Below are 56,809 nucleotides of genomic sequence, written 5' to 3'. Positions count from 1 at the left end.
CGACTCCTGCGAACATCACCACGAATCCGACCACTCCCAGGACGGGTGAGGCGGACGCCGCACCGAAGACCAGGAGCAGCAGTCCCCCGACCACGCCGATGCCTGCGGCTACGTAGCGCAGGCCCGACTTGCGGGGGCTCGACTGAAGCGTCGTCGCCAACCGCGGATCATCCGAGGTCAGCGCTCTTTCCATCTGTTCCAGTACGCGCTGCTCGTACTCTGACAGAGGCATGGGCACCCCCGGTTCTCAGCGGTTGATATGTGTCCCCCTCAGGATAGTTCGACATCTGCCCGCGTGGTAGTCGAGCGCCTGCGGGTGGACGCCGGCCCGATCGAATTCACCCCAAAACGGTCGCGGATCCGGTCGAGCGCCCTCTCGGCCTCACGCTGCGCACCGGAGGCCTCCTGCACCGACTCCTCGAGGGTCGGCTGCTCGACCGAGGCGCCGCGACGTTCGAGGTTCTCCGCACGCACACCCACGAGCCGGACGGGCAGGCCACGCCGGTCGACCCCTCGGGCAAGCTCGAGCGCCACCGAGTGGATCTCCTGCGCGACGTCGGTGGGCGAGGAGAGCGTCCGCGAACGCGTCAGCGTCCGGAAGTCCGACGTCCGGACCTTGACCGAGACGGTCCGCGCCACGAACCCCTGGCTGCGCAGACGCGTGGCGCACCGGTCCGCGAGCCCCAGCAGGGCCGATCCGATGATCACGAAGTCGTAGAGGTCCTGCGCGAAGGTCGTCTCCGCACCGATGCTCTGCTCGGCACGCCCTGGTTCGACGGGACGAGGGTCCCGACCCCAGGCGAGGTCGTGCAGGTGCGCCCCGGCAGCCTTGCCGACCGCGGCCTGCAGTGTCGCGACGTCCGTGTCGGCGAGCTCCGCGACGGTCGTGATCCCCCACCCGGCGAGCGTCTTCTCGGTCCGCTCCCCCACCCCCCACAGCGCGCCGGCCGGCAACGTGCGCAGGAACGGGACGGTCGAGGCGGCCGGGACCAGGAGGACTCCGTCGGGCTTGGCGTGCGTCGACGCGAGCTTGGCGACGAACTTGGTCGCGGCGATCCCCACCGAGCAGGTGATGCCGACCTCCTCCCGGACCCTCGCCCGCAGGTCCCGGGCGATGAGGGTGGGCGCGCCGAGCCGGCGCCGGGCACCGCTCACGTCCAGGAACGCCTCGTCGATGCTGATCTGCTCGACCAGCGCCGTGATCTCGCGGACGATCTCCATGACCGCCCGCGAGGCGTCCTGGTACGCACGATGATCGGGCGGCAGCACGACGGCCTGGGGGCACAGCCGGCGAGCGAGCGCCATGGGCATGGCCGAGTGGACGCCGAAGGCGCGGGCCTCGTACGTCGCGGCGAGGACGACGCTGCGCTCGGCACCGCCGACGATCACGGGGCGCCCCACGAGCTCCGGCCGGCGCGTCAGCTCGACCGACGCGAAGAAGGCGTCCATGTCCACGTGCATGATCGAGCAGCCCGACTCGTCGTCGCCCCAGTCACGGCGGGCCAGAGCGGCCCGTGGGCCGCGGCTCACCGTGCGCTCCGCCGGACGGTGCTCATGAAGCCGCGACCCGCAGCGAGGGGTGGCGCACGAAACCGACCCCGGGGTCGACCAGCATGGCGACCTCGTCGCGGAAGTCCTCGGCGCAGGCCATGATCTCGTCGGCCTGCCGGGCCTCGACCGCGTCGAAGCGCCCGGCGTCGACGGCCGCCCGGATCCGCGCCCCGCCCGCGAAGTAGACCGACCAGGCGGACAGCCCCGGCTCGACGAGCGCGAGCATGTCCCAGACGGACCGGGCGCGCGACCGGGGGGACGGCCTGCCGCGGAGCGCGACGACCGCGGCCGCGGAACGCAGCGCACCCAGGTGCGAGTGGACGAACCGCTCGGCCGGGTCCGCCGTGAGCCCGGCGGCGACGAGCTCGGCGTCGGCACGGGCCAGGAGGCGCACGACCTCGGGGGCCACGAATCCTGCTCCAGGGAGCGCGCTGTGCTGCGTGGTCATCGGAACACCTCCATGCCAACTATCGAACACCTGTTCGATCCTGTCAATCCTCCGGGCGACCATCCGGCGGGCCCCCGTCGACGCGACGACGCCCCTCGGTCACGGACCGCCTACGGTTGACCCCATGGGCCGCAAGACCACCGGGCGCTCGTCCCGCCGTACCTCAGCATCCACCTCGCCACCCACAGAGACCGGCCCGTCGTCACGGCGCGGCCGCGCGGGCGCCCGGCACCAGGGCGCCGAGACCACCCGCGACCTGCCCACCGAGGAGGTCCGTACCTCGACGGGCACCGCCCGGCTGGTACCGGACCCGGACGGCAGCACCGGCGTCACCCTCCTCGTCAACGGGGTGCCCAGCTCGCACCTGGACCTCGCCGACCCGGGACTGCTCACGTTCGAGTACATGCAGCAGATGGCGGCCGTCCTCGCCGCACTCCCCTCCGGGCCGCTGCGGGTCGTGCACCTGGGCGCCGCGGGGTGCGCGTTCGCCCGGTACGTCGAGCACGAGCGGCCGGACTCCCGGCAGGTCGCGGTCGACCTCGACGCCGACCTCGTCACGCGCGTGCGCGAGTGGTTCGCCCTCCCCCGCGCGCCGCGCCTCCGGCTGCGCGCCGGCGACGCTCGCGCGGAGCTCGCGACCCTGCCCGACGCGAGCGCCGACGTCGTCGTGCGCGACGTCTTCGCAGGCGACACGACCCCGGAGCACGTCACGACGACCGGCTTCGTGCGCGAGGTCCTGCGCGTGCTGCGTCCCGGCGGCGTCTACCTCGCGAACTGCGCCGACCGCCCGCCGCTCGCGCTCGTCCGGGCCGAGGTGGCGACGGCGGTCTCGGCCCTCGTCACCGACGGCGCCACCGACCGGGGCGTCTGGGGCGACGTGGGACTGATCGCCGAGCCAGGACAGCTCAAGGGCCGCCGCTACGGGAACCTGGTCCTGGTCGCGGTCCGCAGCGCGGCCGCCACCTCGACCGGTCCGTCCGACGACTCCGCCCCGACCGGGCTCGACCTGCGCGACGCGACGCTCGCACGCGCGCTGCGGAGCCTGCCTGTACCGGCCACGCTGCTCACGGGCGAGGAGGTGCGCCGGTTCGCCGGCACCGCGGCGCCGCTCGAGGACCCGCCGGAGCCCGTCCCGTCCGCCGGTCCCGCCTCGTCGTCGCCCGACGACGCCACCCGCCCGGGTGCGCCGGCGGCGGACGGGCGCGACGCCGTCGGGCAGGAGAAGGACTGACACAGCACGGAGGCCGCACCCCACGCCGGGGTGCGGCCTCCGTCGCCGACCCGCGAGAGTCGACACACGATCAGGGAGATCAGAGCGGGCGGACGTTCTCCGCCTGCGGGCCCTTGGGCCCCTGGGTGATCTCGAACTCGACCCGCTGAGCTTCTTCGAGCGACCGGTAGCCCTGGGCCTCGATCGCGGAGTAGTGGACGAAGACGTCGGCGCCGCCGCCGTCCTGGGCGATGAACCCGTAGCCCTTCTCAGCGTTGAACCACTTCACAGAACCCTGCGCCATGCTGTTCCTCGTACCTTCTGTCCATGCGGGGACATCCGCGAACGGACCCTTCGCCCGTTCATCGAGCCGCAGCCACGCGGACCCGCGACGCGCTCCGCGAGGTCCGGTCGTGGCGACCGCCGGTTGGACTGGCACGACCCCGGCGGACCGGGATCCTGCTGCGCCGATACCGGTTCACGCGAAGGCATGTCTCGAGCACGTCACTGCAACGAGACTTAGTTTTGCACGGTGAAGGTGAAGTTCGCCACGTCAGGCGCCGAGGAAATACCGTGATTCGTCCGCACAACCTCCGCAGAACCTCCGCGAGCGGTCGTCACTCCCCCGTCTGCTGGGCAAGGAAGCGTTCGAACTCGGCCCCGAGCTCGTCAGCAGTCGGAATAGGGGCCGACTCCGCGAGCAGGCTCGTCCGGCCCACCGAACGGGCGAACGCGTCGTACTGCTCCTCGAGCGCACGCACGACCGCGGTGACCTCCTCCGACTCGGCCATCTGCCGCTCGACCTCGGCCACGGCCTCCTGGGCCCCCGCCGTGAGCGCCGCGACCCGCAGGTCCAGGCCCGTCGAGCGCTGGACGTTCTCGAGCGCCACCACGGCGGCGGGCGGGAACGGCGACTGCGCCAGGTAGTGCGGCACGTGGACCGTGAAACCCATCGCGTCGTGCCCCGACTCCCCCAGGCGCAGCTCGAGCAACGAGGCCAGCGAGCCGGGGACCTTGACCGTGCCGAACCACGACGTGTGGTCCTCGATCAGCTCGCGCCGCGTCGCGTGCGCCGTCACCGACAGCGGGCGCGTGTGCGGGATGCCCATGGGGATGCCGTGGAAGCCCACGACGAGCGACACGTCGAAACGGTGCACGAGCTCGCGCAGCGCGGCGACCACGCGCTCCCACTGCAGGTCCGGCTCCATGCCGTGCAGGAGCAGGAAGCCCGTGCCCTCGGCGTCGCGCACGTGGTCGATCGCGAGGAACGGCTCGTCGTACGACGCCCACCGGTCCGCGTCGAACACCATCGTCACGCGCTTCGAGCGGTAGTCCAGGAGCTGGTCCACGTCGAACGTGACCAGTCGCGTGACCTCGAACTCCTCGAGCAGGTGCTCGACCGCGAGCTCGCCGGCCGTCCCCGCGTCCACGAACCCGCGCACCGAGTGCAGCATGACCGGGCCCGTCGCACGGACGGCAGCCTCTCCCTGCGTCCCCGTCGCCGCGGGCAGGACGCGCGCCACAGCGGCCTCGTCCACCTCGTAGATCTCTCGTGGGTCCAACACCAGATGCTCCTCCGTCGTCGTCCTCGCCCGCCCAGGTCGGCGGCCGGGCGGTGCCGGCACGGTTCTCGGGCGGTTCGATCACGACAACACCGAGGGCCGCCCGATGCTTCCCGCCCAGAGGGCCGGGTCGTCCCGGCCGCACGAGCGCGCAGGTATCAGCCGCGCGCGCGCAGTCCCGGCCGGGCAGGCGCGCCAGAGCACCGGTCACGCAGCCGCGCGAGGATCTCAGCGGGCGGGCAGCCGGACCACGGTGACGAAGAAGTCGTCGATCTGGCGCACGACGTCGATGAACCGGTCGAAGTCGACCGGCTTGGTCACGTAGGCGTTCGCGTGCAAGGAGTACGACCGCACGACGTCCTCCTCGGCCTCCGACGTCGTCAGGACGACCACGGGGATCTGTCGCAGGGCCGGGTCGGACTTGAGCTCGCCGAGCACCTCGCGTCCGTCCATGCGGGGCAGGTTCAGATCGAGCAGGATGAGGTCGGGCGTCGGGGCGTCGGCGTACTCGCCCTCCTTGCGCAGGAAGGCCATCGCGCTGACGCCGTCGCTGACCACCGAGAGGCGGTTGGTGACCTTGTGGTCCTCGAAGGCCTCACGCGTCATGAGCACGTCACCGGGGTCGTCCTCGACCAGCAGGACGTCGATCACCTTGTGCCCGTTGCTCATCTCGTCCACCACGCCGTTCCTCGTCGTCGGGCCCCGGTCCTCCGGAGCCACGCCGCGAGCCTAGTCGACGAGGACCGGACGGGCGCGGCTGCGCGCGCCGTGAGGGCCGGACAACGCTCCACGGGCGCCTCACCGGGCCGACGGCGACGGCGCGCTCCCGACCGGGTCGTACTGGTGCGCGATCGTGAACCGGACGGTCGTGCCGCCGCCGACGGTCGGCTCGATCCAGATCCTGCCCCCGTGGTACTCGACGATCCGCTTGCACAGCGCGAGCCCGATACCGGTCCCCTCGTAGACGTCCTTGGGGTGCAGCCGTTGGAAGATCACGAAGACCCGCTCCGCGTACTGGGCGTCGATCCCGATCCCGTTGTCGGCGACGGCGAACTCCCAGGCGTTGTCGAGCGCACGGACCGCGACGTGCACCACGGGCGGTCGCTCGGGGTCCCGGAACTTGATGGCGTTCCCGACGAGATTGACGAAGAGCTGTTCGAGCAGCCCCTTCTCGCCGCGCACCGTGGGCAAGGGGTCGTGCGTCACGGTCGTGCCCGTCGTCGTGATCTTCTCCTCGAGGTCGGAGAGCACCACCCCGAAGGCCTTCTCGAGGTCCACCGGCCCCCTCTCGGCGCCCGTACGACCGACCCGCGAGAAGCCCAGCAGGTCCTGGATGAGGCGCTGCATGCGCTTCGCCCCGTCCACGGCGAAATCGATGTACTGGTCGGCCCGGTCGTCGAGCTGGCCGCCGTACCGCTTCTGCAGGAGCTGGGTGAACGACGCGACCTTGCGCAGCGGCTCCTGCAGGTCGTGGGACGCGACGTAGGCGAACTGCTCCAGGTCGCGGTTCGAGCGGGCGAGCTCCTGCGCCTGGGCCGCGAGGAGCTCGTGCGAGTGCTCGACCTCCGCGTGCGACGTGCGGATCTCCGCGACCTGGCTCACGAGCTCCCTGCGCATGTGCTCGACGTCGACCGCGAGCGCCCCGATCTCCCCCGGTGCCTGGACGGCCACGGGCTGGCGCAGGTTCCCGTCGCTGACGACCCGGACCTGGTGGGCGAGCGTCGTCACCGGGTCGGTGATCCATCGCTTGAGCACGCTCCAGAGGAAGCCTCCGACGAGGACCGCCGCGACGACGAGGACGACGACCGAGCCGAACAGCACCTGCGTCCACACCTCGAGCGAGCGGACCTTCTCCTCCCGGACCTCACGGAGCACGGCGATGTACTCGCCCGTCGCGGTCCGGGCCTCCGCGAAGAGCCGGGCGCCCTCGAGCCGGTCGTCCGTCGTCACGGCGTCCGGGCCGTCCTGGCGCACCTTCTCGACCGTGGGCTGCGCGAACTCGACCGACCACGCGTGGACGGCCCGCGTCGCGTCGTCGAGCGCCGTGGCGACCGGTGACGACCTGGTGATGCGCTCGGCCGTGGCGTCGTCGTGGATCGCGCTGCCCCCCTCCTTCGCCAGCGACCGGTCGAAGGCCTCGAGGTTCAGGGCGCTCCCGGTGGCCAGGTAGCCGCGCACCGAGGACTCGGCGTCGACCAGGGTCACGTACGCGCTGTCGGCCTCCGTGACGGCTGTGAAGTAGGGGTTGGTGACCTCGTCCTGGTAGCGCACCACGTTGACGAGCGCGATCACAGAGACGCAGACCACCACGAGGAGGATCGCGGCGGCGAGGACCAGCAGACCGCCGAGCCGTCGCCGCAGCGACGGGCCGGGCGGTGGTGCGTCGGGGACCTCGGCGTCCAGCAGCTCGTCGTCCGGGGTCGAGGGCGGCGCACCGTCCGTGCTCGCGGGCGGCTCGTCGTCCGGGGACGGTCCCGTCACTGCGACCACCCGTCCGAGTCGGCGAGCGTCGCGGTCCGTTCGCCCCGGGCGTCCTGGTCGGGGCCGCCCCACCCGATCACGAGCACCGCCGCATCGTCCGCGAGGGGTCCGCCGTGCAGGGTGCGCACCCGACGGAAGAGCCTCTCGACGAGCCCTTCCCCGCCGTGCGCGAGCTCGGTGTCGACGGCCGCGACCAGCCCCTGGACGCCGAGGCGTTCGCGCCGACCGGGCGTCCCGCCGGCAGGCGGTGCGTCGGCCTGGGGGTCCTCGGCGAGCGTCGCCTCGATCAGCCCGTCGGTGTAGAGCATGAGCGCCCAGGGTGCGTCGAGCGGCACGCGCTCTGCCCGCCACCCACCCGTGACAGGGATGCCCAGCGCCCGACCGCGCGAGGTCGTCGGGAGCTCGGTGCACGAGCCCTGCAGGAGCAGGGGGGGGCATGTGGCCCGCGAGGTAGAGGTCGACGCTCGCCCGGTCCGGGGAGATGACGACCTGGCACAGGGTCACGAACACCTCGGGCCGAGCACGCTCCGGGACCAGGACACGTTCGACGAGGGGCAGGATCTCGGGGGGCTCGACGTCGGACAGGACGAGGGTGCGCCACGCGGTGCGCAGGGTCGCGCCGAGCGCCGCCTCGTCCGGGCCGTGCCCCGCCACGTCACCGATCAGGCACAGGACGCTCCCGTCGGGCCGCTCGACGGCGTCGTAGAAGTCCCCGCCCAGCAGACCGTTGCCGCCGGGGATGTAGCCCACCATCACGGCGATGGTCTCGTCGGTCACGAGCGGCTTGGGCAGCAGGGCGTGCTCGAGCCGGGCGGTCTCGGCGGCGCGCACCTCGCTGCGGTACAGCGCACGCTGCTGCTCCTTGGACCGGCGGCGCTGCACGGAGTAGCGGACCGAGCGGCCCAGGAGGTCTCCGTCGACCTCGCCCTTGACCAGGTAGTCGTCGGCGCCTGCCGCCACCGCCTGGACCCCGAGGTCGATCCCGGTGTGCCCGGTGAGCACGACCAGCGCGGGCGGGTCCTGACGGGACTGGAGCCGCTCGACCGCGGTCAGTCCCACCGCGTCCGGGAGGCCGAGGTCCAGCAGCACGCAGTGCACGTCGTGCAGGCGCAGCATCTCGAGGGCGACGTCGAGGGTCCTCGCCCGGTGCAGCTCGACCTTGACCCGTGCGTCGTCGAGGAGCTCCTCCACGAGGACCGCGTCCCCGTCGTCGTCCTCGACGAGCAGGACGCGCAGGAGGTCTTCCGGGGACAGGACACCTGGGGTCCCGCTCTGCGGACGGGGCGACAAGGGCTCAGTCACCACGACGCGCGCCTCCGGTCAGTCGCCATGGTTCCCGATCGTAGAGGAAGCAGGCGCCTCGTGCTGGGAGGTGAGGCCCGTACCGCGGGGCCCGTGCGCTCTCGGGAGAGCGTGTCCACGCACGGGGCGGGTGGTGCCCGGTACGTGCGGGATCGGCAATAATGGACGGCTGCGTCGCGGGGCGCGCGAGCGGACCGCGAGGGACCAGACGACAGGACGGAACAGCGTGCGCGAGACGAGCGACCGGACGAGCGGGGCGTCGACCACCGGCGAGAAGGTCCGGCCGGAGGACGTCCCGACGTCGCACCGCCAGCACGAGATCACCACGGAGCAGAGCGTCGTCGACGCTCTCTACGCGCGTCTCGACGAGCTGCGCGCCTCGACCCGCTCGCGGCTCGCGGGGGTTCGCCGGTCCGGACCCTCCGGTTCTCCCCAGAACCGCAGCGAACGCGACGCGTTCGCGACCCTCTACGAGGACCGGCTGGCCCAGCTCGAGGCGGTCGAGGACCGGCTCGCGTTCGGCCGCCTCGACCTGGAGGACGGCGCGACCCGCTACGTCGGGCGCATCGGGCTGTCCGACGAGGAGCACACGTCGATCCTCACCGACTGGCGCGCTCCGGCCGCGCAGTCGTTCTACCGCGCGACCGCGGCGCACCCGGACGGGGTCAGGCGCCGCCGTCACCTCGTGACCCAGGGGCGCTCGGTCACGGGCATCGAGGACGAGGTCCTCGACCTCACCTCGGGAACGGTCGCCGAGTCGTCCCTGTCGGGCGAGGGCGCTCTGCTCGCCGCGATGGCCGCGGGCCGCACGAGCCGCATGGGCGACATCGTCGCGACGATCCAGGCCGAGCAGGACGCGATCATCCGCTCCGAGCTCGCCGGGGCGCTCGTGGTGCAGGGCGGGCCGGGCACGGGCAAGACCGCCGTGGCGCTGCACCGCGCCGCCTACCTGCTGTACGCGCACCGGCGCCTGCTCGAGCGCTCGGGCGTGCTGCTCGTCGGGCCGAGCCTGTCCTTCCTGCACTACATCGACCAGGTCCTGCCCTCGCTCGGCGAGACGGGCGTCGTCAGCACGACCGTCGCCGAGCTCCTCCCGGGCCTCGTCGCCGACGGCGAGGAGGCTCCCGAGGTGGCCCGCATCAAGGGCCGCGCGTCCTGGGCCCGGATCGTCCAGCGGGCGGTCCGGGCCCGCCAGCGCGTCCCCGCCGAGGACCAGCACCTGCGCATCGACGGGCACGACCTCGTGATCCGGCGCGCGGACGTGCGCGACGCGATCGCCAAGGCCCACCGCACCCACAAGCCGCACAACCTCGCCCGGGTCCCCTTCGTACGGGAGATGCTGGGCCGCCTCGCTGACCAGTACGTGACGCAGCTCGGCGGGCCGGTCGCCCCCGAGGAGCGGGCCGAGGTGATCGACGACCTTCGCCACCACCGGGAGATCCGGATCGCGCTCAACCTCGCGTGGATGCCGCTGACGCCAGAGCGCCTGATCGAGGACCTGTTCATCAAGCCGCACCGGCTCGCGGAGGCCGCCCCCGACATGCCACGCGCGGACCGTGCCGCGCTCGCGCGTCCCAAGGGCTCGCCGTGGACCCCCGCGGACGTCCCGCTCCTGGACGAGGCCGCCGAGCTCCTGGGCGAGGACGACCAGGCCGCCCGCGCCCAGGCCAAGGCCGAGGCCGCGGAACGGGCGGCGAGCCTGGACTACGCGCGTCAGGTCCTCGAGTCGTCCGGTGCAGGCGGCGGGATCGTGGGCGCGGAGGTCCTCGCCGACCGGTTCGCCGGGGGTGGCTCGCGCCTGACGACGGCCGAGCGTGCCGCGCAGGACCGGACGTGGACCTACGCGCACGTCGTGGTCGACGAGGCGCAGGAGCTGTCCGCCATGGCGTGGCGGGCCCTGGTCCGTCGCTGCCCGACGCGGTCCATGACGATCGTCGGCGACGTCGCCCAGACGTCCTCCCTCGCGGGGGCCCGGTCGTGGGCGAGCATGCTCGACCCGTTGCTGCGCACCTCGTGGCGCCTCGCGACGCTCACGGTCAACTACCGCACGCCCACGCAGATCGCGGACACCGCGCAGCGCTTCGCCGCGGCCCACCGCCTCCCGACGTCGTCGCTCACCTCGGCGCGCGACGTGCCGGGAGCGCTCGTCCTTGCCCCGGTCCCGGACGGCGAGGACCTCCTGGCCGAGGTCGCCGCCCGGGTCCGGTCGGCTCTCGCGGAGTTCGTCGGGCCCGACGGCGCGGGCAGGGTCGCGGTCGTCGCCCCGGCCGACCGCGTGGCGGGCGTGCGCGAGCACCTGACCCGTGCCCACGCCGTCGACCCGTTGCTCACGGGCCCCGCGGCCGAGGTCGAGGGCGCCCTGGGCGCGGCCCTTGCGGTCATGAGTCCGACCCAGGCCAAGGGGCTCGAGTTCGACGCGGTGGTCCTCCTGGAGCCGGCCGACGTCCTCGCGGCGACCTCCGGCGCGTCCGAGCTCTACGTCGCGATGACCCGTCCGACCCAGCGGCTCGTGGTCGTGCACTCCCGCCCGCTCCCCCGGGGCCTCGCCGACTGACCGGAGGAGATCACGTCGTCCGAGGGACAAGACTCGTTTGGTGCTCGCAACAACTCGGCGCACCATAGACACGTGCTACGTGCCCTCCTCCTTGAAAACCTGCACCCTCTCGCCACCTCGATCCTCGAGTCCGCCGGTATCGACGTGACCGTGCGCACCGGGGCCATGGACGAGTCCGAGCTGATCGAAGCCCTCGAGGGCGTGAACATCCTCGGGATCCGGTCCAAGACCAACGTCACCGCCCGCGTGATCGAGTCCTCCCCGGACCTGATCGCGATCGGCGCGTTCTGCATCGGGACCAACCAGATCGACCTCAAGGCCGCGGCCTCCCACGGCGTCGCGACCTTCAACGCGCCGTTCTCCAACACGCGCTCGGTCGTGGAGATCGCGCTCGCCGAGATCATCGCGCTGACCCGCCGTCTGACCGAGCGCGACCGTGCGCTGCACGAGGGCGTCTGGGACAAGTCCGCCGAGGGCGCACACGAGGTCCGCGGTCGCACGCTGGGCATCATCGGCTACGGCAACATCGGCACGCAGCTCTCGGTCGTCGCCGAGGCCCTGGGCATGTCGGTCGTCTTCTACGACACCGCCGAGAAGCTCGCCCTGGGCAACGCGCGGCGCATGGACAGCCTCGACGAGCTCCTCGAGACGGCGGACGTCGTCACGCTCCACGTCGACGGGCGCGGCGGCAACGCCGGCCTGTTCGGCGAGAAGCAGCTCTCACGCATGCGCCAGGGCTCGATCCTGCTGAACCTGTCGCGCGGTTTCGTCGTCGACACCGTCGCCCTGCGCGAGGCGATCCTCTCGGGGCACCTGTCGGGGGCGGCCATCGACGTGTTCCCCGAGGAGCCCAAGAAGCGCGGCGACCACTTCGACTCGGAGCTGCGAGGCCTGCCGAACGTCATCCTCACCCCGCACATCGGCGGTTCGACCGAGGAGGCGCAGGAGTCCATCGGCCAGTTCGTCGCCGGCAAGCTCCGCGACTACCTGGCGACCGGGTCGACGACGCTGAGCGTCAACATGCCGAACCTCGCGCTCGAGCAGAGCACCGGCGTGAGCCGGATCGCCCACCTGCACCGCAACACGCCAGGCGTGCTCGCGGCCGTCAACGCGGTCCTCGCCGAGCACGGGACGAACATCGAGGGCCAGATGCTCGCGACGCGCGGCGAGCTCGGCTACGTGGTGACCGACGTCGGTGCAGAGCTCCTGCCCGCCGCCATCGCCGAGCTGCAGGCCATGGACGCGACCGTCAAGCTGCGCGTGCTGTCCTGACCGCCGCCGTCCTGACATGAGGAAGGGGACCAGCCCGTCGGGCTGGTCCCCTTCCTCATGTCGTGCAGGTGCGGGGGAACCTCCTGGTTCCCGGCCGACACTCAGCCGGACTTGCGGCGGAACGTGCGCTGCACAGGTCCGACGGTCTCCGACCCGTGGACCGAGCCCGTGTTCGAGCCCCCGTCCGCGGTGCGGTGGCTCGCGGCGTTCTTGCGGTCCAACGCCTCGCGGAACTTCGCCTTGGCGTCCTCGCTGGGCGTGGTCCCGGGTGTCTCGTCCTTCGACGTCGTCATCGGCGGGCCTCCTTCTCTCGGTGGAACAGGTGCGCCGTCGGGCGCTCCCGTGCCCCAGCCTGTCGCACCCGGCGGGGTAACGCCAGCGAATACGACCGGGTACGGTCGAGACATGTCGCACAAAGCGCCGGAGCCGGGCTCCGGGATGCCCTTCGCCCGCGCAGGACGCTCCGGCCTGACCCTCCCCCGCCTCTCCCTCGGACTCTGGCAGAACTTCGGGCAGTCGACCCCGTACGCGGCGCAGCGCGAGCTGGTCCTGCACGCGTACGACCGCGGGATCGTGCACTTCGACCTCGCGAACAACTACGGCCCGCCGCCGGGTTCCGCGGAGGCCGCCTTCGGCCGCCTCCTGGCCACCGACCTCCGAGGACACCGGGACGAGCTGCTGGTCTCGACCAAGGCGGGCTATCGCATGGGCCCCGGACCGTACGGCGAGGGCGGTTCGCGCAAGTACCTGCTGTCGTCGCTCGACGCGTCGCTGCGCCGCCTCGGCACCGACCACGTGGACGTCTTCTACTCCCACCGGTTCGACCCGACGACCCCGCTCCACGAGACGATCGGCGCGCTCGCGACGGCCGTGTCCTCGGGCCGGGCCACCTACGCGGCCATCTCGTCGTACTCGGCCGAGCGCACGACCGAGGCCCTCGCGGTCGCCGACGACCTCGGCCTGCCGCTTGCCCTGCACCAGCCGTCGTACTCGATGCTCAACCGGTGGATCGAGGCACCGGGCCCGGGTGGACGCAGCCTGCTCGATGTCGCCGGCGACTCGGGGACCGGCCTGATCGCCTTCTCGCCGCTGGCCCAGGGCATGCTCTCCGACCGGTATCTCGACGGAGTGCCGTCGGACTCACGCGCTGCCCGCTCGGTCTCGTTGCGTCCCGAGCATCTCGCCCCCGAGAACCTCGCGAGGATCCGTGCGCTGCGTGAGGTCGCGAGCGGTCGCGGGGAACCCCTGGCCCGGACGGCGGTCGCCTGGACGCTGCGCGACCCGCGCGTCACGTCGGTCCTCGTAGGAGCACGGACGACGGCTCAGGTCGACGAGAACCTCGCCGCGCTCGACGCATCGCCGTTCACGACCGACGAGCTCGCGGCGATCGACGCCGTGACGACCGAGGTCGTGCCCGACGGGAGCCGCCGCCCCCTGGACACGGGCATCAACATCTGGGCAGCGCGCTCGAGCGACCTCTAGCCGCCAGCCGACCGCGCGGAGACGTCGGCTGGTCGTGTCCGACGGATCAGGCCCGGTCGGGCACGGCGTCGTCGGCAGGCTCGTCGCCCGTCGGGCGCACGTCGGCCTCGCCGAAGGTCGCCGCACGCTCCTCACGCTCGGCCCGGAGCGAGTTGATGGCGGTCTCGAAGTCCTCGAGCGAGTCGAACGCCTGGTAGACGCTCGCGAACCGCAGGTAGGCGACCTCGTCGAGCTCTCGGAGCGGCCCGAGGATCGCGAGCCCGATCTCGTAGGCGTCCAGCTCCGCGCTCCCGCCGGCCCGGAGCGACTCCTCGACCTTCTGCGCCAGCACGGCGAGGTCGTCCTCGTTCACAGGGCGCCCTTGGCACGCCTTGCGCACGCCCGTGACGATCTTCTCCCTGCTGAAGGGCTCGGTCACGCCCGAGCGCTTGACGACCGACAGGCTCGCCGTCTCGATCGTGGTGAAGCGGCGGTTGCACGCCGGGCACTGCCTGCGCCGACGGATGGACGCACCGTCGTCGGAGGTCCGTGAGTCGACGACCCGTGAGTCCGCGTGCCGGCAGAACGGACAGTGCATGAGGCGCTACTCCTGTGGGTCTGCACGAGAGGTCCGGGGCGGGCGCCGCGGACGGTGCGTCCCGAACCTATGTCTCGACCTCGACAGGACGCAAGGCGCCCCGCCACGCGGGACGGTCACGACTTGTCGTGGCACATGAGAACGGAGGTGGCCGATGACCGGCCACCTCCGTCGGGACGCCCCCGTCCCCATCTCACGTCCGCGACTCGCCTCGCGAACGTCGACGCAACTGCGGAGACGCGCGTGGCGCGCCTCCCCTCACCGACCGACCCCCCAGCCGGGTTGGTGAGGCAGTACTAACTTAGGGGAACCTAATGCGATCGCGCAAGCCCTGTCGTCGAGAGGGCGCACCCCGCCGAGCGACGCGCCGGTTCCCGACGAGCCGGAACGGCCCGCAGCCACGGCAGCGCCACCCCGCCGCGGGTCAACGCCCGAAGTCCGGGTCGACCGGGAGCAGGAGCTGCTGACCGACCTGCAGCCCGGTCGAGGACAGGTTGTTGAGCTCGGCGAGGTCCGCCATGACGTCACGGACGTCCCGGCCCCCCGAGGCCAGCGCGGACGCGTGCTGCCACAGGGTCTCGCCGGCTGCGACGACATGGACCCGCACCTCGACCGGCTCGCCAGGCCCGGACGCGACCGCGCGAGCGCCCCACAGGGTCACGAGCGCGACCACCGTTGCGACGAGCAGCACGAGGACCACGCGGCCCCGGGTCGTCAGCCTCAACGGCGCCTCGACCTGCGTGCCGCCGCGTCGCTCGACGCGCCAACCCTCGGAGGCGCCCATCGCACTGATCGCACTCATTCCCACTCCTTCGCCCGTGGTGCCCGAACCGCCTTCCCCGGTCGGTTCGAACACCTGTACGTCGAACATCTGTACGATTTCTATCACCGTCGGCTGCGGATGTCGAGACATGCTCGAACATGTGTTTGATTCGTGTCGTCGTGTGACCTACGCTGTTCGAGTACTGGTCGTCCGATATGTCGGACGCTCGTCGCGCGGGTCCTCCCGCGCACGGGCTGCCGAGAGCCCGGTCGGCCACGCGCAGGAGCCGGTGCCGCTCGCGGTGCCGCTCGCAGGACAGGGACCGAGACGGCCGAGCAGGGCGGAGACGACGATGGCGGGACGGGTGGCCGACACCACGGGCAGGCTCGCGAAGGTGCACGAGCTGCCCGACGGCACGACGGGCGGCGACGGCCTCACAGCACGCCAGCGCCTCGTGCTCGAGACGATCCGGGCGTCGGTCGACCAGCGGGGCTACCCACCGAGCATGCGCGAGATCGGCGAGGCCGTGGGCCTGACGAGCCCGTCGAGCGTCAAGCACCAGCTCACGACGCTCGAGCGCAAGGGCTACCTGCGCCGCGACCCCAACCGACCGCGTGCGATCGAGGTCGTCCAGCACGACGACGCGCGAGCCATCGCCGCCCTCCCCGGCAGCGCCTTCCCGCGCGTCGAGGGCATCGACGCGTCCGAGGACTCGCCCGAGCGTCCCACGCCGTCGTACGTCCCCGTCGTGGGACGCATCGCGGCCGGTGGACCCATCCTGGCCGAGCAGGTCGTCGAGGACGTGTTCCCGCTCCCCCGCCAGCTCGTGGGTGACGGCGAGCTCTTCCTGCTCCGCGTGGCCGGCGACTCGATGATCGACGCCGCGATCTGCGACGGGGACTGGGTCGTGGTCCGCCGCCAGCCCGTCGCCGAGAACGGGGAGATCGTCGCGGCGATGATCGACGGCGAGGCGACCGTCAAGACGTTCAAGCGCATCGACAAGCACGTGTGGCTCATGCCGCACAACGCGGCGTACCGGCCCATCTCGGGGGACGACGCCCAGATTCTCGGCCGGGTCGTCTCGGTCCTGCGGAGCCTGTGACCACTCCGGCACGGCGACCGCGGCACGGTCACCGGCGGCAGACATGACGAAGGGGACGGCCCACGTGGGTCGTCCCCTTCGTCGTCTCCGGTGCCCTGCGCAGGGCACCGGAGGGGCGGCTACAGCCCGAAGCTCTTCGCCACGGCCCGCACCGACTCCGCGGACGCCCGCAGACCTGCCAGCTCGTGGTCGGACAGCGGGACCTCGATCCGTTCGCCGCACCCGCGTCGCTCGAGCAGCGACGGGACGGAGAGGCAGACGTCGCTGATCCCGTGGAAGTCCTCGAGGAGCGAGGACACGGGCAGGACCCGGTGCTCGTCGTCGAGGACGGCCTCGATGATGCGGGTCGCGGCCAGCGCGACCGCGTAGTTCGTCGCACCCTTGCCCTCGATGATGCGGTAGGCCGACTGCACGACCTCGTGCGCGATGTCCTCGCGCACCTCGGCCGTGAGCGGGCCACGCCCCTTGAGGCCCTGCCACTCGAGCAGCGGCACCCCGCTGATCGTCGCCGAGCTCCACAGGGGGATCTCGCTGTCCCCGTGCTCCCCCGCGATGTACGCGTGCACGTTCTGCACCGCGACGCCACAGTGCTGCGCGACGAGGAAGCGCAGCCGGGACGAGTCCAGGACCGTGCCGCTCCCGAAGAGCTGGTTCGGGGGCAGGCCCGAGTACTTGAGGGCCGCGTAGGTGACCACGTCGACCGGGTTGGTCACCATGATGTAGACGGCGTTGGGCGCAACCTCGACGAGCCCGGGCAGGATCTTGCGCACCAGCGAGATCGTCGCCTCGGCGAGGTCCAGGCGCGTCTGTCCGGGCTTCTGCTTGGCCCCGGCGGTGAAGACCACGACGTCGGCGTCGGCGCACACCGCGACGTCGTCGGAGCCCTCGACCTTGGCCATGGGCATGAACTGGATGCCGTGCTGAAGGTCGAGGACCTCGGCCTCGACCTTGGTCCTGTTGATGTCGAGCAGGCTCACGGTGTGAGCGGCTCCACGCATGAGCGCCGCGTAGGCGAGGGTCGATCCGACGGAACCTGCGCCGACGATCGCGAGCTTGGTGGTACGGGCGGGCACTGTGCCTCCTGGACGTTGAGCGCCGGGCGTCGGTCGCTGCACGAGCGTCACGACGTCCGTTGCGTGGACTGCCAGGTCTCAGCCTAGGGCGGACAGGCGCTCGAGCGCAGAGAGGACGACACGGCGGTCGGTCGTGGTCCAGAAGTCCGGCATCGACCTCGTGAGGTAGGAGCCGTAGCGGGCGGTCGCCAGGCGCGGGTCGAGGACCGCGACGACCCCGCGGTCGGCGGTCGACCGGATGAGCCGTCCGGCGCCCTGCGCGAGCAGCAGCGCGGCGTGGTTGGCCGACACCTGCATAAAGCCGTTGCCGCCCGCGGCCTCGACCGCGCGGGCGCGAGCCGACTTCACGGGGTCGTCGGGACGTGGGAAGGGGATCCGGTCGATCAGGACGAGCTGGCAGCTGGGGCCAGGGACGTCCACGCCCTGCCACAGCGAGAGCGTGCCGAACAGGCACGTCGCGGGGTCCGCGGCAAACTCCTTGACCAGCGTCGGCAGCTGGTCCTCCCCCTGGCACAGGACCGGGACGTCGAGGCGCTCACGCATGGCCTCGGCGACCGCGAGCGCCGCCCGCCGCGAGGAGAAGAGCCCGAGAGTTCTGCCCCCGGCCGCGGTGATGAGGTCGGCGATCTCGTCGAGCTGGCCGTCCGTCGCGGCCTCGCGGCCGGGCTGGGGCAGGTGCTTGGCGATGTAGAGGATGCCCTGCTGGGGGTAGTCGAACGGGCTGCCGACGTCCACGCCGGTCCAGGTGGCGCCGTCGTCGTCGAGGCCCAGCGAGCGGGCCACGGGGTCGAACGTGCCGCCGAGCGCGAGCGTCGCCGAGGTGAAGACGCCCGTGCGCTCGGTCAGGAGGTGGGTGCGGATGAGGCCTGCGACCGCGAGCGGCGCGGCGTGCAGCTTGCTCACGCCGTCCCCGCTCCATCGCCCGTCCTCGCCCGCGCGAGAGCACCACAGGACGTCGTGGCCGGTGGGGTCCTGGGCCATGCGCTCGGCGATCTCGAAGACCTGGAGCATGGTCGCCTGGGCCATCTTCATGCCGGTGTCCGGCTGGGCCGCCGGGCCGCCCGAGGTGTCGGGCTTGAGCGCGCTCAGCACGGTGCGCGCGGCGTCGCGGACTGCGGCCACGGCAGAGCGCGCGTCGTCGGGCAGGCCGTCGGGGAAGCGCTCCGCGGGGAGCGAGGCGACGACGGTCCCGAACGCCCCTGTCGCGAGGTCGAGGTCGGTCGTCTGGACTCCTCCGTGCCGGCGCGCGAGGCGTGCCGCGTGCTCGATGATCGGCACGGAGAGGTCCGCGGTCGCGGCGGCCGTGACGCGGTCGCTGAGCTCGTGCGCCTCGTCGACGACCACGACGCCGTGCTCGGGCAGCACGCCGGGCGAGCCCGACGCGGCGATGCCCAGCATCGCGTGGTTGGTCACGACGACGTCGGCCTCCCGGGCGCTCGTGCGCGCCTGGTCGGGGAAGCAGTCGTCGATGAGGGGACACTTGGCGCCCAGGCACTCGAGCGCCGTGACCGAGACCTGCCGCCAGGCCTTGTCGGAGACGCCGGGCACGAGGTCGTCCCGGTCCCCGGTCGTGGTCTCCTGCGCCCACTCGCGCAGCCGCACGACCTGCTCCCCCAGGGCCGCGGCCCCCGACGCCGCGCCGGGCGCGGGGTGCTCGGCGACGCCCGCGCGCTCGCCGCCCGTGGGCAGGTCGAACAGCGTGGGCTCGTCGGCCGGGTAACCGCCCTCGATCTTGTGCTGGCACAGGTAGTTGTGCCAGCCCTTGAGGAGCGCGATCCGCGGAGGGCGCGGCAGGCGGTCGGCGACGGCCTCGGCGACGAGCGGCAGGTCGCGCGTGATGATCTGGCGCTGGAGGGCGAGGGTCGCGGTCGAGACGATGACGCGCTCGTCCTCGCAGACCGCGTGCCGGACCGCCGGCACGAGGTACCCGAGGGACTTGCCGGTTCCCGTCCCGGCCTGGACCAGCAGGTGGTCCGGGCCGCCCGAGCCGTCGATCGTCCGCGCGACGTTCACGGCCATCTGGTGCTGCCCGGCGCGGCGGCCGCCGCCCAGGGCGCCGACGGCGAGGTCGAGCAGCTCCTCGACGTCAGGGGTCGCGGGGCCCGTGGTCAGGGTGGTGGTGGTCTCCTCGGGCACCCCGGAAGTCTACGTGGGGCCACCGACACGACCGGGCTCGCGGAGCGCCGGGACGGTGGCCCCAGGGGCGGCTAGGCCCGGACCGCCACCGTGTTGAGCTCGAGCGCGAGCCCTTCGTCGACGCGGCCCAGGAGCCGCGTCCCGGTCTCGACGTGCTCCTCGAGGTCGATCTCGCCCGTGAGGTGCACACGGTTGACCAGGTCGCCGCGGTGGTAGGGCACCACGACGTCGATCGAGACGTCGGGACGCGGCAGCTCGTCGGAGATGAGCTGGAGCAGGTCGTCGATCCCCTGCCCGGTGTGCGCCGAGACGAGGATCGTGCGGCGCTCGCGCCCGCGGATGCGGGCGACGACGTCGGGGTCGGCGACGTCGACCTTGTTGAGCACGACGACCTCGAGCACCTGGTCGATGCCCGGGATGTCGGCGAGCACGTGGCGGACCGCCGCGATCTGCCCCTCGGGGTCGGGGTGCGACGCGTCGACGACGTGGAGCAGCAGGTCGGCCTGGCCGACCTCCTCGAGCGTCGAGCGGAACGCCTCGACGAGCTGGTGCGGCAGGGAGCGCACGAACCCGACCGTGTCGGCGAGCGTGTACACGCGCCCGTCCTCGGTCTGCGCGCGCCGGACCGTGGGGTCCAGGGTCGCGAACAGGGCGTTCTCGACGAGCACGCCCGCGCCCGTGAGGGCGTTGAGCAGGCTCGACTTGCCCGCGTTCGTGTACCCCGCGATCGCGACCGACGGGATCGCGTGACGCTTGCGCGAGGACCGCTTGGTCTCGCGGCCCGGCGCCATCGCGGCGATCTCGCGGCGCAGCTTGGTCATGCGGTCGCGGATGCGGCGCCGGTCGAGCTCGATCTTGGTCTCACCGGGTCCACGCGAGCCCATGCCCGCACCGGCGCCACCCACCTGGCCACCGGCCTGGCGGGACATCGACTCGCCCCAGCCTCGCAGGCGCGGGAGCAGGTACTCGAGCTGCGCGAGCTCGACCTGCGCCTTGCCCTCCCGGGACTTGGCGTGCTGGGCGAAGATGTCGAGGATGAGCGCGGTCCGGTCGACGACCTTGACCTTGACGATGTCCTCGAGCGCACGGCGCTGCGAGGGCGCGAGCTCGCCGTCGATCACGACGGTGTCCGCGCCGCTCACGGCCACGACGGACGCGAGCTCCTCGGCCTTGCCCGACCCGAGGTAGGTCCCGGGGTCCGGCTTCTGGCGGCGCTGGAGCACGCCGTCGAGCACCTGGGAGCCGGCCGTCTCGGCGAGGGCCGCGAGCTCGCGCAACGAGACCTCGGCCTCGGTCGCCGCGGCCTCGCCGCTGCCGCTGTACAGCCCGACGAGCACGACCTTCTCCAGTCGCAGCTGCCGGTACTCGACCTCGGTGACGTCCTCGAGCTCGGTCGAGAGGTTCGCCACCCGTCGCAGCGCGGTGCGCTCGGCGAGCTCGAGCTGTTCGCCGTCGTGGACGGAGTGCTGGGTGCCTCCCTCGGCGCGCGCGGTACCCGCCCGTGCGAGCACCCGTGCCACGACGTCTCCGGCGATGTCGCGCTCGGGGCGCACGGTCTCCGGTTCGGTCTCAGGGGTGGGGTTCGCGGGGGTCTGGGTCATGGGCCGCCTTTCAGCTGAGGGTCCGGGCGCCGGGTCGAGGTGACCTGGGCCGGTCGTTCCGTCCGGAGACGCTCCGGTCGGCATGTCGTACAACAAGCGTGGCACGCCGGATCGTCCCGGCGCGAACCAATTCGCCCTGCGGGGCGGCGGTTCATCCCAGGGCGCAGCGGGGAACGGCCCGTCCGGCGCGCCCAGGGCCACCGCGGCGGGTCGTGCGCCGGCCGATAGGATCGGTCCTCGTGACACCACCCGACATGGCCCCCGAGGCGACGCCCGAGCCCTCCCCCGACCACTACTTCACGGCGCAGCCCGCCTCCGCCGAGGAGCGCCGGGAGCTCACGGTCCGGCTCGCGGGCCGCGAGGTCACGGTCGAGGTCGCGTCGGGCATCTTCTCCCCCGGGCGCCTGGACCTGGGCACGCAGGTCCTCCTGCGCTCGGTCCCGGACCTGCCGCCCGTGACGCCCGGGCCCGACGGCGCCGCTCACCTCCTGGACCTCGGCTGCGGCTGGGGCCCGGTCGCGCTGACCATGGCGCTCGAGTCGCCCGCCGCGACCGTCTGGGCCGTCGACGTCAACGAGCGCGCGCTCGACCTCGTGCGCCGCAACGCCGCACGGCTGGGGATCGAGAACGTGCGCGCGGTGCGCCCCGAGGACGTCCCGGGCGACGTCCGGTTCGCGGCGATCTGGTCCAACCCTCCCATCCGGGTCGGCAAGGACGTGCTGCACGACATGCTGCTGCACTGGTTGCCGCGCCTGGAGCCCGGCACCGAGGCCTACCTCGTGGTGCAGCGCAACCTCGGCGCGGACTCGCTCATGGCCTGGCTGAACGAGCACCTGGACGACGACCTGACGGTCAGCAAGCTCGCGAGCGCCAAGGGGTTCCGGGTGCTCGAGGTCACGCGCGCAGGCTGAGCGCCCGCCGCGCCGACCCGTCGCCGCGCGCGCGGCGACCACGGACGTCGCGCACCGAGCGCGCGGGTGCGCGACGCCGTCGGGCCACGTGACGGTGCCCGCGGTGCCGTGGTCAGCGGGTGAAGGCCGCCAGGTCGATCTCCGCCCCGAAGACGATCTCGGCCGGTCCGGCGAGCTCGACCCGGCCGCCCTCCAGGGCGGTCACCCGCACCGTGCCGCCCGGCACGTCGACGAGCCACACGTCGGGCGACGACGGGCCGCCCCACGCACGGACCGCGAGCGCGGCGGCACAGGCCCCCGTCCCGCAGGACTCGGTCTCCCCCACGCCGCGCTCGTGCACGCGCATGCGCAGCCGCCCGACGACGGTCCCGTCGACCGAGACCTCCTCGCCGAGCGGGACGACGAGCTCGACGTTCGTGCCGTGGGGGGGTTCCGGCGAGACGGTGGGGGCCTGTGTGAGGTCGGCGGCCTCGAGCTCGTCCTCCTGCGGCAGCGCGAGGACCGTGTGCGGGTTGCCCAGGTCGACGCTCAACGCGGGACGCGGGACCTCCCAGCCCGAGATCGCGACGGCGGCGTCGAAGCCCTCGTCGAGGGCCGTACGGCCGCCCGGCAGGAACCACGGGCCCATGTCCACGGCGTACCAGCCGTTCGCCTCCTTGCGCACGTACTTGACGCCCGCACGCGTGCCGACCGCGAGGACGCGCGGAACGACCGCCGCCTCCTGCGCGTCGTCGGCGCCGGGTCGGGCCTCGGCGATGCCGAGGTCCACGAGCCCGAGCCGCTCGGCGAAGGCCGCGAAGACCCGCACCCCGTTGCCGCACATCTCGGCGATCGATCCGTCGGCGTTGCGGTAGTCCATGAACCAGATCGCGTCGGGGTCCTCCGCGAGGACCTGCGCGGACTCGGGCACGTACGCGGTGGGCACGAGCCGGATCACGCCGTCGCCGCCGATCCCGGACCGGCGGTCCGCGAGCGCCCGGACCTGGTCGGCGTCGAGGTCGCGGCTGCCCTCAAGGTCGGCGATCAGGACGAAGTCGTTGCGGGTCCCGTGGCCCTTGGCGAAACGGGTCGTCGAACGGGGCGGCGTGGGGCTCATGAGCCCAGACTACGGCGCGTCGGGCGGTCGTCCGTGCGCGCGCCCAGGGTGCCGTCGTCGGCGGCCCGGACGATCTCGAGCGCGTCGGCGAGGAGCGTGGGCGACTGCGCGTCGAGCCAGTGCACGCGCGGGTCGCGGCCGAACCAGCCCATCTGCTTGCGGGCGAGCCGGCGCGTGTTCGCGGTGATCTGCTCGCGTGCCTCGTCGGCCGAGATCTCCCCGCGCAGGTGCGCGAGCACCTCGGCGTAGCCGACGGCCCGTTCCGCGGTGCGTCCGAGGCCCGGGACGAGCGCCCGGACCTCGTCGAGGAGCCCGTGCTCCCACATCCGCTCGACGCGCCCCGCGACGCGCGCGTCGAGCGTCTCGCGGTCGCAGTCGAGCCCGATCTGCACGGCCGGGCGCACGTACTCCTGGCGTGGCAGGTTCGCCGTGAAGGGCTCCCCGGTGATCGCGACGACCTCGAGCGCCCGCACGACGCGCCGGGTGTTGGCCGGACCGATCGACGTCGCGGCCGCGGGGTCCAGCCGGGCGAGCTCGGCGTGCAGGGCCCTGGTGCCCTCGCGCTCGGCACGCTCCTCGAGCCGGGCGCGGACGTCGGGGTCCGTGCCGGGGAAGTTCATCTCGTCGAGGAGCGCACGCACGTACAACCCCGACCCGCCGACGACGACCGGTCGGGCGCCGCGCCCCGCGATCGCGTCGAGGTCGGCGCGGGCCGCGGCCTGGTAGTCGGCGACCGACGCGTCGTCGGCGGGGTCGAGCACGTCGAGCTGGTGGTGGGCGATCCCCCGCCGCTCGTCGACGGGCACCTTCGCGGTCCCCACGTCCATGCCGCGGTAGAGCTGGTAGGCGTCGGCGTTGACGATCTCGGCGGGGGCCAGGGCCTGTGCGAGGTCGAGGGCGAGGTCCGACTTCCCGGTCGCGGTGGGGCCGACGACGGCGACGATGAGCATCCGAGAACCGTACCCGGCGGCAGGGCCGGGAGCCTGGTCGGACAAATCCACCCTGTCCCGGTGTGGGTGGTCGTGCGTAGGCTCCTCAGGGTGGACGGACAGGGACAGGCGCCCGCCCGCACGGCCTTCGCCGCCGCACCGCAGCGGCAACCGACGACGAGGAACGAGACATGAGCTACTTCACCAAGCCCGGCAGCACGGACCGTACCCCCAACGCACCGCTGTCGCGCGACCGGGTCGAGGCCTTCCTGGCGGGCAAGGGCTGGAACTACGGGATCGACGACGACGGCGACCTCGGCGGAGGCTGGGACGGGAACGTCTTCTACTTCTTCGTCCAGGGCTCGAAGCAGGAGATCCTGCAGGTCCGCGGGCGCTGGCACCGCACGCTGCCCGCCGAGGAGCACGTGGGCCTCGTCATGCTCGCCAACGACTTCAACCAGCGCAAGGTGTGGCCCAAGGTCTTCTGCCGGGTCGAGGGCGAGCGCGTCGCGATCTACACCGAGGTCGCGACCGACCTGGAGTTCGGCGTCGCGGACGACCAGCTCGGCCAGCTCGTCGAGTGCGGCCTGTACTCGGGGCTCCAGTTCTTCGAGCAGCTCGACGAGCAGTTCCCCGCCCCCGACGCGGACGCGTCCGACGCGAACACCTTCGTCGAGGACCGGCCGCTTTGACGAGCACGTTCCAGGTCGACCTGCACGGCGTCGTCGACCTGCTCGCGCGCCACCTGTACTCGAGCCCGCGCGTGTACCTGCGCGAGCTCCTGCAGAACGGCGTGGACGCCGTCACCGCGCGCCGGGACCTCGGCGGGGACGACGTGCCCGCCGCGATCCGGCTGCGTCCCCTGCCCGACGGGTCGCTCGAGGTCGCCGACTCGGGCGTGGGCCTGACGCTCGCCGAGGCGGCCGAGCTGCTCGCCACGATCGGGCGCAGCTCCAAGCGCGACGTCGAGCTCGGCACCGGCCGCGAGGAGTTCCTGGGTCAGTTCGGCATCGGTCTCCTGTCCGCGTTCATGGTCGCCGACGAGATCGAGCTCACGTCCCGCTCGGCGCGCATCCTGCCCGACGGCGCAGCTCCCGCCCCGGTGCGCTGGCGCGGGTTCGCGGACGGCAGCTACGAGCTGACCGAGGTCCCGGACGAGGACCCCACGGTCCCGGCCGAGCCCGGCAGCGTCGTCCGTCTGCGGCCGCGCCGCGACATGGAGCACTGGCTCGCGCCGGAGACCGTCACGGCGCTCGCGCAGGACTTCGGGTCGCTGCTTCCTGTCGACCTCCAGGTCGAGCTCCGTCTCGACCTGACCGACGGCGACTCCGCCGCCGCCACGGGGACGGACGACGCCTCTCCCACGGTCTGGCGCCGGTTGAGCGGTGCGGACCTCCCGTGGAAGGAGCGGCACGCGACGCCCGCCGAGCGCGACGCCGCTCTGACGCGGTACGCCGAGCAGACGCTCGGCTTCACGCCGCTGGCCCGCATCGACCTCGACCTCCCGCTCGCCGGCCTGACGGGCGTCGCGTACGTGCTGCCCGCGGCGGTCTCGCCCACGACCCCGTCGAGCCACCGCGTGTACCTCAAGCGCATGCTCCTGGGGACGCGGGTGGACGACCTCCTGCCGCCGTGGGCGTTCTTCGTCCGCTGCGTCCTGGACGCCTCCGCGCTGCGCCCCACCGCGTCGCGCGAGGGCCTCTACGAGGACGAGGTCCTGCTCGCGACACGCGAGGCCCTGGGTGCCCAGGTCCGGGAGTGGGCGCTCGCCACGCTGGCCGAGAGCTCGCCCACGAGCCGCGCGTTCCTGCGCGTGCACCACCTCGCCGTGCGGGCGCTCGCCCTCCAGGACGACGACATGCTCGATCTCGCGGCCCGGGTCCTGCCGTTCGAGACCACCGAGGGGACCGGCACGCTCACGGACCTGGCCGCGACCCTGCCGGAAGGGGCCCGGATGCTGTGGACCCCGAGCGTCGAGGAGTTCCGGCGCGTCGCGCCCGTCGCGGCGGCCCAGGGGCTCGGCCTCGTCAACGGCGGCTACGTCTACGACGCGGACCTGCTCGAACGCATCTCCCGCCGCTTCCCGCAGTGGCGCCTGGCACCCGTGACGTCGGACGACGTCTCCCAGGCGCTCCTGGAGGTCGACCCGCTGCGCGAGCTCGAGGTCGCGGACGCCGTCCAGGCCGTCGACGAAGCGCTCGCACCCCAGGACTGCGAGGCGGTCGTGCGTGCCTTCGAGCCCGCGGCGCTGCCCGCGATGCTCCTGCACGACCGCGACGGCGACCACCAGCGCGAGGCCCGGGCCACGGCCGACGCGGCGGACGACGTCTGGGGCCAGGTGCTCGCCGAGCTCTCCGGTCCTGCTCGTTCACGCCGGCTCGTGCTCAACGACACGAACGAGACCGTCCGGTCGCTGCTCGCGACGACGGACCCGCAGGTGCTGGAGGCGGGCGCCCAGTCCCTGTACGTCACCGCTCTGCTGCTGTCCGGGCGGCCCCTGCGAGCCTCGGAGGCCACCCTCATGAACGGCTCGCTCGGCGTCCTGCTCGACCGCGCGCTGCGCCCCGGCACGACACCCCTGGAGGAGAACCGATGACCCGCACGGTCCACGAGGCCAACGAAGCGCTGTTCCACGTCCGTGAGATGCCGTACGGCGTCGCCAGGAGCACCGCCGCCGAGGCGGAGCTCGCACGGATCACGGCCGACGGTCCCGTCGAGGCCAGGGCGTACGCGCTGTTCGTGCTGGTCGAGTCCTACGTGTGGGGCAACGAGGTCACCAAGGCCTACCTGCCCTTCACGCAGCTCCTGCGGTGGTGGGACGAGCACCCCGAGCACTTCGACGAGCAGGACACGCACTCGCTGTTCTGGTCGTTCAAGTGGATGGTCGGCAACCTCATGGACTTCCCCGCGGTCCCCGCCGCGCAGATCGAGCGGACGCTCGACGACATGGAGCGCCGGTACGCCGTCGCGGGCAACGGCATGAACGCCGTGACGATGTCCCGCTTCCAGTGGGCTCGCGCCCGGGGGACGCAGGACACGGCGACGGCGTACGAGGCCTGGGTCGCGACGCCCCGGGACGACTTCTCGCAGTGCGAGGCGTGCGAACCCGGCGACCGCGCCGCCTACCTGTTCGACGCCGGGCGCCTGGACGAGGGCATCCGTCTCCTGGAGCAGGTCCTCGCAGGCTCCCCCGAGTGCGCGACCGAGCCTGGCGACATGCTCTCCCGGCTCCAGCTCGCGTATCTCGAGACCGGGGACGCGGACAAGGCGGCGGCGACCCACCGCCGGGGCCTGCGGCACCTCGACAACGGGGTCTCGATGGAGGGACCGCAGGGCCGCCACATCGAGTTCCTCGCGCGGACGGGCAACGTCGAGCGTGCTGTGACCCGGATCGTGGAGCACCAGGACCACCTCGTGAGCGCGGACTCCCCTCGCGACCGTTGGGCGTTCCTCCTCAGCGTCGGGACGGCGACGTCGCTGCTCGCGGCGGAGCACGGTGAGCGTCCTGTCGCGCTGCGCGAGGTCCCGGCGTCCACGGTCGCCGGGCTCGACGCCTGGGTGCGCGCCCAGGCCCTCGAGATCGCCGCGGCGTTCGACGCCCGCAACGGCACCGACGCGACGACACGGCGCACCGAGGAGGTGTGGGCGAGCACGCCGACGCTCCTGCCCGTGAGCCTGAGCGTGCTCGGGGCGACGGAGACCGACCTGCCGGTCGCGGTGACGAGCCCGCGCCCCACGGTTCCGGCCGGGACCGCACGGAGCGTCGCGACGGGCGGGCCCGCCGACATCTCGGCCCTCGTCGCGGACACCGCGTCCGCGTTCGAGACCGACGCGGTGCAGGCCGACGACGCCGCCGCGCTCGTCGCCCACGCCGAGGCCCTCAGCACCGACGATCCCGCAGGGGCCGCCGGCGTGTACCAGCGGGCCGCCGCACGGTTCGAGGCCGACGGCGCGCTCGACCAGGCGGGCTTCGCCCTGGCCGAGGCCGCGCAGCTCGCGGCGGCCGAGCAGGACGTCGAGGGCGCCCTCGCAGCCTTCCCTCGCGCCGTGGCGCTCCTGCGGGCCGGCGGCGTGGCCCCTGCGTACCGGAGCCCGGTCGTGCGGGCCTACGCCCGGCTCACCGCGCAGGCGGGTACCGCGGGAGCGGGTCTCGCCGCCGTCGACAAGGCTCTCGCGGAGGCCGCGTCCGGCCCGGCCGAGGGAGCCGTCTCCGCGACGGAGGAGGAGCGAGCGGCCCGCGAGCGCCGCGAGCTCCTCGACACGCGCGCCCGGCTCCTGGCCGCACTCGGTGAGCACGAGCGCGCGTCCTCGGCCGCCGAGGCCGTCGCCGAGGAGTACGCCCGCGCGGGCGACCTGGGCGGCGCCGCGCACGCGTTCTGGCTGGCCGGGACCACGCGCGCCGACGCGGGCGACCTCGAGGGCGCCGCCCCCTCGCTCGAGTCGGCGCTCGACGGGTTCCGGCTCGCTCACGACCAGGCCTCCCGGGCGCTCGTGGGCAACGAGCTCGTCGGTGTCCTGCGCCGCCTGGGCCGCGACGACGAGGCCGGTCAGGTGGCGGAGGCGGTCAGTCGCCGCTGACCTCGGGCGCTCGGTGTGCCGACCTGTCCGGACCTGCCGGACCGGTCGGCGCACCGGTGCGTCCCGTGGGTCACCCTGCCCGCGGCGCTCCGGTCAGGTTGCCGCTCCGGTCAGGTCGCTCCGAACGGTGCGACGGCGACGCGACGGGTACCGGCGGCCGCGGCTGCCTGAACGCGCCCCAGCCGTGCCTCCCGCACCGCCGACCGGATCGCGGCGACCTCGGCCGGGTCGGCCGTCGCGGGCGATCCGGCGTCGAACGGCGGTCGGGGGTCGTACTCCAGCATGAGCTGCAGCCGACGGGCGACGTCGTCACCGAGGTCGCGGGCCGCGAGCACGAGCGCGAAGTCGATGCCGGAGGTCACCCCGGCACCCGTGACGCGGTTGCGGTCGACGACGACCCGCTCGGCGACGGGTTCGGCCCCGAGCTCCGCGAGCAGGGGTAACGAGGCCCAGTGGGTCGTGGCCCGGTAGCCGTCGAGCAGGCCGGCGGCGGCCAGCAGGAAGGACCCGGTGCACACCGAGGTCACCCAGCGTGCGCCGGCCGCCTGCCGTCGCAGGAACGCGAGCACGTCCTCGTCCTCGAGCAGGTCGAACGTCCCGTCCCCGCCCGGCACGAAGAGCACGTCGGCCGGGGGCGCGTCGGCGAGCGTGGTCGTCGGGACGATCGACCACCCGCAGTCCGTGGCGACCGGCTCGGTGTCGCGCCACGCCAGGTCCACCTGCGCGCCGGGAAGGCGCGCGAAGACCTGGGCGGGACCCGTCAGGTCGAGCTGGGTGCAGCCGGGGAAGAGCAGGGCGACGACGCGCAGCGGTGAGGTCACCGGCGCACGGTAGCAACCCGCTCGTCCGCAGGGACCAGGAATCTCACGACGGCGTAGCGGCGCCCCTCGTACTCCCCGGTCGCGTGCCGGGCGTCGGCGTCCCAGGCCTCGCCGAGCGCGTGGAGCACCGCGTCCTCGGCCGTGCTGACCGCCGCACCGTCGCCGTCCGACGTGCTGCCCTCCGCGCCCACGCTCGGGGCGCGAGCGCCGCCGTCGGGCAGCGGGGCCCGCGCACCCGTGACGACGACCAGTCCCGTGCCCGGCTCCGTCAGGACGTCCCGCGCGAGCCCGACCGCGGCCGCGGGGACGGTCGCGCTCCCGAGCTCGACGACCTCGACCGGGCCCTCCCAGCCCGCCGCGTCGAGGGCGAGGAGAGCGACCGACGCGGGGACGCCCGCAGCGGGCAGCCCGGGCGCCGACGCCCGAGGGGCCCAGCCCCACCAGCGCGGGGCGACCCCGGCCGCCTCCAGGCCCGGACGCATCTCGCCCCGCCGTTCCCCCTCCCGCCGAGCCTCGCAGTCCAGGACGACGACGCGCCGCGCGTCCCGCACGAGCTCGCGGAGCGCCACGAGGACCTGGGCGCGGGACTCGGCGAGAACCTCTGCGGCGCCCGCGACGCCCGGGACGAGCAGCGGGGTACCGGGCAGGGCGACGGCGCGAACGATCACGCGCGCCACGCTACCCCCCGAGCAGGACGATCCCCAGCGGGCGCAGGTAGGGTGGGCACATGAGGTTCTTCGGCGGCAGACGGGGACACCAGGCAGGACGAGACGACTCGGGCGACCAGGGCAGGAAGGACGCTCCCGACGAGCACGCCTGGGACGAGGCCGGCGGGACCTCCGGTACCCCGCTCGACGACGCCGCGCTGCACGCCTCGGTCGAGAGCCTCCTGCTCCGCGAGCTCGGGGGGACCATGATCTCCGACATCGAGCACGACAAGATCCCCACCCCCCTGCACCGCGCGCGTGTGCTCGAGTGGATCGCCGACGCCGGGTACAGCTACTTCATCGACGCCGAGGGCGACGTGGGCGGGCTGTGGCACGGTCGGCTGTTCTACTTCCTGCTGTTCGGCTCCCACCACGAGATTCTGCAGGTCCGCGGCCAGTGGAACCGGGACATCACGATCGAGCGCCTCGAGGAGATCCTCGAGTTCTGCAACGAGTGGAACGCGGACCGCATCTGGCCCAAGGCCTACACGCGCGTGCGGGACAACGGCATGGTCCACGTGTTCACCGAGGTCACGGTCGACCTCGAGCACGGTGTGAACGACGACCAGCTCGACCAGCTCCTGCAGTGCGGCCTGTCCACGGGCTCGATGTTCTTCGACGCCCTCGACGAGTTCTACCCGGACCCCGCGAGGTCGGCACCATGAGCCCGGCCCCCCGGACGAGCTGGCTCGCGCGCCTGTTCGGCAACCACCGGCCCAAGCCCGTCGAGGACGTGCCCGTCGACGTCGAGGTGCCCTCGCCGCTCTCGACCCGCCGTATCGGCGACTACCTCTCGCGGCGCGGCTACCACTTCCGCATCGACGACGACGGGGACGTCACGGGCACGTGGGACGGGAACCGGTTCTGGTTCCTGCTCCTGGGCGACCACGAGGAGATCCTCCAGGTCCGCGGCCGCTGGTCGACGACCGTGCCCGTGGCGGCCCGGCTCGCGCTCCTGCAGACCGTCAACGACTGGAACCGCGAGCGCATCTGGCCCAAGGTCTACGTCCGCGAGGAGAGCCAGGGCCTCGCGGTGTACGCCGAGGTGTCGGTCGACCTCGAGCAGGGCGCGACCGACGAGCAGCTCGGCCAGATCGTGTCGTGCGGGCTGGGCACCGCGGTGCAGCTCTTCAGCACGATCGGCGGCCAGCTCCCGCCCACCTGAGCCCGCAGCGCGGCCTGGCCCCTGCGACCTCAGGGGCGGCGCAGGCTCGGCAGGCCGAGGCTCACCGGGCCGCCCGCCGCGGGCGCTCCGTGCGAGTGACCGTGGTCGTCGCCGCCGCCCAGGCGCGTCTTCTCGCGCGCGACCCAGGCGTCGCCGGACCGCGTGCGGCGCACCGCGTAGGTGCCGCCGTCGAGCACCGAGTCCGCGACGAGGTGGTACGGCGCGGAGCGCGTGACCTCGACCGTGACCATGTCGCCGGGGCGGGGCAGCCGCGGGTCCAGGTCGTCGGCGAGGCGAGGGTCGTCGGCCGTGACGTCGGCGTCCGAGCGTCCGGCCATCAGGGCGACGACCTCGTCCGGCACTGCGAGGTGGACCAGACGGTTGTCCGCGGCGCGGCCGGTCAGGCGGTGCGTCGCCCCGTCCTTGCGCCCTGATCCCTCGGTCACGAGGACCTCGACCGTGCGACCGACCTGGCGGGCCGACTCCTCGGCGCTGACCCGGTCCTGGAGCGCCTGGAGACGCTCGTAGCGCTCCTGCACGACCTCCTTGGGCAGCTGGTCCGGGAGCGTGGCCGCGGGGGTCCCCGGGCGCTGCGAGTACTGGAACGTGAAGGCCGAGGAGAAGCGCGAGGCCTCGACGACCCGCAGCGTCTCGGCGAAGTCCTCCTCGGTCTCCCCGGGGAAGCCCACGATGAGGTCCGTGGTGATCGCCGCGTCGGGCATGGCCGCCCGCACCCGGTCGAGGATCCCCAGGAACTTCTCCGACCGGTAGGAGCGGCGCATGGCCCGTAGGATGCGGTCCGACCCGGCCTGGAGCGGCATGTGGAGCTGGGGCATCACGTTGGGCGTCTCGGCCATGGCGGCGATCACGTCGTCCGTGAAGGCGGCCGGGTGCGGGGACGTGAAGCGCACGCGCTCGAGCCCCTCGATCTCCCCGCACGCGCGCAGGAGCTTGGCGAACGCGCCGCGGTCGCCGAACTCGACGCCGTAGCTGTTGACGTTCTGCCCGAGCAGGGTGACCTCGATCGCGCCCTGGTCGACGAGCGCCTGGACCTCGGCCAGGACCTGGCCCGGCCGTCGGTCTCGCTCCTTGCCGCGCAGGTGCGGCACGATGCAGAACGTGCACGTGTTGTTGCAGCCGACGCTGATCGACACCCAGCCTGCGTACACGGACTCGCGCTTGGTCGGCAGGGTCGAGGGGAAGACCTGGAGCGACTCGGCGATCTCGACCTGCGCGGCCTCGTTGTGCCGGGCGCGCTCCAGGAGCACGGGCAGCGCGTCGAGGTTGTGCGTGCCGAACACGACGTCGACCCACGGGGCCTTCTCGACGATGCCCGACCGGTCCTTCTGCGCGAGGCATCCACCGACCGCGATCTGCATGCCCGGGCGCCTGGCCTTGATCGACGCGAGCTGCCCCAGGTTGCCGTACAGGCGTGTGGCCGCGTTCTCCCGGACCGCGCACGTGTTGATGACGACGACGTCGGCGCGGTGCGCGGCCTCGTCGGCCGCCTCGGCCCGCGTGTAGCCCGCCTGCTCGAGCATGCCCGCCATGTGCTCGGAGTCGTGGACGTTCATCTGGCACCCGAGCGTGCGGACCATGTAGGTCCGCTGCGCCGCCGCCGGCGCCTGTTCGGCGTGACCGTCGGGCGCAGCCCCGGGGCCCCCTGGCGGGTTGACCCCGGGCGCGTCGGCGGGACCCACGATGGGGCTGTCTTCGGGGCGGAGGGCGGTGGAGAACATCACCGTCAAGGGTACGGCGCGCCAGCCGCCGGACCGAAACGCTCTTTCGCCACCAGCCGGGCATCTGTTGCCCGTCCGTTGCCGAACTGTTGCCGGAAACAGTGGCGTGCGCAACAAAACCCCCCTAGGTTCATGAAATGGACGCGCAACCGACCACCCCGAGCGACGCTCCCGACGCGTCGCCCACCACACCCTCGCCACCACCCGACGCGCCCTCGCGTGACGACGAGCTCGGACCTCCGCTCGTCGAGCTCCACGGGGTCAACAAGCACTTCGGAGACCTCCACGTCCTGCGGGACATCGACCTCACGGTCCGGCGCGGCGAGGTGCTCGTCGTGATCGGCCCCTCGGGCTCGGGGAAGTCCACGCTGTGCCGTGCCATCAACCGGCTCGAGACCATCGACACCGGCACGATCGCGATCGACGGCCAGCCCCTGCCGGAGGAGGGCAAGGAGCTCGCCAGGCTCCGTGCCGACGTCGGCATGGTGTTCCAGTCGTTCAACCTCTTCGCCCACAAGACGATCCTCGACAACGTGACGCTCGGGCCCGTCAAGGTCCGACGGACACGGTCCGCGGAGGCCAAGAAGGAGGCCCTGGCCCTGCTCGACCGCGTCGGGATCGGCAACCAGGCCGACAAGATGCCGGCCCAGCTCTCGGGCGGGCAGCAGCAGCGCGTGGCCATCGCGCGGGCCCTGGCCATGCACCCCAAGGTCATGCTCTTCGACGAGCCGACCTCGGCGCTGGACCCCGAGATGATCAACGAGGTCCTGGACGTCATGGTCGCCCTCGCCAAGGAGGGCATGACCATGATCGTCGTGACCCACGAGATGGGCTTCGCCCGCAAGGCGGCCCACCGCGTGGTCTTCATGGCCGACGGCCAGATCGTCGAGGAGGCCCCGCCCGAGGAGTTCTTCACGAACCCGAAGAGCCACCGCGCCCAGGACTTCCTGTCCAAGATCCTGACCCACTGACCCTCTCCGCGGACGCACAGGCGCGTCCGCCCCAACCACTCCTACGACCCGGTCTCGCGACCAGCAGTCCCCACAGCACAAGGCACGCCCCACGGTCCCCGGGCTCACCGACGAGCCCGGCCCACCTGTAGCAACCGAACAGCTCGACCGGCACCGACCGCCGGCCGCAGCGGGTGACCACCAGGACTCCCGTGACGGCCCGGCACCGACGAAGGGGAAGACACCATGCGCACACGCACCCGTACCGGAGGACTCGTCGCACTCGCCGCGACCGCCGCACTCGCCCTGAGCGCGTGCGGGGGCAGCGACGACGGCGGCGGCTCGACCGAGGGCTCGTCCGCCAGCGCCGGCGGAGAGAAGATCACGATCGGCATCAAGTTCGACCAGCCCGGCCTCGGCTTCAAGGAGGGCGACACCTACACGGGGTTCGACACCGACGTCGCTCGCTACGTCGCCGAGAAGCTCGGCTACTCCGAGGACCAGATCGAGTGGAAGGAGGCACCGTCGGCCCAGCGCGAGACGCTGCTGAGCACCGACCAGGTCGACATGATCTTCGCGACCTACTCGATCACCGACAAGCGCAAGGAGACCGTCGCGTTCGCCGGTCCGTACTTCGTCGCCGGGCAGGACCTGCTCGTGGCCGAGGACAACACCGACATCAAGGGACCAGAGGACCTCGAGGGCAAGAACCTCTGCTCGGTCACGGGCTCGACGTCGGCCCAGCGGATCAAGGACGAGTACGCCGCGGGAGTCCAGCTCCTCGAGCAGCCGGGCTACGCCGAGTGCGTCACGGCCCTGCTCTCGGGCCAGGTCGACGCGGTCACCACGGACGACATCATCCTGGCCGGTCTCGCGGCGCAGCCCGCGAACAAGGGCAAGGTCAAGGTCGTCGGGGCGCCGTTCTCGACCGAGCTCTACGGCGTCGGGATCCCGCAGAGCAGCGACAAGTGCGAGGACATCAACGCCGCGATCACCGAGATGATCGACGACGGCTCGTGGGAGGAAGCGATCACGAGCGCGACCGAGGGCACCGGGTACACCCCGAACGCCTCGGAGAACCCGCCGACGCCGGACGCCTGCGCCTGACAGGTCCGCTGCCGGGCCGGGCCCACGTCACAGACGCGGGCCCGGCCCGGCACCCGTCCCTGTCCGGTCTCGTGCGGCGTCCGCGCCGCACCTCGCGAAGGGTGACCCGTAGTGGGTGACTACCTCTCTCAGTTCTTGCGGCTCTTCGAGTCGTACGACGTCCTGGGCGCGTTCTGGGTCAACATCCAGCTCACGTTCTGGGCGGCGATCCTGGCGCTCGTCGTCGGCACGGTCCTCGCGCTCATGCGGATCTCGCCGATCCCGAGCCTGCAGTGGGCCGGTGCCACGTACGTCACGCTGTTCCGCAACACGCCGTTGACGATCATCATGGTGTTCCTGACGCTCGGGGTCTGGGGCCAGCTCAAGATCCAGCTCGCCGACGACTTCCCGTCCAACTTCTTCCGCTTCGCGGTGCTGGGCCTCGCGGTCTACCACGCGGCGTTCGTGTGCGAGGCGATCCGCTCGGGGGTGAACACCGTGCCGATCGGGCAGGCCGAGGCGGCCCGCGCGATCGGCCTCTCGTTCCTGCCGGCGGCACGGATCGTGATCCTCCCCCAGGCCTTCCGTGGCTCGGTGGCCCCGCTCGGCAACGTGCTCATCGCCCTCATCAAGAACTCGACCGTCGCCGCCGCGGCCGGCGTCGCGACGGAGACCTCCAGCCTCATGAAGACCATGATCGAGTTCGACTCCGACGTCATCATCGCGATCTTCCTGACGTTCGCGATCGGCTACGTGATCCTCGTGATCCCGGTGGGCCTCGCGACGACGGCACTGTCCCGCCGCCTGGCGGTGAAGCGATGAGCGCGCAGCAGCAGACGGTCCTGTTCGACGCCCCGGGCCCCCGGGGGCGCCGCACCATCGTGGTCGGCAACGTGGTCGGCGCGATCGTCGTCGCGGGGATCGCGGCCTACGCCCTGGTCCTGCTGGGTCGTGAGGGACAGCTGACCGCCGAGAAGTGGCAGCCGATCTTCACGGCCGACGCGTGGGAGAACTTCTATCTCCCGGGCCTCGCCGACACCCTGCGCGCCGCGGGCGTGGCGATCGTGGGGGCGATCGTCTTCGGCCTGCTGTTCGGCATCGGGCGGCTCTCGTCGGTCCGGCTCGTCCGGTGGCTCGCGGGGCTGGTCGTCGAGTTCTTCCGGGCCGTCCCGGTGCTGCTCATGATGATCTTCTTCTGGCTGTTCCTGGCCCAGGTCAAGGTGCCTGACGCCCCGTTCATGGCGGTCGTGATCGCCCTGATCCTCTACAACGGGTCGGTCGTCGCGGAGCTGGTCCGCTCGGGCGTGTACGGGCTGCCCACGGGGCAGCGCGAGGCGGCTCTCGCGGTCGGTCTGACGCGAGGCCAGTCGCTCCGGTCGGTCGAGGTGCCGCAGGCGCTCATCGCTATGCTCCCGGCGCTCGTCTCGCAGCTCGTCGTGGTCCTCAAGGACACTGCGCTGGGCTACATCATCACGTACACCGAGCTGCTCCAGGAATCGCGCCGCCTGGGGTCGGCGTACGGCAACATCCTCCAGTCCCTGCTCGTCGCGGCGATCCTGTTCATCACGATCAACTACGTCCTGTCGAAGGTCGCCGAGATCCTCGCGCGTCGCCTCAAGGGACGGACCGCAGGTCCGGTCCGGGCTGCGACTCCCGGGCTCGCGGTCGGGGCACGCGGTGCGGCCCCGGTGGGCACGGCTCCCGTCGTCCCGCCTGCACCGAAGTAGACGCCCACCACGGCGCGAGCACGGTCGTGGGGGGGGGCCCCCCCCCGGGCGGCCCGGGCGGCGGGGGTGGGGGGGCGGCGGGCGGGGGGGGGGGCGCGGGGGGGGGGGGCCCCCCGCGGGGGCCCGGGGGGCCGCGGGGGGGGGGGCCCGGGGGGGGGGCCCGGGTGGCCCGGGCCCCGGCGGCCGCGCCGCCCCGCACTTCCCCCCCCACCCGGCCGCCCCCCGGGTCGCCCCGCCCCCCCGGCCCGGCGACGACCGCTGCGCTGAAGATCGGGGCCCGACGGCGTCGCTCGTCCTCAGAGGTCGTCGAACCCGCCGATGGGCTCGTCGTCGTCCGGCGACTCCCCCTCGCGGGCCAGCTCCTCACGGACCAGGCTGAGCGCGAGCGACGGGCTGTACCCCTTGCGTGCCAGCATCCCGACGATGCGTCGGGTGCGGACCTCGCGGTCGAGACCGGTCGTGCGGGCGAGGCGCCGCTGGACCAGGTCGCGGGCGGCCTCTGCCTCGTCGTCCTCGTCGACCTGGTCGAGGGCCTCGGTCGCGGTGTCGTCGTCGATGCCCTTGCGCCGCAGCTCCTGCGCGATGGCGCGGCGCGAGAGCCCCCGCTCCCCGTGACGGGTGCGGACGAGCATCCCGGCGTACTCGGCGTCGTCGACGAGGCCGACCTCCTCGAAGCGCTCGAGGATCGGTTCGAGGACCTCGGGCGGGTAGCCTTTGCGGGTCATGGCGTCCATGAGCTGGCGCCTGCTCTTGGGGGATGCGGTCAGGGTCCGCAGGATCGCCTCGCGTGCGTGCTCGGTGAGCTCGGCACCGGCGAGCGCTCCCGACTCGACACGGTCGGCGACCGTGGGGCGGGGCTTGCGCTCCTTGCGCTCCCCCGAGTACTCCTTGCGGCGCCCCCCGCCCGTGCTCCGTTTCGAGGACGTCGAGCCGAACCCGCCGCTCAGCCCGCTGCTGCCGAACCCGGACGAGCTGCGCTGCCCGAACCCGCCACGCCCCGACGAACCGCTCCCGTCCCGCGACCGCGAGGTCCCGCGTGCGAGCGACGAGCTCCCTCCGGTGGCCCGCCCCGCAGCGGCACCCGACGCCGAACGGGCCGCCCCTCCGTTCCTGGCGGCACCTCCCGCACCGGACGTGCCAGCGGTCCCAGACGTGCCACCGGTGCCGGAAGCACCGACGGGCGCGTCCCCTTCCTCACCGGGAAGGGGACGCGCCCACTCGGGCATGCGGTCCAGCGGGTCGTCGACGATCAGAGGACGGCCTTCTTGCCCTTACCGGCGGGGGCCGCCACGGGGGCGACCGGCTCGGCGACCGCTGCGGGGTCCGCGGGCGCGTCGACCTTGGCCCCGACGCCGAGCTTCTCCTTGATGCGCTTCTCGAGCTCGTTGGCGAGGTCCGGGTTGTCGCGCAGGAACGAGCGCGCGTTCTCCTTGCCCTGGCCGAGCTGGTCGCCGCCGTAGGTGAACCAGGACCCGGACTTGCGCACGAAGCCGTGCTCGACGCCCATGTCGATCAGACCACCCTCGCGGGAGATGCCGACGCCGTACAGGATGTCGAACTCGGCCTGCTTGAAGGGCGGGGCCATCTTGTTCTTGACGACCTTGACGCGCGTGCGGTTGCCGACCGCGTCGGTGCCCTCCTTGAGCGTCTCGATGCGGCGGATGTCGAGCCGGATCGACGCGTAGAACTTGAGCGCCTTGCCACCGGTCGTGGTCTCGGGCGTGCCGAAGAACACGCCGATCTTCTCGCGGAGCTGGTTGATGAAGATCGCCGTGGTGCCGGACTGGCTCAGGGCACCCGTGAGCTTGCGCAGCGCCTGCGACATGAGGCGGGCCTGGAGGCCGACGTGGCTGTCGCCCATCTCGCCCTCGATCTCGGCCTTGGGCACGAGGGCCGCGACCGAGTCGATGACGATGATGTCGATGGCACCCGAGCGGATCAGCATGTCCGTGATCTCGAGGGCCTGCTCACCGGTGTCCGGCTGCGAGACGAGCAGCGCGTCGGTGTCGACGCCCAGCTTCTTCGCGTACTCGGGGTCCAGCGCGTGCTCGGCGTCGATGAACGCCGCGATGCCACCCGCGCGCTGCGCGCTCGCGACGGCGTGCAGCGCGACGGTCGTCTTGCCGCTGGACTCGGGGCCGTAGATCTCCACGACACGACCGCGCGGGAGTCCGCCGATGCCGAGCGCGATGTCCAGGGCGATCGACCCGGTGGGGATCACCTCGACGGGCGCACGCCCCTCCTCGCCGAGGCGCATCACCGAGCCCTTGCCGAAGTTGCGGTCGATCTGGGCGAGGGCGGCTTCGAGCGCCTTCTCGCGGTCTGCGGGTGCGGGCATGTCGCTCACCTTTGCGTGCGGGGCACGGAACCGTGCCGAGAGTGTGTTCAGGAAGCCTGTGTCGTGTCCCGACGGTACGTGCCGCCACTGACACTCACCGTCCCCCTGGTCCTGCCTGTGGACGACGGACGGTCAGCTCGTGCTGTGCACAACTCTACCCGAACACCTGTTCGAGTGAACCCTCGCGGTGCGGCGTGTCGCCGCCGCCCGCCCCGGGCCCGCGCGGGAAACCGCCGGGGCCGGCGCCGCGTCGGCGCGCCCCGCCCCACGCCCCCGCCCCTATCCCTCCCACGACTCCCCCGGCCGCAGCACGACCGCCTGCGTCCCGGGGGCCCACCGGTGCACCGCCGCGGCGAACGCCGCCCCCGCGTGGTCCATCCACCCGCGCGGCAGGTTCTGCCCGCCCGGAGTGTGCAGCGTGCCCCAGTGCACCGGGATCGCGACCCGCACCCCGACGGTCGCGCACACGTGCGCGGCCTCGACCGGCCCCAGATGACCGCCCGAGAGCCGCGGCCCCCAGCCCGCGACCGGCACGAGCGCGACGTCGACGGGCCCGCCCGCGAGCGCCGGCAGGTGCGCCATGCCCGGGTAGGCCTCGGTGTCGCCCACGGCCCACAGCGTCCAGCGGTCCGTCTGCACCAGGTGCCCCACCGCGGCGTTGGGCCGGTGCGGCATGGGCCGGTGCCCGTGCACCGCGGGCGTGAGGTGCACGCGGACGTGCGCTCCGACGTCGTGCCAGGCCCCGTGCTCGCTCCCCGCAGAGGCGGGCAGAGGGCCGCGCGGGCGTCCCGGCACGGGCCCCACGAGGGGCCGGTCGTCGTGCTCGGGCCCCGCGCCGAGGGCGACGCCCGGGAGCCCCTTCGCGCGCAGCCAGCGCGCGTTCGCAGGCGCCGTGAGGACCGGGGCGTCGCCCAGGAGACGCAGCGAGCCGAGCTCCGCATGGTCGTGGTGCAGGTGCGAGAGGAGCACCGCGTCGGCGCCGCGCCACACCTCGGCGGGCCGCACACCGCGTCGGCGCAGCAGCCCGGCGTGACGCCTGAGCAGAGGGTCGGTCACGATGCGCACGTCCCCGTCGGGCGTCGTGACGTCGAGCACGACCGTCGAGTGCCCCAGCCACGTGACCCGCAGCCCGGGCGCCGCCCCGGTCATGTCCTGACCCCCAGCTCCCGCAGCCACCCGACGAGCTCGCCGTGCACGGCCTCGGCGCCCACGAGCATGCGGGTCCCGCCCACGTCCTCGCGTGCCCCCATGACGCGCAGGCTCGCGGGGTACAGCAGCATGGCCTCGTTCTGGGCGCCGCCCAGGCCGCCGTGCGAGCCGACCAGGCCCTCGAACGCGTGCACCAGCCCCGCGTCGTCGACGCTCGAGACCAGCAGCAGGTCTCCCGCGTGCTCGAGCGAGGCGGCCCGCAGCAGGTCGGGCGCTGCCCGCGGCCCGTACGGGGCGAGCGGGTCCTGCCCGTGGACCTCTCCCGTGACCAGGTGGCGGCTGCCCGCCGGGCCGTACGCGACGACGTCGGGCACCTCGCCCTGCACGGGCCCGCTCTCCTGCACGACGACGACCCCCACGGCCGGGTTCGCGACCAGGCCCGGCACGAGCGCGGGCCAGCGTGCCCGGATCTCGTCGCCCACGAGCCGCGCCGGGGAGCGCGGAAACCACACGAGGCCCAGGTTCCCCGAGCCGACGACCGCCACCTCGGGCAGGTCGCCCGGGCCCACGGACCCGGGCTCGCGGTCGGGGCCGACCATGACGCGACCACCCCTCGCCCCCTCGGCGTCGCTGCGCCCGAGCGCGTTGAGCGCGGTGTTGACCGCGCCCCACGCCTCGGAGTCCGCCGACGCGGGCGACCGCACCCCGGACGCCCGACGGCGCCGCTCGCCCGCAGCGGGGACGACCGCCATGAGGCGGCGCACCTCGTCGAGGAACGAACGACCCACGACCTGCTCGAACGTCGCACCGAGCGACTGGCCGTGGTCGGACAGCACGACGATCTCGTAGCGGCGCGGAGCGACTTGCGCGACCTGCTCCCACAGGCCCACGACCCGGTCGAGCCCCTCGAGCGCCCGCATCGCCTCGGGGCGCAGCGGCCCCGCGTGGTGCGCGATCTCGTCGTAGTCCACGAGGTCCACGAACACCACGGGCGCCCCGCGCACGAGCTGCTCGGCGACGAGCGAGGTGTTGAGGTCACGCAGGACGACGTTCGAGACCGCACGCAGGACCGGGTAGGCCCCCAGACGCGAGACGCGCGGCACGACGTCGCGCACGGCCTGCTGCCACCCTTGGTAGAGCTCCTTGAAGAACTCCCCCACGGTCGCCACGAGAGCCCGGACCAGGACGAACGGGCTCGAGAAGAAGTGCACGAAGAGCTGCCCCGGCCCCAGGCCCGCACCCGCCCGGCTCATGACGAGCAGGTTCGTCGAGGCGTCGCCCGAGAACATGGTCGAGACCGCGACCCCGCCGTCCGCGAGCAGCCCCCGCCCGTCGCTCATGAGCGCCTCGACCTGGGCCGCGTCCGCCGGCCGGTTCGTCACCACCAGGCGCCCCTGCGCGCGGTCCCACCAGCGGAAGGCCGGCACGTGCTCGCTCGTCCCGTGCAGCAGCCCGGCCTGGCTCGCAGGGGTCGTCGACGGCACGCGCGCCCACCACGACTCGAGCCGGTGGGAGCCGGACCCGAGCCAGCGTGCGAGGTTCGGGGCCAGCCCCGCCTGGACCGCGTGGTCGAACGTCTCGCGCGCGACACCGTCGAGCTGGACGACCAGGAGGCCTGCGCGTGCAGGTCGCGCACCCTCGACCGGCTCGTCCGTCTCGGCGGCGAGCCGATCGCCCGGAGCATCTGCGCGGGACCGGGCACGACGCGCCTCCGCTCGCTGCGCCCGGCGCGCACGCCGGAGCAGATGGTCGATCACGTACTCGTTGTCGCTCGCGCCGATCGCCCACCGGCCGATCGCCATGAAGAACGCCGCCAGCACCAGCACCGCCACGACGCTGCCCCAGTCGTCGGTCTCGAAGCCCGGCAGGTACGTCAGGGCCAGCCACGCCACGAGCACCTGCCCCGCCAACCCCGAGACCAGAGCGCCGAGCACACCGGCACGACCCGCGACGACCCGCCACACAGGACGCAGCAACGCGTCACCGACACCGACCACGAGCGCCGCGAGGACCACCGACCACCACGACGTGATCCGCACCCCGGGCACGATCCAGATCGCGAGCGCCAGGCCCGCCGTCGTCGACACGAGCGACCAGAGGGCCCCCGTCAGGTCGTGCACGGAGAACGGGAGACGGTGCCTCATGCGGCCATGATGCCGCGCCGACGGACCTACCGCGCGGGCGGCGCCTGCCGATGCTCGGCAGCGCACCTCCCCACCACGCAGAGCGCGGCTACCGCGCGGGCGGCGCCTGCCGATGCTTGTCGGTACCCCACCGCTGCGAGTCCGGCACCTCCAGCGCGTCGCACAGCGCGTGCCACACGTGCCGGGGCTCGACGCCGTCCTCGATCGCCTGGACCGCGGTGCGGTCGCCCAGGGCGCCCAGCACCTGGTCCCGGGTCAGGGCGCGACCGTAGGCCGATCCGAAGACCTCGTCCACCAGCTGCCAGAACTCTCGATACCGCACGGGGACAGCCTGCCACGTCCCGGGGGTTCCCCCGACATCGCGGCGCCTCCCCGCACACCGCCGGACCCGCGCGCGCCCGGCGGGGAGCGGTTGTGGGTGGCAGCGCCCACAATGGCGAGGTGACGTCCCCCGATCCTCTCGCCGGTTTCAGCGCTCCGACCCGCGCCTGGTTCGAGGGCGCGTTCGAGCGTCCGACGGCCGCGCAGGCGGGAGCGTGGGAGGCGATCGGGAGCGACCGGCACGCGCTCGTCGTCGCCCCCACGGGGTCGGGCAAGACCCTCGCGGCCTTCCTCTGGTCCCTCGACAGGCTGCTCAGCCCCGGCCCCGCCCCCGAGGGAACCGGTGCTCCCGACGACCCCGCGCACCGCTGCAAGATCCTGTACGTCTCCCCGCTCAAGGCGCTGGCCGCCGACGTCGAGCGCAACCTGCGCTCCCCGCTCGCGGGCATCCGGCAGGCCGCGGTGCGGCTCGGCACCACGGTCCCGGACGTCGTGGTGGGCACGCGCACGGGTGACACGCCCGCGAGCGAGCGGCGCCGGTTCGGGATCGCTCCCCCGGACATCCTCATCACGACGCCAGAGTCGCTGTTCCTCGTCCTGACGTCCCAGGCGCGCGCGGGTCTGGCCGGCGTGCAGACCGTCATCATCGACGAGATCCACGCCGTGGCCGGGACCAAGCGCGGGGCGCACCTCGCGGTCTCGCTCGAACGCCTCGACGCGCTGCTCCCCGTGCCTGCGCAGCGCGTAGGCCTGTCCGCGACGGTCCGGCCGGTCGAGGCCGTCGCGACGTTCCTCGCGGGGCACCGCCGCCCGGAGGACCAGGGGCGGGAGGTCGTCGTCGTGCAGCCTCCCTCGGAGAAGAAGATCGAGGTCGACATCGTCGTCCCCGTGCCGGACCTGGCCGACCTGCGCAGCGCGCCGGGCCCCGGCAGGGCCACCGGGGCCGAGGACCTTGCGCCCCTGCCCGACGGCGAGCCCGACCTCTCGGGTCCCGCCACGGCCCGTCCGCCGCGTCCGTCGGTGTGGCCGCACGTCGAGGAGCGGGTGGTCGACCTCGTGGCCGAGCACCGCTCGACCCTGGTCTTCACCAACTCCCGGCGCGGGGCCGAGCGTCTCACGGCGCGCATGAACGAGGTCTGGGCCGAGCGGCAGGGCGAGGACGTGCCCGACGTCGGGACGCTCCAGCCCGCGCAGGTGCTGGCCCAGTCGGGGGCCGGCGCGGGCACGGACCCCGTGATCGCGCGCGCGCACCACGGCTCGATGAGCCGGGCCGAGCGCACACGCACCGAGACGGAGCTCAAGGACGGCCGCCTGCCCGCGGTGGTCGCGACGTCGTCCCTCGAGCTGGGCATCGACATGGGCGCGGTCGACCTCGTGGTCCAGGTCGGGGCGCCGCCGTCGGTCGCGAGCGGTCTCCAGCGCATCGGGCGCGCAGGACACCAGGTGGGCGCGGTGTCGCACGGCGTCGTGTTCCCGACCTTCCGGGGCGACCTGGTGCCGTCCGCAGTGATCGCGGACCGCATGCGGACCGGGCAGATCGAGCACCTGCACGTGCTGTCCAACCCGCTCGACGTGCTCGCGCAGCAGGTCGTCGCGATGGTCGCCCTCGACGACTGGACCGTCGGGGAGCTCGCGGCCCTCGTACGGCGCAGCGCGCCCTACGGGGCGCTCGGCGACGCGACGCTGCACGCCGTGCTGGACATGCTCGCGGGCCGCTACCCGAGCGAGGACTTCGGCGAGCTGCGCGCGCGGATCGTGTGGGACCGGACGTCTGGGGTGCTGAGCGGGCGGCCCGGAGCGCTGCGCCTGGCGGTCACGAGCGGCGGCACCATCCCCGACCGGGGCCTGTACGGGGTGTTCCTCGCGACGGACCCCGCTACGACGGCGGGCCCCGAGGACACGGCCGGGGTGCTCGGCGACGCGCCCGGGGGCGCCGCGACGGGCTCGCGGGCGCGTGGCGGGCGGCGCGTGGGCGAGCTCGACGAGGAGATGGTCTACGAGTCGCGCGTGGGCGACACGTTCACTCTCGGGTCGAGCACGTGGCGCATCGAGGACATCACCCCGGACCGCGTGCTCGTGACCCCGGCCCCGGGCGCCCCCGGACGCCTGCCGTTCTGGAAGGGCGACTCGCCGGGCCGCCCGGCCGAGCTCGGCCGGGCCGTGGGTGCCTGGGTGCGCGAGCTCGAGACCCTTGCCGCGTCGGGCGGCCCGCTCGCGGAGCGGCTGCGCGACGCGGGTCTCGACGCCTGGGCGACCGACAACCTCATGGCCTATCTCGGGGACCAGCGCGAGGCCACGGGGCGTGTGCCCGACGACCGGACGGTCGTGGTCGAGCGCTTCCGCGACGAGCTGGGCGACTGGCGCGTCGTCATCCACTCGCCCTACGGGGCCAAGGTCCACGCGCCGTGGGCGCTCGTCCTGGGTGCGCGGCTGCGCGACCGGTACGGCCTGGACGCCGCAGCCATGCACTCGGACGACGGGATCGTGCTGCGGCTGCCGGACCTGGGCGACGGCGGCTGGGGCGACGAGCCCGGCGGCGTCGCCGGACCGGGTGCCGCCGGACCGGGAACCGCGGGGTCGCCCGTCGTGACGGCCGAGGACCTGCTGCTCGCCCCGGAGGAGGTCCTCGACGAGGTACGGGCCGAGCTCGGCGGCTCGATCATGTTCGCGGCGCGCTTCCGCGAGGCCGCCGCCCGGGCCCTGCTGCTCCCCCGGCGGCGCCCCGACAAGCGGCAGCCCCTGTGGCAGCAGCGGCAGCGCTCGGCCCAGCTCCTGTCGGTCGCGAGCGAGTACCCCGAGTTCCCGATCGTGCTGGAGGCCGCGCGCGAGTGCCTCCAGGACGACTTCGACGTCGCGGCGCTGACCGACCTCATGCGGGACCTGGCCGCGGGCCGGGTCCGTCTGGTCGACGTCACGACCCCGACCCCGTCCCCCTTCGCGCAGTCCTTGCTGTTCGGGTACACCGCCCAGTTCCTGTACGACGGCGACGCTCCCCTCGCGGAGCGTCGGGCGGCCGCGCTGTCTCTCGACCCGACGCTGCTCGCCGAGCTGCTCGGCACCGAGGGCGGGGCGTCACAGCTCGCCGACCTGCTCGACCCCGAGTCGGTCGAGCGCACCGAGGCCGAGCTCGGCGCCCTGGTGCCGAACCGTCAGGCCCGCCACGCGGAGGACGCCTGGGACCTGCTGCGTCGCCTGGGTCCGCTGCCGGTCGCGGAGGTCGTCCGGCGCACGCGCGAGGAGGTGCGCGACGAGGCGCCCGCATGGCTCGCCACCCTGGAGGGGGCGCGCCGGGTGATCCAGGTGCGTCTGGCCGGGGTGCCCGACGACGTCGCGCAGCAGTGGGCCGTGGTCGAGGACGCCGGGCGGCTCCGGGACGCGCTGGGCGTCGCCCTGCCGACGGGGATCCCCGAGGTGTTCACCGAGCCCGTACCCGACCCGCTGGGTGACCTCGTGCGACGCCACGCCCGCACGCACGGCCCGTTCTCGGCGCACGAGGTCGCGGCCCGGTTCGGGATCGGGGTGGCCGTCGCCACCGGGGTGCTGCGCCGGCTCGAGACCGCGCGCGTGCTCGTGTGCGGGCGGCTCCGCCCCGAGTCTCTCGGCGGGACGGGCGAGGAGTGGTGCGACGCCGAGGTCCTGCGGACCCTGCGGCGCCGGTCGCTCGCTGCGCTGAGGGCCGAGGTCGAGCCCGTCGCCCCCGAGGCCCTCGGGGTCTTCCTGCCACGCTGGCACGGCATCGGCACGCTGCGGGGCTCCGACGGGCTGCTGCGCGTCGTCGAACAGCTCTCGGGCGCCGCGGTCCCCGCCTCGGCCCTCGAGACGCTCGTGCTGCCCTCACGCGTGACCGACTACTCGCCCGCGCTGCTCGACGAGCTGACCACCACGGGCGAGGTCCTGTGGTGCGGCCACTCGTCGCTGCCCGGGGGCAAGGACGGGCTCGTGAGCCTGCACCTCGCGGACGCCGCTCCCCTCACGCTCCCCGACGCGACCCCGCTCGAGGAGGACGGACCGCTCGACAGCGACCTGCACCGGGCCGTCGCGGACCTGCTGACCGGCTCGGGAGGGTTCTTCCTGCCGCGCATCGCCGAGCTCGCGGGCGCATCCCAGGCGGCGACGCTCGAGGCCCTGTGGGACCTGGTGTGGGCGGGCTGGGTCACGAACGACGGCCTCGGTGCCCTGCGCAGCCGCCTCGGTCCCGGGGGCGGGGCGCACCGCGCTCCCCGCGCTCCCGTCCGCGCCCGCCCGCTGGCACGGGGACGCTTCGCCTCGCTCGGCGCGGGCGCGTCGGCGTCGGTCCGCGGCGAGAGCGACCTGCGCGGCGGCTCGGGGCGCTGGTCCGCGCTGCCGGCCCGCGAGCTCGACCCCACTCGCCGCACGCACGCCCTCACCAGGGTGCTGCTCGACCGTCACGGCGTCCTGACACGTGGCGCGGCCCCGTCGGAGGGCGTCACGAACTACTTCCGCGGCGTCTACCGTGTGCTGTCGGAGCTCGAGACGACGGGCACGGTCCGGCGCGGCTACTTCGTCGAGCACCTCGGCGGTTCGCAGTTCGCGCTGCCGGGAGCGGTCGACCAGCTCCGCACGGACGCGCAGGACCGGGAGCACGCCGAGGAGTCGGCGGGACGCCGCGAGCTCGCTGCGCTGCTGCTCGCCGCGACCGACCCGGCCAACCCCTACGGTGCGGCACTGCCGTGGCCCGAGCCGCGGGTGCCGCACGAGCCGGGCGGCGGGTCCCCGCTCGGGATCGCGGCACCCGGCTCGGCGAGAGCGGCGACGGACGCCGCGACGGGAGCCTCGCGCGCGTCGACCTCGACCGCCCTCCTGACCGCCCACGCGGCGACCACCCGACCCGCGCCCCGCGCGACGCACCGTCCCGGGCGCAAGGTGGGCTCCGTCGTCGTGCTCGTGGGCGGGGACCTGGTGCTGTACGTCGAGCGCGGCGGGCGGTCGCTGATCTCCTTCGGGGACGACTCGCCGTCCGCCGCCCGCCGCCTCGCGACGGCGTGCACCGAGCTGGCGCGCGCCTCCCGGGCCGGGCTGCTCGGCAAGATGGTGATCGGGCGGATCGACGGGATCGACGCCCTGGCGGGAGCGGGCAGCACCGCGTCGCGCGCGTTCGGCGTCACGGCCGCACTCATGGAGGCCGGGTTCCGGCCCACGCCGCGGGGGCTGCGCGCATGAGCACCGCCCGGGGTGCGCACCGGACGGGGGCGCACCGTGCCTGAGGGCGACGTCGTCCGGGTCACCGCGCAGCGTCTCGACGCCGCGCTGAGCGGGCGCGCGCTGGAACGTGCCGAGCTGCGCTGGGCCGAGGCGGGTGGGACCGACCTGACCGGGCGGACCGTGACCGAGGTGCTGGCGTACGCCAAGCACCTCCTGACCCGCCTCGACGACGGCACGACACTGCACACGCACCTGCGCATGGAAGGGCAGTGGCGCATCGCCCGGACCGGGTCGGCCGCTGCCGTCGCGCGGGGAAGCGAGGTGCGGGCGGTCCTCGCGAACGAGACCTGGACGTGCGTCGGCGAACGGCTCGGGATGCTCGACGTGGTCCGCACGCGCGACGAGCACCTGCTCCTGGGGCACCTGGGCCCCGACATCCTCGCAGCGGACTTCCTCACGGCCCCCGAGACCGGCATGGGGCTCGCGCTGACCCGACTGCGCGCGGCCGCCGCCGAGGGCGGGTTCCCCGCGCAGGTCACGGTGGGCGGGAGCGCGTCCCTGGACCCACGGAGCGCGCAGCTGCCGATCGCCGACGCGCTGCTCGACCAGCGCGGGGTCTCGGGGCTCGGCACCATCTACACGGCCGAAGGTCTGTTCGCCCAGCGGCTGTGGCCGTGGACGCCCGTCGACGACGTCTCGGACCACGACCTGGAGGCCCTGCTGCGCACGACCCGCGGACTGATGCTCCGCAGCGTCGCGGAGGGCGTCGGCACGGTGCGCCGGCACGTCCACGGCAGAGCACGACGGGCGTGCCACCGATGTGGCACGCCCGTCGCTGTCGCTCCGGCGAACCAGGCGCCGTTCGAGCGACCGATCTTCTGGTGTCCGACCTGTCAGAGGCCCTGAGCCTCCGTCAGCCGACCGGCTGGAGGTCCTCCCGCATGCGTCGCGCGCTCTCGGCCGCAGCACCGCGACCCATGAGGCTCGTGGCGAAGTCGGCGGGGATGGTGTCCGGGATCATGAGGCCCTCGGCCACGGCGACCCGGTCGCTGACCTCTCGGAGCACGACCGACATGGGGATGTCGAGCGCCTCGCAGATCGAGCCCAGGAGCTCGGACGACGCTTCCTTCTGGCCACGCTCGACCTCGCTGAGGTATCCCAGGGAGACGCGTGCAGCCGAGGACACCTCTCGCAGGGTGCGGCCCTGTCGCTGGCGAGCGTCTCGCAGCACGTCCCCGATCTCTCGTCGAAGAACAATCATCTGGCGGCCCCCTTCCGTGTCCCGTGCGATCGACGGAGCCTGCCTGGCTCCTGTGGTGGTTCGCTGACCTGTCGTTCCCCGCGCTCCTCGCGTGGGGATCGTCCTACCGTACCCCGCACCCGGGGTAGTCTCATGCGCTGATCTGTTGAATGGCCTCTTGGCGATCACGTGCTGTTCAACGCGCTTCCTCCCAGGGTTGTTCCCGCACCAGGGAGACGTCCACGACGTTGCCGGGAGTTCACGAACTCTCCACGCGCTCCCCAGCGCTCGCCCTCGTGCGGACCAGCCCATGGCACGTCCGGCCACCGGCCGACCTCCACAGAGATCACCCGGTGACGACACCCCGCGCGAGCGCCAGGAGGTGCACGACCGTGGCCTCACGGACCGCCGCCCGGTCACCGTCGAGGTGCAGCTCGGCGATCTCGGTGCGCTCGGGCGACGCCACGGCCACGTGGACGAGCCCCGGGCGCTTGCCGTCCTGCGGGTCCGGGCCGGCCACCCCGGTCGTCGCGAGCCCGACGTCCGCCCCCAGGAGGCGCCGAACCCCCAGTGCCATCTGCCGCGCGACCTCGGGGTCGACGGCGCCGCGGACGGCGAGCAGCTCGGCGTCGACCCCCAGCACGCTCGCCTTGAGATCGGTCGCGTACGCCGTGACACCGCCCCTCAGCACCGAGGAGGCTCCCGGGACGGCCACCAGGCGGGCCGTGACGAGCCCGCCCGTCAGCGACTCGGCGACCGCGAGGGTCCAGCCCCGCGACGCGAGCAGGGTCAGGAGGTCCGCAGCGTCGGTCGCAGGCGTCGGGTCCGCGCTCGCCATCGGTACCGGCTCAGTCCTGCCCGGCCGTCTTCGCCGCGCGCAGCGCGTCGCGCCGCAGCCGCCAGCCTTGGTACGCGTACTCCACCCCGGTCACCACCGTGACGACCAGCGCCGCGACGAGGACGACCCAGCCGACCACCGAGATCCACGACGGCATCTGGTCGAGCGGGAGCAGGAAGATCGAGATCGCGACCGACTGCAGGACCGTCTTGAGCTTGCCGCCGCGCGAGGCCGGCATGACCGTGTACTTGAGGACCGCGAACCGCATGAGCGTGATGCCCAGCTCACGAGCGAGGATGACGATCGTGACCCACCACGGCAGGTCACCGAGGGCGGAGAGCAGGACCAGCGCGGCCCCGATCAGCAGCTTGTCGGCGATGGGGTCGAGCAGCTTGCCGAGGTCCGTGACGAGGTCGTACTTCCTGGCCAGGTAGCCGTCGACCCGGTCCGTCGCGGCGGCGAGGACGAACAGCGCCGTCGCGACCAGACGCCAGGTGACCGTGTGCCCGCCGTCGGCGAGCAGCGCCCACGCGAAGAAGGGGACCACGGCGATCCGGGCGATAGTGACCGCGTTCGCGGAGTTCCAGGGGGACGGGACGGCTGTGACCACACGACAAGCGTAGGCGCTGCACGCCCCCTCGTCCGACCAGGGACGGATTCCGACCGAACGGACAACCCCGGACACAACGACCGTCCTCGGTCTCACCGATGTACGGTCCGTCGATCCGAGGGGCTAGTCTCGGCGCCGTGACACGCCATGCGCGGCCCGACGGCGGGCAGCGCCACCTTCTCCAGATGCTCGCTGTCGGCGTCGCGACCACAACGCTCGCGACGCTCGGTGCCTTGGTGCTCGACGCGGGCCGCACGCCTGCCGCAGGACCGCCCGTGGCCGCGGCGACGCCGGCCGCGGAGGTCGCGCGCCGTCCCGAGCCGGACGCCGTCTTCACCGTGGTCGCGACAGGTGACGTGCTCCCCCACCTCCCGGTCCACGTCTCGGCTCGGGCCGAGGTCGGCGGCTACGACTTCAGCGACGTCCTCGCCGGGACCGACGCCTGGGTCCGCGGTGCCGACCTCGCGCTGTGCCACCTCGAGGTCCCGCTCACCCCTCCGGGCGTCCGGCCCACCGGCTATCCCCTGTTCGCGGCCGACGCGCACCTCGCGACCGACCTGCGCGAGCAGGGCTGGGACGGCTGCTCGACGGCGTCGAACCACTCCGTGGACCAGGGCCGCGCCGGCGTGGCCGCCACCCTCGATGCCCTCGACGCCGCAGGGCTGGGGCACGTCGGCACCGCCCGCAGCGCCGCAGAGGCCGCGGTCCCCGCCCTCTACACGCTCGAGCGGGCCGGACGGTCGATCGTCGTGGCGCACCTCGCGGGCACGTACGGGACGAACGGCGTGCCGATCCCTGCCTCGGCGCCCTGGTCGGTCACGCTGCTCGACGGCGTCGACCTCGTCGAACGTGCTCGGGCCGCGCGCGAGGCGGGGGCCGACCTGGTGATCGTGAGCATGCACTCCGGCGTCGAGTACTCGACGCCCCCGACCGACGAGCAGGTCGAGCTCGCGACGCTCCTCGCCGCCTCGGGACAGGTGGACCTGCTGCTCGGGCACCACGCCCACGTCCCGCAGCCGACCGCTCTTCTGCCGGGTGGTCCTGACGGGCAGGGCATGTGGGTCGCGTACGGGCTCGGCAACTACGTCTCGAACCAGGACGGCGACTGCTGCGACGCACGGACCGACTCGGGCCTGCTCGTCACCGCGACCATCACCCAGCCCGCGGACGCCCCGGCCCGCGTGACAGGTTTCGAGTGGACGGCGGTCACGGTCGACCGGCTCGGCAAGCACGCGGTCCTGGCGCTCGCCGACCTCGCGGGAGACGGCACGAGCACCCTCAGCCCGGCCGCCCTCACCGCTCGGTACGACCGGGTCAGGACCGCGGTCGGGGACGCCGCCCCAGAACGCGTCTCTCCCCCAGTCGCTACAGGGCCGCCACCGACCGTCGGGTCCCGGACCGCAGGCGTGGCCGCCGTCGGGACCGTTGCGGCCCGGACGGGGGCGTCGGGCTGACCCGCGCCCGGCTGACCTCCGGCGCTGGACGAGCAGCCGACCGAGCGGCCGGGCGAGGTCCGTCCGCGAGCCGAGGTCCGCGGGCACGACTCAGCGCTCGCGCCAGTCCGCCTCGTCGTCGGCGTCGTCGTGGTACTCCTGGGCGACGGGAGGCATGTGCCCGTCGGCGCCGTCGGAGTAGTCGCGGCCGTTCCCTGCCGCCGGCCCATCGCCGCCCGACTCCCCGTCGTAGACCTCGGCCCCTGGCTCGCCGCGCAGCATCGCGAGCGTCCCGGGCAGGTCCTCGGCCGTGAGCAGGACCTCGCGGGCCTTGGACCCCTCGGAGGGCCCGACGATCTCTCGCGACTCGAGCAGGTCCATGAGGCGCCCGGCCTTGGCGAAGCCGACGCGCAGCTTGCGCTGCAGCATCGACGTCGAGCCGAACTGGGTCGTGATCACGAGCTCGGCGGCCTGCAGCAGCAGGTCGAGGTCGTCGCCGATGTCCTCGTCGACCTGCTTCTTGGTCGCGGCCGAGGCCGCGACGTCGGTCCGGTAGGACGGCTTGAGCTGCGCCTTGACGTGCTCGACGACGGCGTGGACCTCGCTCTCGGCGACCCACGCACCCTGCACGCGCATGGGCTTGGCGGCCCCCATGGGCAGGAAGAGCGCGTCGCCCTGGCCGATGAGCTTCTCGGCACCGGGCTGGTCGAGCACGACGCGCGAGTCCGCGAGCGAGGACGTCGCGAACGCGAGACGCGAGGGCACGTTGGCCTTGATGAGGCCCGTGACGACGTCGACCGACGGGCGCTGGGTCGCGAGCACCAGGTGGATGCCCGCGGCGCGCGCGAGCTGGGTGATGCGCTGGATCGAGGCCTCGACGTCGCGCGGGGCGACCATCATGAGGTCCGCGAGCTCGTCGACGACCACGAGCAGGTACGGGTACGTGGCGATCTTGCGCTCCGAGCCCGGCAGCGGCTTGACCTTCCCGGCCCGGACCGCTGTGTTGAAGTCGTCGATGTGCTTGTACCCGAACATCGCGAGGTCGTCGTAGCGCGCGTCCATCTCGCGCACCACCCACTCGAGGGCCTCGGCGGCCTTCTTGGGGCTCGTGATGATGGGCGTGATGAGGTGCGGGATGCCCTCGTAGATCGTGAGCTCGACGCGCTTGGGGTCCACCAGGACCATGCGCACCTCCTCGGGCGTGGCCCGCATGAGGATCGAGACGATCATGGAGTTGATGAAGCTCGACTTGCCGGCGCCCGTGGCACCGGCGACGAGGATGTGCGGCATCTTCGCGAGGTTCGCGACGACGTACCCGCCCTCGACGTCCTTGCCGACGCCCATGACCATGGGGTGCTCGGTGCGTCGGGCCACGGAGGAGCGCAGCACGTCGCCCAGGACCACGGTCTCGCGGTCGGTGTTGGGGATCTCGATGCCGATCGCGGACTTGCCCGGGATGGGCGAGAGGATGCGCACGTCGGCCGAGGCCACCGCGTAGGCGATGTTCTTGGACAGGTTCGTGATGCGCTCGACCTTGACGGCCGGACCGACCTCGACCTCGTAGCGGGTCACGGTCGGTCCACGCGTGAAGCCCGTGACCTTGGCGTCGATCTCGAACTGCTCGAAGACGCGCGTGAGCGACTCGACCACGCGGTCGTTCGCCGCGGAGCGCACCTTGTGGGGCGCCCCCTTGACGAGGTCGTCCTCCGAGGGCAGCACGTAGACCGTGTCGCCCTCGAGCATGGGCTGGACGCCGCGAGGCACGGGGTTGTTGGGCGGCGGCGGGGGCGCGCTGGGTGAGGGGGCCGTCCTGCCGAGCGACGGGATGACCTGCGTCGGCAGGTCGGCCGCGTCCTCGTGCGCGTCGGGCGGCGGCGGGGGGCCCACCGGTCCGGGGCGGCGCCCGCGGGCGCTCTTGCGGGCCGCTTCCTCCTCGGCCTCGAGCATCGCGGCGCGCTCGAACGCCTCGTCGCCGACGTAGCCGCCGTCGAGCCGTTCGCGCTCGGCCGCCTCGGCCTCGCGCTCGGCCTTGGTCTTGCGGGCGCGTCCGACGCGGCGCTTGCGCGGCGCCTCGTCGGTGCCGTCGTGACGTGAGACGCCGTCGGCGAGCTGCAGACCGTCGTCGTCGTGGGGGCCGCGGCCGTCCTCGCCGTCCCGGTGGTTGCCGGTCAACCGGTCGTAGATGCCGCGCAGGCGGCTCGGGATCGCGTGCACGGGCGTCGCGGTGACCACGAGGATCCCGAAGAAGCCCAGCAGCAGGAACAGCGGAACGGCGAACCACTCGGTGAGCCCCGTGTGGACCGGGGTCGCGAAGAGGTAGCCGATCACGCCACCCGCGTCCTGGACGGCCGCGAAGCCGTCGCGCGGGGCCGGCAGGTCCTCGGCGATGTGCACCAGGGAGCAGACCGACACGACGATGAACGAGAGCCCGATCGTGACGCGCGAGTTCGCCTGCGTCCGCTCGGGGTGCCTCATGATCCGGACGGCCAGCCAGATGAGCAGGACGGGCAGGGCGACCGCGGCGACGCCGAAGACGCCTGCCGAGACCGCATGGACGGCGGTGCCGAACGCGCCCGAGATCCCCCACCACTCGCGGGCCGCGACGATCACGGCGAGTGCCAGGAGGAGGAACGCGACGCCGTCGCGCCGATGTGAGGGGTCCAGCTCTCTTGCTCCCTTGCCGATGCTGCGGGTGACCGCGCCGACCGCGTGCGCGCACCCCAGCCACAGGCCGCGCACCGCGCGGACGGGCCAGGGCGCAGGCCGGGCGGCCGGTCTGCGTGGTGACGAGCCCCGCGGAGCGCGGGACGCGCTCGAAGGTCCCCCCGATCTGCCCGTCGCGCCACGCGAGGTGGTCTTGCGGGAGGTCGTGGGCCGTTTCGCCGAGGTGGACGTCCGGGTCGCCATAGTACGCACCACCGTACCCGTGCACGCCAGGTCGACCCCGCACCCCGAGGGTGCGTGTCCTGTGACGAATCCGGCAGCGTTCACGGCCTGCGTCGGGACACGGCACCCGGGCGCGTCGGGCGGGAGCGGTCGCGACGGGTGGCCGAACCGGGGCAGGATCGGGACATGAGCACCCCTCCCCCGCTGCGCGAGCTGCACGAGATCGCCGACGGCGTGCACGTCGCGACGGCCGAGATCTGGACGAGCCTCACGACGGTCGTCGTGGCCCCGGACGGACGCGCCCTGGTCGTGGACCCGGGCATCACGGTCGCCGAGGTCGAGTCCCTCGCGGCCCAGATCGCCCACCGTGGCTGGCGCGTCACCGCCGGGTTCTCGACCCACCCGCACTGGGACCACGTCCTGTGGTCGCGGTCGCTGGGCGACGTCCCGCGCTGGGCCTGCCCGACGGCGGTGCGCGCCCAGCAGCGGAGCCTCGCCGAGGACCTCGTGAAGGTCGAGCGCGAGGCGCCGGGGCACGACCTCACGCTGTTCGGTCGCCTCACGCCGATTCCCGTGTCCGGGACGGGTGGCTCCACAGGGGGCGCACACCCGGACGTGCTGCACCTGCCGTGGCCTGACGGACCGCGGCACGCTACGCCGTCGGGCGCGGGGGCGATGCCCGCCGCGATGCCGGGGGCGGGTGGCGAACCGGTCGTGCTCGTGGTCGAGCACCAGGCGCACGCGCCCGGCCACGGTGCGCTCGTCCTGCCGGACGCCGGGGTGATCGTGGTGGGAGACATGCTCTCGGACGTCGAGGTACCCCTCCTGGACCTCGAGTCCCCCGACCCCGTGGGCGAGTACCGCGCGGGTCTCGACGTGCTCGAGCACGCAGTCTCCGAGCACGGCGTGCACACCCTGGTCCCCGGGCACGGGCACGTGGCCACGGGCAGCGACGCGATCTGGGAGCGCTTCGGCGCCGACCGGGCCTACCTGGACGCCCTGGAGGCGGCCGCCGACGGCGACGCAGACGGCCCCGACGGCTCGGAGGACCCCCGCGTCACGGGCGAGTGGGTCGTGGGCGAGCACCGCAAGCAGCTCGACCACCTGCGCCGCGCACGCTAGCCGGTACGGGCGGGCGTCAGGCACTCGAGGTCGGCGACCGCTCGCTCAGCGAACGGTGCGCTCGACGCGCGCAGCCTGGGCAGCGCCTCGGTCAACGACCGACCGAGGTGCGTCAGGGCATTGAGGCCCGTGCTCGACCAGACCGCCAGCTCGCCGTCACCGGTCCGTGAAACGGTGTCCCAGAGCAGAGCGTCGCCGTTCTCGCTGAACGCGAAGACGACGAGCCGCCGGGCGATCGACCAGTCCCCGTCGGGCTCCACCATCCAGTCGAACTCCTCGGCCTCGCCGTCCTGGTAGGCCGCACGGAAGCGGTCGGTGAGGTGCGCGGCGCGGTGCTGCCAGCCGTCCGCGAACCCGTCCGCGGCGGGTGGGTACACGAGCCAGAGACCGAACAGGCGGCAGAACCCCGCCCGCAGGACGAGCCGCCGGTAGGAGGGCGGGAAGCCCTGCCCGTCGTCGAACCGGAAGCCGTCCAGCAGCTCGGTCGCGACGGCACTGGTGGCGGGCGTACCGGTGAGCGTGAGCGCGTCGGTCACGGGAGGCGTCAGTCGTCGAGGCCGAGCTCGACCGACCGTGCGAGGGCGGCATCCAGGGCGGCGTCGTCGGCGATGATCCGCGACAGGTGCCGGGCCGCGACCAGGAGCGCGTCGAGATCCGTGCCGTAGACGCTCAGCATCCCGCCCTCGGGGTCGAACCCGACGGCGTCGAGCGTCGCGGGCGACTCGTCGGTGAGCACTGCCTG

Annotated in this window: 48 protein-coding genes and 2 pseudogenes (2 of these 50 running past the window's edge); 19 read left to right on the top strand and 31 right to left on the bottom strand. The window is 73.4% G+C overall.

The features are described from left to right. The 3 genes in view from WFH32_RS02530 to WFH32_RS02520 are tightly spaced (at most 38 nt apart) and all read right to left on the bottom strand, a layout consistent with a single transcriptional unit that may run on beyond the window. Positions 1-232: the 5' portion of a DUF3040 domain-containing protein gene (locus tag WFH32_RS02530; RefSeq protein ID WP_138824735.1), read on the bottom strand. The gene continues 182 nt to the left of window position 1, outside the view; only the first 232 of its 414 coding nucleotides appear in the window; it begins with the start codon at positions 230-232; its stop codon lies off the left edge, out of view. Between the two features lie 38 nt (positions 233-270). Further along, positions 271-1,530: a DNA polymerase IV gene (dinB, locus tag WFH32_RS02525; RefSeq protein WP_191795656.1), complete on the bottom strand. Its 1,260-nt coding sequence runs from the start codon at positions 1,528-1,530 to the stop codon at positions 271-273. 22 nt (positions 1,531-1,552) lie between these two features. After that, entirely contained in the window at positions 1,553-1,999 is a 447-nt protein-coding gene (locus tag WFH32_RS02520) for an SAV_6107 family HEPN domain-containing protein (protein WP_191795655.1), read from the bottom strand. Between the two features lie 124 nt (positions 2,000-2,123). On the opposite strand from WFH32_RS02520, the gene WFH32_RS02515 reads away from it, so the two are divergent. Further along, on the top strand, positions 2,124-3,230 hold the full coding sequence (locus WFH32_RS02515) for a spermidine synthase (RefSeq protein WP_191795654.1): 1,107 nt from the start codon (positions 2,124-2,126) through the stop codon (positions 3,228-3,230). Between the two features lie 79 nt (positions 3,231-3,309). On the opposite strand, the gene WFH32_RS02510 is transcribed toward WFH32_RS02515, so the two are convergent. From WFH32_RS02510 to WFH32_RS02485, 6 genes and pseudogenes are all read right to left on the bottom strand, one after another. Continuing rightward, complete coding sequence (locus tag WFH32_RS02510; RefSeq protein ID WP_030150522.1) at positions 3,310-3,513, bottom strand: cold-shock protein; 204 nt, start codon at positions 3,511-3,513, stop codon at positions 3,310-3,312. Positions 3,514-3,826: 313 nt separating this feature from the next. Further along, positions 3,827-4,774: a proteasome assembly chaperone family protein gene (locus WFH32_RS02505; protein ID WP_191795653.1), complete on the bottom strand. Its 948-nt coding sequence runs from the start codon at positions 4,772-4,774 to the stop codon at positions 3,827-3,829. Positions 4,775-4,999: 225 nt separating this feature from the next. Beyond that, positions 5,000-5,440 (bottom strand): response regulator, encoded by a 441-nt coding sequence (locus tag WFH32_RS02500; protein ID WP_030150524.1) that lies wholly within the window; start codon positions 5,438-5,440, stop codon positions 5,000-5,002. A 129-nt stretch (positions 5,441-5,569) separates the two neighbouring features. After that, a pseudogene (locus WFH32_RS02495) lies at positions 5,570-6,991 on the bottom strand (sensor histidine kinase); the annotation flags it as partial. A 257-nt stretch (positions 6,992-7,248) separates the two neighbouring features. Then, entirely contained in the window at positions 7,249-7,674 is a 426-nt protein-coding gene (locus WFH32_RS02490; protein WP_336706177.1) for a SpoIIE family protein phosphatase, read from the bottom strand. A gap of 79 nt (positions 7,675-7,753) precedes the next feature. Further along, positions 7,754-8,443 (bottom strand): annotated as a pseudogene (locus WFH32_RS02485) (PP2C family protein-serine/threonine phosphatase); the annotation flags it as partial. A gap of 430 nt (positions 8,444-8,873) precedes the next feature. Here WFH32_RS02485 and WFH32_RS02480 point away from each other — a divergent pair. Together WFH32_RS02480 and serA are read left to right on the top strand one after the other, a co-directional pair. Then, the gene (locus tag WFH32_RS02480) at positions 8,874-11,108 is read left to right on the top strand and encodes a HelD family protein (RefSeq protein WP_336706176.1); all 2,235 of its coding nucleotides are present in this window, start codon (positions 8,874-8,876) and stop codon (positions 11,106-11,108) included. 72 nt (positions 11,109-11,180) lie between these two features. Further along, on the top strand, positions 11,181-12,380 hold the full coding sequence (gene serA / locus WFH32_RS02475; protein WP_191795652.1) for a phosphoglycerate dehydrogenase: 1,200 nt from the start codon (positions 11,181-11,183) through the stop codon (positions 12,378-12,380). Between the two features lie 101 nt (positions 12,381-12,481). Here the strand turns inward: serA and WFH32_RS02470 are convergent, their stop codons facing one another. Next, the gene (locus tag WFH32_RS02470) at positions 12,482-12,673 is read right to left on the bottom strand and encodes a DUF5302 domain-containing protein (RefSeq protein WP_030150529.1); all 192 of its coding nucleotides are present in this window, start codon (positions 12,671-12,673) and stop codon (positions 12,482-12,484) included. Between the two features lie 112 nt (positions 12,674-12,785). Between WFH32_RS02470 and WFH32_RS02465 the strand changes: the two genes are divergently transcribed. Then, a complete protein-coding gene (locus tag WFH32_RS02465) occupies positions 12,786-13,862 on the top strand; it encodes an aldo/keto reductase (protein WP_191795651.1) in 1,077 nt (358 codons plus the stop codon). Between the two features lie 46 nt (positions 13,863-13,908). Here WFH32_RS02465 and nrdR read toward each other — a convergent pair whose 3' ends face one another. After that, a complete protein-coding gene (gene nrdR / locus WFH32_RS02460) occupies positions 13,909-14,439 on the bottom strand; it encodes a transcriptional regulator NrdR (RefSeq protein ID WP_191795650.1) in 531 nt (176 codons plus the stop codon). A 424-nt stretch (positions 14,440-14,863) separates the two neighbouring features. Then, complete coding sequence (locus tag WFH32_RS02455) at positions 14,864-15,241, bottom strand: LysM peptidoglycan-binding domain-containing protein (RefSeq protein ID WP_191795649.1); 378 nt, start codon at positions 15,239-15,241, stop codon at positions 14,864-14,866. Between the two features lie 313 nt (positions 15,242-15,554). On the opposite strand from WFH32_RS02455, the gene lexA reads away from it, so the two are divergent. Then, positions 15,555-16,304, top strand: coding sequence for a transcriptional repressor LexA (lexA, locus tag WFH32_RS02450; protein WP_191795648.1), 750 nt, complete (start codon positions 15,555-15,557; stop codon positions 16,302-16,304). A gap of 119 nt (positions 16,305-16,423) precedes the next feature. Here lexA and WFH32_RS02445 read toward each other — a convergent pair whose 3' ends face one another. From WFH32_RS02445 to hflX, 3 genes are all read right to left on the bottom strand, one after another. Further along, positions 16,424-17,377 carry an L-lactate dehydrogenase gene (locus WFH32_RS02445; protein WP_336706126.1) on the bottom strand — a complete coding sequence of 318 codons (954 nt, stop codon included), beginning with the start codon at positions 17,375-17,377 and terminating at the stop codon, positions 16,424-16,426. Between the two features lie 78 nt (positions 17,378-17,455). Continuing rightward, complete coding sequence (locus WFH32_RS02440) at positions 17,456-19,513, bottom strand: ATP-dependent DNA helicase (protein ID WP_318244022.1); 2,058 nt, start codon at positions 19,511-19,513, stop codon at positions 17,456-17,458. Between the two features lie 71 nt (positions 19,514-19,584). Next, positions 19,585-21,114 (bottom strand): GTPase HflX, encoded by a 1,530-nt coding sequence (hflX, locus tag WFH32_RS02435; protein WP_191795647.1) that lies wholly within the window; start codon positions 21,112-21,114, stop codon positions 19,585-19,587. A 254-nt stretch (positions 21,115-21,368) separates the two neighbouring features. Here hflX and WFH32_RS02430 point away from each other — a divergent pair, with 254 nt between their 5' ends. Then, a complete protein-coding gene (locus WFH32_RS02430; protein ID WP_191795689.1) occupies positions 21,369-22,025 on the top strand; it encodes a class I SAM-dependent methyltransferase in 657 nt (218 codons plus the stop codon). Between the two features lie 112 nt (positions 22,026-22,137). On the opposite strand, the gene WFH32_RS02425 is transcribed toward WFH32_RS02430, so the two are convergent. Next, positions 22,138-23,121 (bottom strand): diaminopimelate epimerase, encoded by a 984-nt coding sequence (locus tag WFH32_RS02425; protein ID WP_191795646.1) that lies wholly within the window; start codon positions 23,119-23,121, stop codon positions 22,138-22,140. Continuing rightward, on the bottom strand, positions 23,118-24,071 hold the full coding sequence (miaA, locus tag WFH32_RS02420) for a tRNA (adenosine(37)-N6)-dimethylallyltransferase MiaA (protein WP_336706125.1): 954 nt from the start codon (positions 24,069-24,071) through the stop codon (positions 23,118-23,120). The genes WFH32_RS02425 and miaA overlap by 4 nt, the downstream gene beginning before the upstream one ends. Before the next feature lie 170 nt (positions 24,072-24,241). On the opposite strand from miaA, the gene WFH32_RS02415 reads away from it, so the two are divergent. From WFH32_RS02415 to WFH32_RS02405, 3 genes are read left to right on the top strand one after another with little or no spacing between them, the layout of a single operon-like run. After that, positions 24,242-24,742, top strand: a complete 501-nt coding sequence (locus WFH32_RS02415) for a YbjN domain-containing protein (RefSeq protein ID WP_191795644.1) — start codon at positions 24,242-24,244, stop codon at positions 24,740-24,742. After that, positions 24,739-26,646: an HSP90 family protein gene (locus WFH32_RS02410; RefSeq protein ID WP_336706124.1), complete on the top strand. Its 1,908-nt coding sequence runs from the start codon at positions 24,739-24,741 to the stop codon at positions 26,644-26,646. The genes WFH32_RS02415 and WFH32_RS02410 overlap by 4 nt, the downstream gene beginning before the upstream one ends. After that, positions 26,643-28,628: a hypothetical protein gene (locus tag WFH32_RS02405; protein ID WP_336706123.1), complete on the top strand. Its 1,986-nt coding sequence runs from the start codon at positions 26,643-26,645 to the stop codon at positions 28,626-28,628. Before WFH32_RS02410 ends, WFH32_RS02405 begins: the two co-directional genes overlap by 4 nt. Positions 28,629-28,738: 110 nt before the next feature. On the opposite strand, the gene WFH32_RS02400 is transcribed toward WFH32_RS02405, so the two are convergent. Beyond that, complete coding sequence (locus tag WFH32_RS02400; protein WP_336706122.1) at positions 28,739-29,449, bottom strand: DJ-1/PfpI family protein; 711 nt, start codon at positions 29,447-29,449, stop codon at positions 28,739-28,741. Continuing rightward, positions 29,446-30,117 carry a hypothetical protein gene (locus tag WFH32_RS02395; protein ID WP_336706121.1) on the bottom strand — a complete coding sequence of 224 codons (672 nt, stop codon included), beginning with the start codon at positions 30,115-30,117 and terminating at the stop codon, positions 29,446-29,448. The genes WFH32_RS02400 and WFH32_RS02395 overlap by 4 nt, the downstream gene beginning before the upstream one ends. 59 nt (positions 30,118-30,176) lie before the next feature. On the opposite strand from WFH32_RS02395, the gene WFH32_RS02390 reads away from it, so the two are divergent. Together WFH32_RS02390 and WFH32_RS02385 are read left to right on the top strand one after the other, a co-directional pair. Beyond that, positions 30,177-30,821, top strand: a complete 645-nt coding sequence (locus WFH32_RS02390) for a YbjN domain-containing protein (protein ID WP_225227868.1) — start codon at positions 30,177-30,179, stop codon at positions 30,819-30,821. After that, positions 30,818-31,321 carry a YbjN domain-containing protein gene (locus WFH32_RS02385; protein ID WP_191795639.1) on the top strand — a complete coding sequence of 168 codons (504 nt, stop codon included), beginning with the start codon at positions 30,818-30,820 and terminating at the stop codon, positions 31,319-31,321. Before WFH32_RS02390 ends, WFH32_RS02385 begins: the two co-directional genes overlap by 4 nt. Positions 31,322-31,350: 29 nt before the next feature. On the opposite strand, the gene miaB is transcribed toward WFH32_RS02385, so the two are convergent. Next, positions 31,351-32,919 (bottom strand): tRNA (N6-isopentenyl adenosine(37)-C2)-methylthiotransferase MiaB, encoded by a 1,569-nt coding sequence (gene miaB / locus WFH32_RS02380; protein WP_336706175.1) that lies wholly within the window; start codon positions 32,917-32,919, stop codon positions 31,351-31,353. 278 nt (positions 32,920-33,197) lie between these two features. Between miaB and WFH32_RS02375 the strand changes: the two genes are divergently transcribed. From WFH32_RS02375 to WFH32_RS02360, 4 genes are all read left to right on the top strand, one after another. Beyond that, the gene (locus tag WFH32_RS02375) at positions 33,198-34,031 is read left to right on the top strand and encodes an amino acid ABC transporter ATP-binding protein (RefSeq protein WP_191795637.1); all 834 of its coding nucleotides are present in this window, start codon (positions 33,198-33,200) and stop codon (positions 34,029-34,031) included. Between the two features lie 225 nt (positions 34,032-34,256). Next, entirely contained in the window at positions 34,257-35,117 is an 861-nt protein-coding gene (locus WFH32_RS02370; RefSeq protein ID WP_191795636.1) for a glutamate ABC transporter substrate-binding protein, read from the top strand. Between the two features lie 111 nt (positions 35,118-35,228). After that, positions 35,229-35,918: an amino acid ABC transporter permease gene (locus WFH32_RS02365; RefSeq protein ID WP_191795635.1), complete on the top strand. Its 690-nt coding sequence runs from the start codon at positions 35,229-35,231 to the stop codon at positions 35,916-35,918. Beyond that, positions 35,915-36,823, top strand: a complete 909-nt coding sequence (locus tag WFH32_RS02360) for an amino acid ABC transporter permease (protein WP_336706120.1) — start codon at positions 35,915-35,917, stop codon at positions 36,821-36,823. Before WFH32_RS02365 ends, WFH32_RS02360 begins: the two co-directional genes overlap by 4 nt. 296 nt (positions 36,824-37,119) lie before the next feature. Here WFH32_RS02360 and WFH32_RS02355 read toward each other — a convergent pair whose 3' ends face one another. The 5 genes from WFH32_RS02355 to WFH32_RS02335 all read right to left on the bottom strand — a co-directional run bounded on the left by WFH32_RS02355 (position 37,120) and on the right by WFH32_RS02335 (position 42,776). After that, the gene (locus tag WFH32_RS02355) at positions 37,120-38,049 is read right to left on the bottom strand and encodes a regulatory protein RecX (RefSeq protein WP_336706119.1); all 930 of its coding nucleotides are present in this window, start codon (positions 38,047-38,049) and stop codon (positions 37,120-37,122) included. A 23-nt stretch (positions 38,050-38,072) separates the two neighbouring features. Continuing rightward, entirely contained in the window at positions 38,073-39,161 is a 1,089-nt protein-coding gene (gene recA / locus WFH32_RS02350) for a recombinase RecA (RefSeq protein ID WP_138824760.1), read from the bottom strand. 279 nt (positions 39,162-39,440) lie between these two features. Continuing rightward, positions 39,441-40,310: an MBL fold metallo-hydrolase gene (locus tag WFH32_RS02345; RefSeq protein WP_336706118.1), complete on the bottom strand. Its 870-nt coding sequence runs from the start codon at positions 40,308-40,310 to the stop codon at positions 39,441-39,443. Next, complete coding sequence (locus WFH32_RS02340) at positions 40,307-42,454, bottom strand: phage holin family protein (protein ID WP_336706117.1); 2,148 nt, start codon at positions 42,452-42,454, stop codon at positions 40,307-40,309. Before WFH32_RS02340 ends, WFH32_RS02345 begins: the two co-directional genes overlap by 4 nt. Before the next feature lie 88 nt (positions 42,455-42,542). Further along, on the bottom strand, positions 42,543-42,776 hold the full coding sequence (locus WFH32_RS02335; RefSeq protein ID WP_336706116.1) for a DUF3046 domain-containing protein: 234 nt from the start codon (positions 42,774-42,776) through the stop codon (positions 42,543-42,545). A gap of 119 nt (positions 42,777-42,895) precedes the next feature. Here WFH32_RS02335 and WFH32_RS02330 point away from each other — a divergent pair, with 119 nt between their 5' ends. Further along, complete coding sequence (locus tag WFH32_RS02330; RefSeq protein ID WP_336706115.1) at positions 42,896-47,956, top strand: Lhr family helicase; 5,061 nt, start codon at positions 42,896-42,898, stop codon at positions 47,954-47,956. Between the two features lie 36 nt (positions 47,957-47,992). After that, complete coding sequence (locus WFH32_RS02325; protein WP_191795629.1) at positions 47,993-48,844, top strand: DNA-formamidopyrimidine glycosylase family protein; 852 nt, start codon at positions 47,993-47,995, stop codon at positions 48,842-48,844. Between the two features lie 7 nt (positions 48,845-48,851). Here WFH32_RS02325 and WFH32_RS02320 read toward each other — a convergent pair whose 3' ends face one another. From WFH32_RS02320 to pgsA, 3 genes are all read right to left on the bottom strand, one after another. After that, positions 48,852-49,199: a helix-turn-helix domain-containing protein gene (locus WFH32_RS02320; RefSeq protein WP_030150559.1), complete on the bottom strand. Its 348-nt coding sequence runs from the start codon at positions 49,197-49,199 to the stop codon at positions 48,852-48,854. A gap of 325 nt (positions 49,200-49,524) precedes the next feature. Continuing rightward, positions 49,525-50,016 (bottom strand): CinA family protein, encoded by a 492-nt coding sequence (locus tag WFH32_RS02315; RefSeq protein WP_191795628.1) that lies wholly within the window; start codon positions 50,014-50,016, stop codon positions 49,525-49,527. A 10-nt stretch (positions 50,017-50,026) separates the two neighbouring features. Then, entirely contained in the window at positions 50,027-50,626 is a 600-nt protein-coding gene (pgsA, locus tag WFH32_RS02310; protein WP_191795627.1) for a CDP-diacylglycerol--glycerol-3-phosphate 3-phosphatidyltransferase, read from the bottom strand. 137 nt (positions 50,627-50,763) lie between these two features. Here pgsA and WFH32_RS02305 point away from each other — a divergent pair, with 137 nt between their 5' ends. Beyond that, complete coding sequence (locus tag WFH32_RS02305; RefSeq protein ID WP_336706112.1) at positions 50,764-52,080, top strand: CapA family protein; 1,317 nt, start codon at positions 50,764-50,766, stop codon at positions 52,078-52,080. Positions 52,081-52,170: 90 nt separating this feature from the next. Here the strand turns inward: WFH32_RS02305 and WFH32_RS02300 are convergent, their stop codons facing one another. Then, the gene (locus WFH32_RS02300) at positions 52,171-54,966 is read right to left on the bottom strand and encodes an FtsK/SpoIIIE family DNA translocase (RefSeq protein WP_191795626.1); all 2,796 of its coding nucleotides are present in this window, start codon (positions 54,964-54,966) and stop codon (positions 52,171-52,173) included. 165 nt (positions 54,967-55,131) lie between these two features. Here WFH32_RS02300 and WFH32_RS02295 point away from each other — a divergent pair, with 165 nt between their 5' ends. Continuing rightward, positions 55,132-56,067 carry an MBL fold metallo-hydrolase gene (locus WFH32_RS02295; protein ID WP_336706110.1) on the top strand — a complete coding sequence of 312 codons (936 nt, stop codon included), beginning with the start codon at positions 55,132-55,134 and terminating at the stop codon, positions 56,065-56,067. Here the strand turns inward: WFH32_RS02295 and WFH32_RS02290 are convergent. Both WFH32_RS02290 and WFH32_RS02285 read right to left on the bottom strand, forming a co-directional pair. After that, positions 56,064-56,603, bottom strand: coding sequence for a hypothetical protein (locus WFH32_RS02290; protein WP_336706109.1), 540 nt, complete (start codon positions 56,601-56,603; stop codon positions 56,064-56,066). The genes WFH32_RS02295 and WFH32_RS02290 overlap by 4 nt on opposite strands. Positions 56,604-56,611: 8 nt before the next feature. Beyond that, positions 56,612-56,809: the 3' portion of an Imm51 family immunity protein gene (locus tag WFH32_RS02285; RefSeq protein ID WP_336706108.1), read on the bottom strand. 168 nt of this gene lie beyond the right edge of the window; only the last 198 of its 366 coding nucleotides appear in the window; its start codon lies beyond the right edge, outside the window; the stop codon is at positions 56,612-56,614.

This window comes from Oerskovia sp. USHLN155, from assembly GCF_037145535.1.
GTDB classification, from domain to species: domain Bacteria; phylum Actinomycetota; class Actinomycetes; order Actinomycetales; family Cellulomonadaceae; genus Oerskovia; species Oerskovia rustica.
This window is presented reverse-complemented; position numbering and strand designations above follow the sequence as displayed.

Excerpts from the sequence above, each read along its gene's own strand:
- WFH32_RS02520 (WP_191795655.1), bottom strand. The coding sequence starts at position 1,999 with ATGACCACGCAGCACAGCGCGCTCCCTGGAGCAGGATTCGTGGCCCCC.
- WFH32_RS02390 (WP_225227868.1), top strand. The coding sequence starts at position 30,177 with ATGAGGTTCTTCGGCGGCAGACGGGGACACCAGGCAGGACGAGACGAC.
- recA (WP_138824760.1), bottom strand. The coding sequence starts at position 39,161 with ATGCCCGCACCCGCAGACCGCGAGAAGGCGCTCGAAGCCGCCCTCGCC.
- miaA (WP_336706125.1), bottom strand. The coding sequence starts at position 24,071 with ATGCTCATCGTCGCCGTCGTCGGCCCCACCGCGACCGGGAAGTCGGAC.
- WFH32_RS02340 (WP_336706117.1), bottom strand. The coding sequence starts at position 42,454 with ATGAGGCACCGTCTCCCGTTCTCCGTGCACGACCTGACGGGGGCCCTC.
- WFH32_RS02300 (WP_191795626.1), bottom strand. The coding sequence starts at position 54,966 with ATGGCGACCCGGACGTCCACCTCGGCGAAACGGCCCACGACCTCCCGC.
- WFH32_RS02355 (WP_336706119.1), bottom strand. The coding sequence starts at position 38,049 with ATGCCCGAGTGGGCGCGTCCCCTTCCCGGTGAGGAAGGGGACGCGCCC.
- WFH32_RS02315 (WP_191795628.1), bottom strand. The coding sequence starts at position 50,016 with ATGGCGAGCGCGGACCCGACGCCTGCGACCGACGCTGCGGACCTCCTG.
- WFH32_RS02320 (WP_030150559.1), bottom strand. The coding sequence starts at position 49,199 with ATGATTGTTCTTCGACGAGAGATCGGGGACGTGCTGCGAGACGCTCGC.
- WFH32_RS02345 (WP_336706118.1), bottom strand. The coding sequence starts at position 40,310 with ATGACCGGGGCGGCGCCCGGGCTGCGGGTCACGTGGCTGGGGCACTCG.
- WFH32_RS02470 (WP_030150529.1), bottom strand. The coding sequence starts at position 12,673 with ATGACGACGTCGAAGGACGAGACACCCGGGACCACGCCCAGCGAGGAC.
- hflX (WP_191795647.1), bottom strand. The coding sequence starts at position 21,114 with ATGACCCAGACCCCCGCGAACCCCACCCCTGAGACCGAACCGGAGACC.
- WFH32_RS02500 (WP_030150524.1), bottom strand. The coding sequence starts at position 5,440 with ATGAGCAACGGGCACAAGGTGATCGACGTCCTGCTGGTCGAGGACGAC.
- WFH32_RS02515 (WP_191795654.1), top strand. The coding sequence starts at position 2,124 with ATGGGCCGCAAGACCACCGGGCGCTCGTCCCGCCGTACCTCAGCATCC.
- WFH32_RS02295 (WP_336706110.1), top strand. The coding sequence starts at position 55,132 with ATGAGCACCCCTCCCCCGCTGCGCGAGCTGCACGAGATCGCCGACGGC.
- WFH32_RS02415 (WP_191795644.1), top strand. The coding sequence starts at position 24,242 with ATGAGCTACTTCACCAAGCCCGGCAGCACGGACCGTACCCCCAACGCA.
- WFH32_RS02455 (WP_191795649.1), bottom strand. The coding sequence starts at position 15,241 with ATGAGTGCGATCAGTGCGATGGGCGCCTCCGAGGGTTGGCGCGTCGAG.
- WFH32_RS02370 (WP_191795636.1), top strand. The coding sequence starts at position 34,257 with ATGCGCACACGCACCCGTACCGGAGGACTCGTCGCACTCGCCGCGACC.
- lexA (WP_191795648.1), top strand. The coding sequence starts at position 15,555 with ATGGCGGGACGGGTGGCCGACACCACGGGCAGGCTCGCGAAGGTGCAC.
- WFH32_RS02430 (WP_191795689.1), top strand. The coding sequence starts at position 21,369 with ATGGCCCCCGAGGCGACGCCCGAGCCCTCCCCCGACCACTACTTCACG.
- WFH32_RS02465 (WP_191795651.1), top strand. The coding sequence starts at position 12,786 with ATGTCGCACAAAGCGCCGGAGCCGGGCTCCGGGATGCCCTTCGCCCGC.
- WFH32_RS02405 (WP_336706123.1), top strand. The coding sequence starts at position 26,643 with ATGACCCGCACGGTCCACGAGGCCAACGAAGCGCTGTTCCACGTCCGT.
- WFH32_RS02375 (WP_191795637.1), top strand. The coding sequence starts at position 33,198 with ATGGACGCGCAACCGACCACCCCGAGCGACGCTCCCGACGCGTCGCCC.
- WFH32_RS02360 (WP_336706120.1), top strand. The coding sequence starts at position 35,915 with ATGAGCGCGCAGCAGCAGACGGTCCTGTTCGACGCCCCGGGCCCCCGG.
- nrdR (WP_191795650.1), bottom strand. The coding sequence starts at position 14,439 with ATGCACTGTCCGTTCTGCCGGCACGCGGACTCACGGGTCGTCGACTCA.
- WFH32_RS02510 (WP_030150522.1), bottom strand. The coding sequence starts at position 3,513 with ATGGCGCAGGGTTCTGTGAAGTGGTTCAACGCTGAGAAGGGCTACGGG.
- WFH32_RS02385 (WP_191795639.1), top strand. The coding sequence starts at position 30,818 with ATGAGCCCGGCCCCCCGGACGAGCTGGCTCGCGCGCCTGTTCGGCAAC.
- miaB (WP_336706175.1), bottom strand. The coding sequence starts at position 32,919 with ATGGTCCGCACGCTCGGGTGCCAGATGAACGTCCACGACTCCGAGCAC.
- WFH32_RS02425 (WP_191795646.1), bottom strand. The coding sequence starts at position 23,121 with ATGAGCCCCACGCCGCCCCGTTCGACGACCCGTTTCGCCAAGGGCCAC.